Annotated in this window: 47 protein-coding genes and 1 tRNA gene (1 of these 48 only partly in view); 28 read left to right on the top strand and 20 right to left on the bottom strand. The window is 72.3% G+C overall.

Translation table 11 applies throughout. From position 1 onward, the window contains the following. Positions 1-597 carry the 5' end (the start) of a TIGR03767 family metallophosphoesterase gene (locus ACIPSJ_RS02675; RefSeq protein WP_401342914.1) on the bottom strand. Its footprint begins 1,182 nt before the window's first position, so the window shows 597 of its 1,779 coding nt (coding positions 1-597); its start codon is at positions 595-597; its stop codon lies beyond the left edge, outside the window. A gap of 290 nt (positions 598-887) precedes the next feature. Then, positions 888-1,352: an NUDIX hydrolase gene (locus tag ACIPSJ_RS02670; protein ID WP_359227062.1), complete on the bottom strand. Its 465-nt coding sequence runs from the start codon at positions 1,350-1,352 to the stop codon at positions 888-890. Positions 1,353-1,550: 198 nt separating this feature from the next. Here ACIPSJ_RS02670 and ACIPSJ_RS02665 point away from each other — a divergent pair, with 198 nt between their 5' ends. Beyond that, positions 1,551-4,853, top strand: coding sequence for a S8 family serine peptidase (locus ACIPSJ_RS02665; protein WP_401342912.1), 3,303 nt, complete (start codon positions 1,551-1,553; stop codon positions 4,851-4,853). A 69-nt stretch (positions 4,854-4,922) separates the two neighbouring features. On the opposite strand, the gene ACIPSJ_RS02660 is transcribed toward ACIPSJ_RS02665, so the two are convergent. Together ACIPSJ_RS02660 and ACIPSJ_RS02655 are read right to left on the bottom strand one after the other, a co-directional pair. Beyond that, positions 4,923-5,750, bottom strand: coding sequence for a hypothetical protein (locus tag ACIPSJ_RS02660; protein ID WP_401342911.1), 828 nt, complete (start codon positions 5,748-5,750; stop codon positions 4,923-4,925). A gap of 2 nt (positions 5,751-5,752) precedes the next feature. Next, positions 5,753-6,286 (bottom strand): sigma-70 family RNA polymerase sigma factor, encoded by a 534-nt coding sequence (locus ACIPSJ_RS02655; RefSeq protein ID WP_359227068.1) that lies wholly within the window; start codon positions 6,284-6,286, stop codon positions 5,753-5,755. Between the two features lie 298 nt (positions 6,287-6,584). On the opposite strand from ACIPSJ_RS02655, the gene ACIPSJ_RS02650 reads away from it, so the two are divergent. From ACIPSJ_RS02650 to ACIPSJ_RS02640, 3 genes are all read left to right on the top strand, one after another. Continuing rightward, entirely contained in the window at positions 6,585-7,604 is a 1,020-nt protein-coding gene (locus ACIPSJ_RS02650) for an aspartate-semialdehyde dehydrogenase (RefSeq protein WP_401342909.1), read from the top strand. Between the two features lie 177 nt (positions 7,605-7,781). Beyond that, the gene (gene pepN, locus ACIPSJ_RS02645; RefSeq protein WP_401342907.1) at positions 7,782-10,355 is read left to right on the top strand and encodes an aminopeptidase N; all 2,574 of its coding nucleotides are present in this window, start codon (positions 7,782-7,784) and stop codon (positions 10,353-10,355) included. Between the two features lie 224 nt (positions 10,356-10,579). After that, the gene (locus tag ACIPSJ_RS02640; protein WP_401342905.1) at positions 10,580-11,044 is read left to right on the top strand and encodes a DUF5707 domain-containing protein; all 465 of its coding nucleotides are present in this window, start codon (positions 10,580-10,582) and stop codon (positions 11,042-11,044) included. Positions 11,045-11,049: 5 nt separating this feature from the next. Here the strand turns inward: ACIPSJ_RS02640 and ACIPSJ_RS02635 are convergent, their stop codons facing one another. Continuing rightward, on the bottom strand, positions 11,050-12,492 hold the full coding sequence (locus ACIPSJ_RS02635; RefSeq protein ID WP_401342903.1) for an FAD-dependent monooxygenase: 1,443 nt from the start codon (positions 12,490-12,492) through the stop codon (positions 11,050-11,052). A 143-nt stretch (positions 12,493-12,635) separates the two neighbouring features. On the opposite strand from ACIPSJ_RS02635, the gene ACIPSJ_RS02630 reads away from it, so the two are divergent. After that, positions 12,636-13,235: a TetR family transcriptional regulator gene (locus ACIPSJ_RS02630; protein ID WP_359223736.1), complete on the top strand. Its 600-nt coding sequence runs from the start codon at positions 12,636-12,638 to the stop codon at positions 13,233-13,235. Between the two features lie 115 nt (positions 13,236-13,350). Here the strand turns inward: ACIPSJ_RS02630 and ACIPSJ_RS02625 are convergent, their stop codons facing one another. From ACIPSJ_RS02625 to ACIPSJ_RS02615, 3 genes are read right to left on the bottom strand one after another with little or no spacing between them, the layout of a single operon-like run. Beyond that, positions 13,351-13,602, bottom strand: a complete 252-nt coding sequence (locus ACIPSJ_RS02625) for a hypothetical protein (RefSeq protein WP_355711715.1) — start codon at positions 13,600-13,602, stop codon at positions 13,351-13,353. A gap of 59 nt (positions 13,603-13,661) precedes the next feature. After that, on the bottom strand, positions 13,662-15,722 hold the full coding sequence (gene malQ / locus ACIPSJ_RS02620) for a 4-alpha-glucanotransferase (RefSeq protein ID WP_401342901.1): 2,061 nt from the start codon (positions 15,720-15,722) through the stop codon (positions 13,662-13,664). Then, positions 15,723-15,932 carry a hypothetical protein gene (locus ACIPSJ_RS02615; RefSeq protein ID WP_401342899.1) on the bottom strand — a complete coding sequence of 70 codons (210 nt, stop codon included), beginning with the start codon at positions 15,930-15,932 and terminating at the stop codon, positions 15,723-15,725. 140 nt (positions 15,933-16,072) lie between these two features. Here ACIPSJ_RS02615 and ACIPSJ_RS02610 point away from each other — a divergent pair, with 140 nt between their 5' ends. Genes ACIPSJ_RS02610 through ACIPSJ_RS02600 form a run of 3 tightly spaced genes read left to right on the top strand, consistent with a single transcriptional unit; the run spans position 16,073 to position 18,668 of the window. Continuing rightward, positions 16,073-16,606, top strand: a complete 534-nt coding sequence (locus ACIPSJ_RS02610; RefSeq protein WP_359223732.1) for a PadR family transcriptional regulator — start codon at positions 16,073-16,075, stop codon at positions 16,604-16,606. Then, positions 16,603-17,301 (top strand): ABC transporter ATP-binding protein, encoded by a 699-nt coding sequence (locus tag ACIPSJ_RS02605; RefSeq protein WP_401342897.1) that lies wholly within the window; start codon positions 16,603-16,605, stop codon positions 17,299-17,301. The genes ACIPSJ_RS02610 and ACIPSJ_RS02605 overlap by 4 nt, the downstream gene beginning before the upstream one ends. Next, entirely contained in the window at positions 17,298-18,668 is a 1,371-nt protein-coding gene (locus ACIPSJ_RS02600; RefSeq protein ID WP_401342895.1) for an FtsX-like permease family protein, read from the top strand. The genes ACIPSJ_RS02605 and ACIPSJ_RS02600 overlap by 4 nt, the downstream gene beginning before the upstream one ends. A 74-nt stretch (positions 18,669-18,742) precedes the next feature. Here the strand turns inward: ACIPSJ_RS02600 and ACIPSJ_RS02595 are convergent, their stop codons facing one another. Next, a complete protein-coding gene (locus tag ACIPSJ_RS02595; protein ID WP_355711725.1) occupies positions 18,743-19,279 on the bottom strand; it encodes an HNH endonuclease in 537 nt (178 codons plus the stop codon). A gap of 327 nt (positions 19,280-19,606) precedes the next feature. Between ACIPSJ_RS02595 and ACIPSJ_RS02590 the strand changes: the two genes are divergently transcribed. Then, the gene (locus ACIPSJ_RS02590; protein WP_401342893.1) at positions 19,607-20,704 is read left to right on the top strand and encodes a mechanosensitive ion channel family protein; all 1,098 of its coding nucleotides are present in this window, start codon (positions 19,607-19,609) and stop codon (positions 20,702-20,704) included. Here ACIPSJ_RS02590 and ACIPSJ_RS02585 read toward each other — a convergent pair. Both ACIPSJ_RS02585 and ACIPSJ_RS02580 read right to left on the bottom strand, forming a co-directional pair. After that, positions 20,697-21,320, bottom strand: a complete 624-nt coding sequence (locus ACIPSJ_RS02585) for a hypothetical protein (RefSeq protein ID WP_401342891.1) — start codon at positions 21,318-21,320, stop codon at positions 20,697-20,699. The genes ACIPSJ_RS02590 and ACIPSJ_RS02585 overlap by 8 nt on opposite strands. Next, positions 21,317-21,856, bottom strand: coding sequence for a hypothetical protein (locus ACIPSJ_RS02580; protein ID WP_401342890.1), 540 nt, complete (start codon positions 21,854-21,856; stop codon positions 21,317-21,319). Before ACIPSJ_RS02580 ends, ACIPSJ_RS02585 begins: the two co-directional genes overlap by 4 nt. A 250-nt stretch (positions 21,857-22,106) precedes the next feature. Here ACIPSJ_RS02580 and ACIPSJ_RS02575 point away from each other — a divergent pair, with 250 nt between their 5' ends. From ACIPSJ_RS02575 to ACIPSJ_RS02510, 14 genes are all read left to right on the top strand, one after another. Next, the gene (locus tag ACIPSJ_RS02575) at positions 22,107-22,952 is read left to right on the top strand and encodes a hypothetical protein (protein WP_401342888.1); all 846 of its coding nucleotides are present in this window, start codon (positions 22,107-22,109) and stop codon (positions 22,950-22,952) included. Positions 22,953-23,229: 277 nt separating this feature from the next. Further along, entirely contained in the window at positions 23,230-24,441 is a 1,212-nt protein-coding gene (locus ACIPSJ_RS02570) for an ROK family transcriptional regulator (protein ID WP_359223720.1), read from the top strand. Positions 24,442-24,505: 64 nt separating this feature from the next. Then, on the top strand, positions 24,506-25,849 hold the full coding sequence (locus ACIPSJ_RS02565) for an ABC transporter substrate-binding protein (RefSeq protein ID WP_401342886.1): 1,344 nt from the start codon (positions 24,506-24,508) through the stop codon (positions 25,847-25,849). Between the two features lie 2 nt (positions 25,850-25,851). After that, the gene (locus ACIPSJ_RS02560) at positions 25,852-26,793 is read left to right on the top strand and encodes a carbohydrate ABC transporter permease (protein WP_401342885.1); all 942 of its coding nucleotides are present in this window, start codon (positions 25,852-25,854) and stop codon (positions 26,791-26,793) included. Positions 26,794-26,795: 2 nt separating this feature from the next. Then, the gene (locus ACIPSJ_RS02555; RefSeq protein WP_316772780.1) at positions 26,796-27,689 is read left to right on the top strand and encodes a carbohydrate ABC transporter permease; all 894 of its coding nucleotides are present in this window, start codon (positions 26,796-26,798) and stop codon (positions 27,687-27,689) included. Positions 27,690-27,696: 7 nt separating this feature from the next. Continuing rightward, positions 27,697-28,965 carry a 6-phospho-beta-glucosidase gene (locus ACIPSJ_RS02550; RefSeq protein ID WP_359223714.1) on the top strand — a complete coding sequence of 423 codons (1,269 nt, stop codon included), beginning with the start codon at positions 27,697-27,699 and terminating at the stop codon, positions 28,963-28,965. Next, positions 28,956-29,927, top strand: a complete 972-nt coding sequence (locus tag ACIPSJ_RS02545; protein ID WP_401342882.1) for an N-acetylglucosamine kinase — start codon at positions 28,956-28,958, stop codon at positions 29,925-29,927. The genes ACIPSJ_RS02550 and ACIPSJ_RS02545 overlap by 10 nt, the downstream gene beginning before the upstream one ends. Positions 29,928-30,291: 364 nt before the next feature. Beyond that, a complete protein-coding gene (locus tag ACIPSJ_RS02540) occupies positions 30,292-31,677 on the top strand; it encodes a hypothetical protein (RefSeq protein ID WP_401342880.1) in 1,386 nt (461 codons plus the stop codon). A 14-nt stretch (positions 31,678-31,691) separates the two neighbouring features. After that, the gene (locus ACIPSJ_RS02535) at positions 31,692-32,729 is read left to right on the top strand and encodes a glutamate ABC transporter substrate-binding protein (protein WP_401342878.1); all 1,038 of its coding nucleotides are present in this window, start codon (positions 31,692-31,694) and stop codon (positions 32,727-32,729) included. 46 nt (positions 32,730-32,775) lie between these two features. Then, positions 32,776-34,107 carry a hypothetical protein gene (locus ACIPSJ_RS02530; RefSeq protein ID WP_359223708.1) on the top strand — a complete coding sequence of 444 codons (1,332 nt, stop codon included), beginning with the start codon at positions 32,776-32,778 and terminating at the stop codon, positions 34,105-34,107. Positions 34,108-34,187: 80 nt separating this feature from the next. Next, positions 34,188-36,653, top strand: coding sequence for a tetratricopeptide repeat protein (locus tag ACIPSJ_RS02525; protein WP_401344537.1), 2,466 nt, complete (start codon positions 34,188-34,190; stop codon positions 36,651-36,653). Positions 36,654-36,656: 3 nt separating this feature from the next. After that, positions 36,657-38,018, top strand: coding sequence for a protein phosphatase 2C domain-containing protein (locus ACIPSJ_RS02520; RefSeq protein WP_401342876.1), 1,362 nt, complete (start codon positions 36,657-36,659; stop codon positions 38,016-38,018). A 108-nt stretch (positions 38,019-38,126) separates the two neighbouring features. After that, a complete protein-coding gene (locus ACIPSJ_RS02515; protein WP_359223704.1) occupies positions 38,127-39,467 on the top strand; it encodes a VWA domain-containing protein in 1,341 nt (446 codons plus the stop codon). 53 nt (positions 39,468-39,520) lie between these two features. Then, positions 39,521-41,083 (top strand): FHA domain-containing protein, encoded by a 1,563-nt coding sequence (locus tag ACIPSJ_RS02510; RefSeq protein ID WP_401342874.1) that lies wholly within the window; start codon positions 39,521-39,523, stop codon positions 41,081-41,083. An 89-nt stretch (positions 41,084-41,172) separates the two neighbouring features. Here ACIPSJ_RS02510 and ACIPSJ_RS02505 read toward each other — a convergent pair whose 3' ends face one another. Next, positions 41,173-42,159, bottom strand: a complete 987-nt coding sequence (locus tag ACIPSJ_RS02505; protein WP_401342873.1) for a methyltransferase domain-containing protein — start codon at positions 42,157-42,159, stop codon at positions 41,173-41,175. Positions 42,160-42,255: 96 nt separating this feature from the next. Between ACIPSJ_RS02505 and ACIPSJ_RS02500 the strand changes: the two genes are divergently transcribed. Then, a complete protein-coding gene (locus ACIPSJ_RS02500) occupies positions 42,256-42,660 on the top strand; it encodes a globin (protein ID WP_355711757.1) in 405 nt (134 codons plus the stop codon). A 13-nt stretch (positions 42,661-42,673) separates the two neighbouring features. Here ACIPSJ_RS02500 and ACIPSJ_RS02495 read toward each other — a convergent pair whose 3' ends face one another. From ACIPSJ_RS02495 to ettA, 3 genes are read right to left on the bottom strand one after another with little or no spacing between them, the layout of a single operon-like run. After that, on the bottom strand, positions 42,674-43,372 hold the full coding sequence (locus tag ACIPSJ_RS02495; protein ID WP_401342871.1) for a hypothetical protein: 699 nt from the start codon (positions 43,370-43,372) through the stop codon (positions 42,674-42,676). Continuing rightward, positions 43,369-43,782: a thioesterase family protein gene (locus tag ACIPSJ_RS02490; protein WP_359223696.1), complete on the bottom strand. Its 414-nt coding sequence runs from the start codon at positions 43,780-43,782 to the stop codon at positions 43,369-43,371. The genes ACIPSJ_RS02495 and ACIPSJ_RS02490 overlap by 4 nt, the downstream gene beginning before the upstream one ends. Before the next feature lie 6 nt (positions 43,783-43,788). Then, positions 43,789-45,453 (bottom strand): energy-dependent translational throttle protein EttA, encoded by a 1,665-nt coding sequence (gene ettA / locus ACIPSJ_RS02485; protein WP_359223694.1) that lies wholly within the window; start codon positions 45,451-45,453, stop codon positions 43,789-43,791. A gap of 491 nt (positions 45,454-45,944) precedes the next feature. Here ettA and ACIPSJ_RS02480 point away from each other — a divergent pair, with 491 nt between their 5' ends. From ACIPSJ_RS02480 to dacB, 3 genes are all read left to right on the top strand, one after another. Further along, the gene (locus ACIPSJ_RS02480; protein WP_401342869.1) at positions 45,945-47,996 is read left to right on the top strand and encodes an ATP-binding protein; all 2,052 of its coding nucleotides are present in this window, start codon (positions 45,945-45,947) and stop codon (positions 47,994-47,996) included. A gap of 143 nt (positions 47,997-48,139) precedes the next feature. Then, positions 48,140-49,021, top strand: coding sequence for a DUF2236 domain-containing protein (locus ACIPSJ_RS02475; RefSeq protein ID WP_401342867.1), 882 nt, complete (start codon positions 48,140-48,142; stop codon positions 49,019-49,021). 63 nt (positions 49,022-49,084) lie between these two features. Next, positions 49,085-50,365 (top strand): D-alanyl-D-alanine carboxypeptidase/D-alanyl-D-alanine-endopeptidase, encoded by a 1,281-nt coding sequence (gene dacB, locus ACIPSJ_RS02470; RefSeq protein ID WP_401342865.1) that lies wholly within the window; start codon positions 49,085-49,087, stop codon positions 50,363-50,365. 11 nt (positions 50,366-50,376) lie between these two features. Here the strand turns inward: dacB and ACIPSJ_RS02465 are convergent, their stop codons facing one another. From ACIPSJ_RS02465 to ACIPSJ_RS02445, 5 genes are all read right to left on the bottom strand, one after another. Beyond that, positions 50,377-50,754 (bottom strand): hypothetical protein, encoded by a 378-nt coding sequence (locus ACIPSJ_RS02465; RefSeq protein ID WP_401342863.1) that lies wholly within the window; start codon positions 50,752-50,754, stop codon positions 50,377-50,379. A gap of 44 nt (positions 50,755-50,798) precedes the next feature. Continuing rightward, positions 50,799-52,199 carry a Cys-Gln thioester bond-forming surface protein gene (locus ACIPSJ_RS02460; RefSeq protein ID WP_401342862.1) on the bottom strand — a complete coding sequence of 467 codons (1,401 nt, stop codon included), beginning with the start codon at positions 52,197-52,199 and terminating at the stop codon, positions 50,799-50,801. 448 nt (positions 52,200-52,647) lie between these two features. Next, positions 52,648-53,127: a single-stranded DNA-binding protein gene (locus ACIPSJ_RS02455; protein WP_359223682.1), complete on the bottom strand. Its 480-nt coding sequence runs from the start codon at positions 53,125-53,127 to the stop codon at positions 52,648-52,650. A gap of 269 nt (positions 53,128-53,396) precedes the next feature. After that, the gene (locus tag ACIPSJ_RS02450) at positions 53,397-55,568 is read right to left on the bottom strand and encodes a YfjP family GTPase (protein WP_401344535.1); all 2,172 of its coding nucleotides are present in this window, start codon (positions 55,566-55,568) and stop codon (positions 53,397-53,399) included. Positions 55,569-55,616: 48 nt separating this feature from the next. Continuing rightward, on the bottom strand, positions 55,617-57,224 hold the full coding sequence (locus ACIPSJ_RS02445) for a dynamin family protein (protein WP_359223678.1): 1,608 nt from the start codon (positions 57,222-57,224) through the stop codon (positions 55,617-55,619). Positions 57,225-57,545: 321 nt separating this feature from the next. Between ACIPSJ_RS02445 and ACIPSJ_RS02440 the strand changes: the two genes are divergently transcribed. Beyond that, positions 57,546-57,618, top strand: a tRNA-Arg gene (locus ACIPSJ_RS02440). Positions 57,619-57,671: the final 53 nt, after the last annotated feature.

Below are 57,671 nucleotides of genomic sequence, written 5' to 3'. Positions count from 1 at the left end.
GTTGTTGTCGGTGTTGTCGCCGGTCGTCATCACGAAGTGCAGCGGGGAGCCGGTGACCGGGGCGCCGCGCAGCGCGTTGACCCGCTCGACGAGCGAGATCGCGCCGGGCACGGTGAGCGCCTCGTGCGGGCGCCAGGCGTGCGGGTCGTGGGCGCGCAGGAACTCCAGGCGCAGCGGGTGCTGGACGTCCATCAGGTGCAGGTCGGTGAACTGCACGAACGCGGCGAGCGCGGTACGGCGGCCTGCCCGGCCGGACTTGGCGGCGGCCAGGTCGGAGCGCAGCACGCGCTTCCAGCCGGCGCCGTCGCCGAGCCGGCGGTACCCGGAGCTGTTCCGGGGCGCGGCGACGGAGGCGAGGGTGGTTCCCTTGGTGTACGGCACGAGGGCGCCCGCGGTGGCCTTGCGGCCCTCGGCGACCGGCTCCTGCTCCTCGGTGACCGCGGGTGCGGCCTGGCTGTCGGTGGGGCGCAGGGCGTAGCCGACGCCCGCGGAGAGCGAGACGGCTCCGGCGGCGGCGAGCACGGTACGGCGGTTGATCTCCAGTGCCTCCCGGCCCTTCTGGGCGGCGGAAGTGGCGACAGAGCGTATGCGCGACATGGCGCGATCTCCCCGAGTACGAACGCGTCCGGCAGTGGTCACGGGCGATCGCTTCCGCGAACTTCCCGCTCACTTTGGATCGTTGGCACCGGGGGTGACCTGCGCGTGAACGCGGCGGCAACGCGCAGCGCCGATCACCGTACGTGGATCAGGTGTGACGGGGACCGGTCATGGAGCGGATTGCGGGCGGCCGGGACCCGGTTACTCCGTGTTCATCTGCCGGGGTAGGGGAGGGTCTCCGGCACTGACGACTGCCGCGCTTACGACTGCCGCGCTTGCGACGGCTGCGCTTACGACGGCTCCTCCGCGAACCGCCCCGCGGCCGGCCGCTCCCGCCACAGCCGCAGGGCCGTGTCGATCAGCCCGACGCGCCTCAGGGCCGGTACGGCGTCCAGGTCCTGCCAGGCGGCCAGGTCGGTGGAGCCGTTCACCTCGTTGCGCAGCTCTCCCCCGACGACCTCGCCGCTGTAGACGATCCGCACGCTGTGGTGGTCGGTGACGCGGGTCAGCAGGTTCTCGCGGGCGAAGCGGTGCCGGCGGGAGTCGATGCCGAGCAGGCCGGTCACCTCGATGCGGTAGCCGGTCTCCTCCATGAGCTCGCGGCGGACCGTGTCGTAGGGGTCCTCGCCGTGCTCCATGCCGCCGCCGGGCAGGACCCACTCGGGGGTGCCGTCGGCCGCGGGCGACCGGGCCAGCAGGATCTGTCCGTCACGGACGCACACGGCGTAGGCCGCCACCCTCAGCTTCTCGCGCACATGCGCACGGTAGGGCGCGAACCCCGCGACGGCCACCGGGTTTTCCGCGGCCGGACCGGGGGTTTTCCCCATATGTTCATATCGATTCGGTCAACGTTCCCAAAAGATCGTTCCCTTGGGGAAAGCTGTGCGCCTAGCCGCCGGGCATGCACATGTCCGGTCGTTCCACGCTCGTTCCTTTACCTACAAGGGATGCAGATGACCCTCAGCCCCCAGCACGACCCGATACCGGGCCACAGACGCCTGGGCCGGATGGCCGTCGCCGTCGGTGTCGTCGCCGCGCTCTCCGCCGCCGGACCGATACCCCTGGCCGCCGCCGCGATCCCGTCCGCCGCCGCCACCGCCGACCCCGGCACCAAGTCGGCCCACGACAAACTCGGTTCGGACGACGCCGAACTGCTCGCCGAGGCCAAGTCCGCGGGTGCCAAGAACGTCACGATGATGATCGCGACCGCGCCGGGGCAGACCGAGCAGGTCGCCGAGGAGCTGGACGCGGTCAAGGGCGGCTCGGTGGGCCGTACGTACGACAAGCTCGGCTACGTCCGGGCGACCGTCCCCACCGGCCGGGCGGACTCGGCGATCGCCGCCGCCGCGAAGCTGTCCTCGGTGCACGCGATCGACCTGCGCCAGGAGATCCCGCTCGACGACCCGACGGTGACGGACGGCAAAGCCAAGGCCGCCAAGGGCACTGCCGGGTACTCGGGGCCGAGCAGGAACACTCCCGCCGCGAACCCGTACAACCCCTCCTTCGAGACGGGCGCCGTCGACTTCGTCAAGGAGCACCCGAAGGCGGACGGCCGGGGCATCACCATCGGCATCCTGGACTCCGGCGTGGACCTCGGCCATCCGGCGCTGCAGAAGACCACCACGGGCGAGCGGAAGATCGTCGACTGGGTGACGTCGACCGATCCGATCGTCGACAGCGACCAGACCTGGCGGCCGATGGTCACGGCCGTGTCCGGTCCCAGCTTCACCTACGGAGGCAAGAACTGGACGGCGCCCGCCGGGTCGTACCAGATCAGCACCTTCAAGGAGTCGTACACCACGGGCGGTGACGCGGCCGGTGACGCCAACCGCGACGGCGACACCACCGACAGCTGGGGCGTGCTCTACGACCCGGCGGCCGGCACGGTCACGGTCGACCTGAACAACAACAACGACTTCTCCGACGACACGCCGATGAAGCCGTACAAGGACGGCTACCAGGTCGGCTACTTCGGCACCGACAACCCGGCGACCGACGTCGTCGAGCGGCAGCCGTTCGTCGTGCAGATCCGCAAGGACGTCCCGATGGACCCGTACGGCGGGGACTGGGTCGGCAAGAAGGCCGACTTCGTCAACATCGGCGTCATCGAGTCCGAGCACGGCACGCACGTCGCCGGCATCACCGCCGCCAACGGCCTGTTCGGCGGCAGGATGAACGGCGCGGCGCCCGGCGCGAAGATCGTCTCCTCGCGCGCCTGCACCTGGTCCGGCGGCTGCACCAACGTCGCCCTCACCGAGGGCATGATCGACCTGGTCGCCAACCGGGGCGTGAACATCGTGAACATGTCGATCGGCGGCCTCCCGGCGCTGAACGACGGCAACAACGCCCGTGCGGAGCTGTACACGCGGCTCATCGACACCTACGGCGTGCAGCTGGTCATCTCGGCCGGCAACTCCGGCCCCGGCGCCAACACCATCGGCGACCCCGGTCTCGCCGACAAGGTCATCTCGGTCGGCGCGGCCATCTCCAAGGAGACCTGGGCCGCCAACTACGGCTCCCAGGTGACGAAGAAGTACCAGCTGCTGCCCTTCTCCTCGCGCGGCCCGCGTGAGGACGGCGGCTTCACGCCGACGCTGGTCGCCCCCGGCGCCGCGATCAACAGCACCCAGACCTGGCTGCCGGGCTCCCCGGTCGCCGAGGCGGGCTACTCGCTGCCGGCCGGCTACTCGATGCTCCAGGGCACCTCGATGGCCTCCCCGCAGGCGGCGGGCGCCTCCGCGCTGCTCCTGTCGGCCGCCAGGCAGAAGGGCATCGCCCTCTCCCCCGCCGACCTGCGCACGGCCCTGACCTCGACCGCCCACCACATCAAGGGCGTTCAGGCCTACGAGGAGGGCGCGGGCCGGATCGACATCGTCGACGCCTGGGACGCCATCCGCGACCACGCCACCGCGCACGACTACACGGTCAAGGCGCCCGTCGACACCGCGATCGACTACGCGCTGAAGACCCCGGGCTACGGCACCGGCCTGTACGACCGTGAGGGCGGACTGAAGGCCGGGCAGAAGAAGACGTACGACGTCACCGTCACCCGGACCTCCGGCTCGGCCAAGGCGCTCCGGCACGAGCTGTCCTTCGAGAACAACGCCGAGGGAACCTTCAGGATCCTCGGATCCGACGAGGTGAAGCTGCCGCTGAACCAGCCGGTCACGGTCAAGGTGCAGGCGCGGCCGCGGAGCGCGGGCATCAAGTCGGCGATCCTGGACGTCGACGACCCGCGCACCGAGGGCGTCGACAAGCAGATCCTGACCACGGTCGTGGTCTCCACCCCGGTCGCCTACACGTACACGAAGTCGAGTTCGGTGCAGCGCAACAGCTCCACCTCGTACTTCGTGACCGTGCCCAAGGGCGCCACCTCCCTGGAGGTCGCGATGAGCGGGCTGGCCGACAAGAGCCAGACCCGGTTCATCGCCATCCACCCGTACGGCGTCCCGGTCGACAACACCGGCACCCCGTACTGCTACAACAACTACCTGAACGGCAACGGCTGTGCGCCCGACGTGCGTTCGTACGCCGACCCGCAGGCCGGCGTCTGGGAGATCGAGGTCGAGGCGCGCCGCACCTCGCCGCTGCTCGACAACCCGTACAAGCTGGGCGTCACCGTGCTCGGCGCGGCCTTCGACCCGGAGACCGTGACCGTGCCCGAGGCCAAGGTCGGCAGCCCGGTCACCGCGTCCTGGAAGGTGACCAACAAGTTCGCCGCCCTCGACGGCAAGCTGGTCGGCGGCCCGCTCGGTTCCTCGAAGACGGCCCGCCCGTCGATCAAGGAGGGCGAGACCCAGACCACCACGGTGACCGTGCCCGAGGGCGCCACCTCGCTGGACGTGGCGATCGGGAACGTCTCCGACACGGCGGCCGACCTCGACCTGACCGTGTACGACGCGGCCGGCAACCAGGTCGCGCAGTCCGCCGACGGCGACTCGGAGGAGGCGGTCTCCCTCGCCTCGCCGGCCGCCGGGACCTACACGATCGAGGTCGTCGGCTACTCGGTGCCGTCCGGCTCCACCGACTACGACTACCGGGACGTGTTCTTCTCCGCCGCGCTCGGCAGCGTCACGGTCGACGGTTCGACGCCGGTCCAGCTCGGCACGGGTGCCTCCACCACGGTGACCGGGCAGGTCACCGCGGCCGCGGCGGCCCCCGAGGGACGTGAGTTCTTCGGACGGGTCCAGTTGGTCAACGCGCGCGGCACGGTGGCGGGCACCGGCAGCGTGAAGATCGAGAAGGTCACGCCGTAAGGCACAGCGATACCGAGGAGGGGCGGGCGTCCTGCGGGGCGCCCGCCCCTTCGCCGTCTCCGCCGGCCGTCACTCCCCGCAGGTGAGGGTCCGTGACTCGGGCAGGTCGCGGACGATCCAGGCCCGCTGCGACGCGATCTCCCGCTCCCCGACCGCGTACCGGTCGGGCACCTGCTGCCCGGTCCGGACGGCGACCAGGACGAGGGCCCCCTCCCGGATCCGGCTGTCCGCGCCGGCCTCGAAGAGCACGTCGACCTCCCCGGCGGTCCTCGCCGGCTTGTAGGCGCGGGTCACCTTCAGGGTGACGCGTTCCCGGCCGCTGTCCGGGACCTCGTGCACCCCGGTCACCGTGCCCTCGACGACGAGCCGGGCGCAGGCCAGGAAGCGGGCGCCGCCGAGGGACTCCTTGGCACCGCCCGCCGTGCTGCCGGCGGCGCTGTCGGCGTTGCTGCCCGCGCTCTTGCTGTCCGCGCCGTTCGACGCGAGCCAGCCGAGGCCGAACACCGCCGAGGCGAACGCAGCGGCGAGAGCGCCGGCGAAGCCGAGCCCGCGGACACCGGGGTGCTGCCACGGCCTGCGGCGCCCGGCCGGGCGCACCCGGGGCTGGGGCCGCGGCTGGGGCCGCGGGCGGGGTTCGGCCAGGGTGTCCGCGATGATCCCGAGCTGTTCGCGCAGGAGGGCCACGTCGGCGGTGGCCGCCCGGTGCTCGGCCATGAAGGCGGCATCGGCCCGCTGCCCGTCGGTGAGCGGCTCCTCCGCGAGAACGGCGAAGAGGGCGTCGAAGTCGTCGTCCCGGCCGTCGTACGCGTCGTACGCGTCGTACGCGTCGTACGCGTCGTGTGCGTCGTGTGCGTCGTGTGCGTCGTGTGCGTCGTGTGCGTTGTGTTCGGCGGTCATGCTCACACCACCTCGTCCTCGTGCAGGCGGGCGCGCAGGGCCCGTACCGCCGTGTGCAGCCGGCTCTTGACGGTGCCCTCGGGGATGCCGAGTTCCTCGGCTATCCCGCGCACCGGCAGGTCGGCGTAGAAGCGCAGGACGAGGATCTGGCGCTGGGCGTCCGGCAGTTCGTCCAGGCCGCGGGCGACGGCGACGGAGAGCACACGGCTGTCCTCGCCGGAGCCGGAGGCGTGCTCGGGCGGGCGCTGGGAGGCCAGCCGTTCGCCGAGGCGTTCCTGGCGGCGCTTGGCGCGGTGCCAGTCCATGGCGAGGTGGGAGGCGACGACCGCCGCCCACGCCGAGACGTCCCGCGGCGCCTCCTGGCCGCTCGCGGCCCGCTCCAGCAACCGCAGACGTACCTGCTGTACCCCGTCCAGCAGGTCCGCCTGCGGTACACCGCCCAGCGCGAGCACCGCCCTGACCCGGCGCTCCTGGTCCGCGTCCAGAGGATCCCCGTGCTCGTCCCCCTGGGCGCGGCGGGCCTTTCTGCGCAGCACAACCCACCCCCCTCACCGCGTTTCTCCTACGACGCCGCAGCCCCCGGAAACGTTCGGCCGGATCCCGGACATCTTTTCCGAGGCGTACGTCACACCGGCGCGCGGCGCAGCACAGCTTGCGGTACGACGGCCAAGTGGAGGTAATTTCTGCAGCTCAGCGTGGGTGTGGGCGGGAGTTCCACGGGCCGGGTGGTCCGGTCGGCGGGTATGGCGCGCAAAGAATTGGACAGGCGGACCCGGGTCGGCCGCATGATGGAAAGGCCGCAGACACACATCGACGCAGGTAAAGGGAGTCACCGTGAGGGTCGGAATCGTCGGAGCCACCGGTCAGGTCGGCACGGTCATGCGCAGGATCCTCGCGGAACGGACCTTCCCGGTCACGGAGCTGCGCCTGTTCGCCTCGGCCCGTTCGGCCGGGTCCGTGCTCGACGGTGTGACGGTGGAGGACGCGGCGACCGCCGACTACTCGGGCCTGGACATCGTGCTGTTCTCGGCGGGCGGGGCCACCTCGAAGGCGCTGGCCGAGAAGGTCGCCTCCCAGGGTGCCGTCGTGATCGACAACTCCTCCGCCTGGCGCAAGGACCCCGAGGTCCCGCTGGTCGTCTCCGAGGTGAACCCGCACGCGATCGCGGACCGCCCCAAGGGCATCATCGCCAACCCGAACTGCACCACGATGGCCGCGATGCCGGTCCTGAAGGTGCTGGACGCGGAGGCGGGCCTGGAGGCGCTGGTCGCCACCACCTACCAGGCGGTGTCCGGCTCCGGTCTCGCGGGCGTGGCGGAGCTGCACGGGCAGGTGCAGAAGGTCGCCGCCGACGCGGAGAAGCTCACCCACGACGGCGCGGCGGTCGACTTCCCCGAGCCGCAGGTCTACAAGCGGCCCATCGCCTTCAACGTGCTGCCCTTCGCCGGCAACCTCGTCGACGACGGTCTGAACGAGACCGACGAGGAGCAGAAGCTGCGCCACGAGTCCCGCAAGATCCTGGAGCTGCCCGGGCTGAAGGTCTCCGGCACCTGTGTGCGGGTCCCGGTGTTCTCCGGGCACTCCCTCCAGATCAACGCGCGGTTCGCCCGGCCGATCAGCCCCGAGCGGGCGACCGAGCTGCTGTCCGACGCGCCCGGCGTCGAGCTGTCCGACATCCCGACGCCGCTGCAGGCGGCCGGGCAGGACCCGTCGTACGTCGGGCGGATCCGGCGGGACGAGACGGTGGAGAACGGGCTCGCGCTGTTCGTCTCCAACGACAACCTCCGCAAGGGGGCTGCGCTGAACGCCGTGCAGATCGCGGAGCTGGTGGCAGAGGAGCTGTCGGGGAAGTAAGGCCGCCCAACGGGGTGCCTCGGTCTGCCGTCGTGCGGCCGCGGCACCGTCGTGGCTGGTCGCGCAGTTCCCCGCGCCCCTACGGGGCTCGGAAATCTCGCGGGTTTTCCCTCGTCGCCCTCCTCCCGCCTCCCGTGGAAGGATGGCGCAACCCACACATAACGAGGAGATGACCGCGTGCCTGGCACAAACCTGACTCGCGAAGAGGCGCAGCAGCGGGCGACGCTGCTCACCGTTGACTCGTACGAGATCGATCTCGACCTCTCCGGCGCGCAGGAGGGCGGTACCTACCGGTCCGTGACCACGGTGCGCTTCGACGTCGCCGGATCCGGCGCCGCTTCCTTCATCGACCTGGTGGCCCCGGCGGTCCACGAGGTCACCCTCAACGGTGACGCGCTGGACCCGGCCGAGGTCTTCGCGGACTCCCGGATCGCGCTGCCCGGCCTGCTGGAGGGCCGCAACGTCCTCCGGGTGGTCGCGGACTGCGCGTACACCAACACGGGTGAGGGTCTGCACCGGTTCGTCGACCCGGTCGACGAGCAGGCGTACCTCTACACCCAGTTCGAGGTGCCGGACGCCCGCCGCGTCTTCGCCTCCTTCGAGCAGCCCGACCTGAAGGCGACCTTCCAGTTCACCGTGAAGGCGCCGACCGGCTGGACGGTGATCTCGAACTCGCCGACGCCCGAGCCCAAGGACGACGTCTGGGCCTTCGAGCCGACGCCGCGGATCTCGTCGTACATCACCGCGCTGATCGTCGGCCCGTACCACTCCGTGCACAGCGTGTACGAGAAGGACGGCCAGAGCGTGCCGCTGGGCATCTACTGCCGTCCCTCGCTCGCGGAGTTCCTGGACTCGGACGCGATCTTCGAGGTGACCCGGCAGGGCTTCGAGTGGTTCCAGGAGAAGTTCGACTACGCGTACCCGTTCAAGAAGTACGACCAGCTGTTCGTGCCCGAGTTCAACGCGGGCGCGATGGAGAACGCGGGCGCGGTGACCATCCGCGACCAGTACGTCTTCCGGTCCAAGGTGACGGACGCGGCGTACGAGACGCGGGCCGAGACCATCCTGCACGAGCTGGCGCACATGTGGTTCGGCGACCTGGTCACCATGGAGTGGTGGAACGACCTGTGGCTGAACGAGTCGTTCGCCACCTACACCTCCATCGCCTGCCAGGCGTACGCGCCCGAGTCGCGCTGGCCGCACTCGTGGACGACGTTCGCCAACTCGATGAAGACCTGGGCGTACCGGCAGGACCAGCTGCCCTCCACGCACCCGATCATGGCCGAGATCCGGGATCTCGACGATGTGCTCGTCAACTTCGACGGCATCACGTACGCCAAGGGCGCGAGCGTGCTGAAGCAGCTCGTCGCGTACGTCGGGATGGACGAGTTCTTCAAGGGCGTGCAGGCGTACTTCAAGCGGCACGCCTTCGGCAACACGCGCCTGTCCGACCTGCTGGGCGCCCTGGAGGAGACCTCCGGCCGTGACCTGAGCACCTGGTCGCAGAAGTGGCTGCAGACGGCGGGCATCAACATCCTGCGTCCGGAGGTGGAGACGGACGCCGACGGTGTCGTCACCTCCTTCGCCATCCGTCAGGAGGCCCCGGCGCTGCCGGCCGGGGCGAAGGGAGAGCCGATCCTGCGTCCGCACCGGATCGCGATCGGCCTGTACGAACTGGACGACGACACCGGCAAGCTGGTTCGCGAGGACCGGATCGAGCTGGACGTGGACGGCGAGCTGACGGCCGTACCGCAGCTGACCGGCCGCCGTCGCCCGGCGGTGTTCCTGCTCAACGACGACGACCTGTCGTACGCCAAGGTCCGCCTCGACGAGCAGTCGCTGCGCTTCGTCACCGAGCACCTCGGCGACTTCGAGTCCTCGCTGCCCCGCGCGCTGTGCTGGGCGTCGGCCTGGGACATGACCCGGGACGCCGAGCTGCCCACGCGTGAGTACCTGTCGCTGGTGCTGTCCGGCATCGGCAAGGAGTCCGACATCGGTGTCGTGCAGTCGCTGCACCGCCAGGTGAAGCTCGCCGTCGAGCTGTACGCCGACCCGAGCACCCGTGAGGCCCTGCTCACCCGCTGGACCGACGCCACGCTGGCCCACCTGCGGGCGGCCGCGCCGGCCAGTGACCACCAGCTGGCCTGGGCCCGCGCCTTCGCGGCCACCGCCCGCACCCCGGAGCAGCTGGACCTCCTCGACGGTCTGCTGGACGGCACCCACACCGTCGAGGGCCTGGCCGTCGACACCGAGCTGCGCTGGGCGTTCGTGGAGCGGCTGGCGGCGGTCGGCCGCTTCGACGAGACGGAGATCGCGGGCGAGTACGAGCGGGACCGGACGGCCGCCGGTGAGCGGCACGCGGCCACCGCCCGGGCGGCCCGGCCGACCGAGGAGGCCAAGGCGGAGGCGTGGGCGTCGGTCATCGACTCCGACAAGCTGCCGAACGCCGTGCAGGAGGCCGTGATCGGCGGCTTCGTCCAGACCGACCAGCGTGAGCTGCTGGCGCCCTACACCGACAAGTACTTCGAGATCCTGAAGTCGGTGTGGGACTCCCGCTCGCACGAGATCGCCCAGCAGATCGCGATCGGCCTCTACCCGGCCCTCCAGGTGTCCCAGGAGACCCTCACCAAGACGGACACCTGGCTGGCCTCGGCCCAGCCGAACGCGGCCCTGGCCCGGCTGGTCTCGGAGTCCCGCGCGGGCGTCGAGCGCGCCCTGCGGGCCCAGGCGGCGGACGCGGCCGCGCAGTAGCAGGCGGTACCGCGCGGTACGCCGCGCCACGACGGAGCGGGCGCCCGGTGTCAGGACACCGGGCGCCCGCTCCGTGCGTTCGCCTGCTCCCCATCACCCAGGCGGAGTTGAGTATCCGTGCTCACGCCGGGGGTGCCCGCGCGTTGCGAACATCGGTGCAACGGCGCGGCACAGAGCGCCGGTTCGTCCAGCCAAGGCACTCAGACCCTTACGGAGAATCCGCCATGTCCCGTCGTATCGTCCTGCCCGTCGTCGCCGGTGCCGTCGTCCTCGCGGGTGCCGGGGCCTTCGCCCTCGCCTACGCCGGGGACCAGGACCCGTCGCCGGCCCTGGCCCACAGCACCGCCCGCTACACCGCCCCCGAGACCGGCCACAAGGGCTCGCTCTCCTTCACCACCGAGGTCTCCGCGCCCTCCGGGGTCAAGAGCCTGAAGGTGCTGGCCTGGCCGGAGAAGTCCGGCTTCGCCAAGGAGTCGCTGACCGCCAAGGACCTGGCGGCGGCCGAGGTGGACTCGGCGACCTGCACGCCGGCCGGCGGCGGCACCGTCCGGTGCGTGTACACGGCTCCGGTGTCCGCCGCCGACGCCGCGTCCTCCGCGCACGGCGCCTGGCACATCGCCGTGCTGGCCACGGCGAAGGACGGCCACACCACCTTCGACACCAAGGCCGCGGACTTCACCCTCGCCTGAGCCGGTCACCCGAGGTGGGTGGCCAGCGCCCGCTCGACGTCCGGCGCCTGGGCGCTCTCGGCGGCCCAGGCCACGTATCCGTCGGGGCGCACCAGCAGGGTGGTACGGCGGTCGCTCGCCCAGTGGGCGACGGTCAGGCGGTCCGCGCGTTCCGTACCCGGGTCGCAGGGGTCCGGGGTGACCAGCACGAACCGGCCGCCGCGCAGGGCCTCGTAGAGCCGGCCGCCGCCGGCCAGGGCGAGGTCGGGGACGCGGGTGCCGGTGAGGCGGTGGGCGCCGCGCGGCGCGGGGTAGTGGTAGCCGATGCCGGTGACCTGGCCGACCGCCTTACGGCGGGCCGGGGCGAGGTGGTTGAGCGCGGTGGCGAGCGCGGCCCGCACGGGCAGCTGCCAGCCCTTGGCCATCGCGAGCCGGACGATCGCACCGCTGCTGCGCAGCACGGTCCGGCCGACGGGGTGCCGTTCGCTCTGGTAGGTGTCGAGCAGGTCCGGGGCGGCGTGGCCGTGCAGCACGGCGGCGAGCTTCCAGCTCAGGTTGGCCGCGTCCTGGAGACCGGTGTTCATGCCCTGGCCGCCGGCCGGGGTGTGCACGTGTGCCGCGTCGCCGGCCAGGAAGACCCGGCCGACCCGGTAGCTGGGCGCCTGGCGCTCGTCGCTGTGGAAGCGGGACATCCAGCGGGCGTCGTGCATCCCGTAGTCCCGGCCCAGGGCGAGGCGGGTGATCTCCTTGACCTCGTCGAGGTCCACCGGCTCGTGGTCGGGGACATCACGGCCGCGGTGCCAGCAGATCACCCGGTAGTAGCCGTCGCCGAACGGCGCCAGGAACGCGAACGCGTCGCCGACCGCGGCGGCCGTCAGCAGCGTCTCGGGCTTCTCGGCGAGCAGCACGTCGGCGAGGACCACGGACCGGATCGCCGACCTGCCCGGGAACGGCAGCCCGACCGCCTCCCGCACCACGCTGCGCATGCCGTCGGTGCCGACGACGTACGCGGCGCGCAGGTCCTCCCCGCCCCTGACGTGGACGGTCACGCCGTCCGTGTCCTGGGTCAGGCCGGTCACCTCGCAGTCGTGCCGGAAGTCGACACCCGCCTCGGCGGCCCGGCGCTCCAGCACCTTCTCCACCTCGTACTGCGGGAGGACGAGGACGTGGTTGAAGCGGGAGGGAAGGGCGCCGAGGTCCAGCGTGAGCCCGTCGAAGAGGTTCATCCGGCTGATGGGCCGGCCGACGGCCTCCAGGTCGTCGGCGAGCCCCCGGGCGTCGAGCTGCTCCAGGGCGCGGGCGTGCAGGACGAAGGCGCGGGAGAGGTTGCTGGTCCTGTGGGGACGCTTTTCGAGGAGGGTGACCGGGATTCCGGCGGCGGCGAGGTCGCCGGCCAGGAGCAGGCCGGTGGGGCCGGAGCCGACGACGATCACGCGGGGCGTTCCCGAGGTGCCGGTCGTGCCGTTCATGAGGGCCTCCTGGAGGTCAACGCCTGCTTGCCGACAGGCGCTTGCCAACATCTGTTTGCCAACGCTCGTTGACCAGCCTAGAACCGCGCCGCCCTAGGCGTCAACACTTGTTGGCCCACATATGTTGGCCTACGCTCGTTGGCATGACCGGCACCAACAGTAGAAGCACAGATTCCGCGCACGGCCCGGCGGCGCGCCGCTCCGACGCCAGCCGCTCCGCGATCCTGGCCGCCGCCCGCGAGCGCTTCGCCACCGACGGCTACGAGCGCGCCACCATCCGCGCCATCGCCAAGGACGCGCACATCGACCCCTCCATGGTCATGCGCTACTTCGGCAGCAAGGACGGCCTCTTCGCGGCCGCCGTCGCCCTCGACCTGCGGATCCCCGACCTCTCGCGGGCGCCGCGCGCCGAGGTCGGACGGGCGCTGGTGGAGCACTTCCTGAACATCTGGGAGGAGAACGAGGAGCTCACCGCGGTCCTGCGGGTCGGGGTCACCAACAAGGCGGGCGCCGAGCGCCTGCAGGGCATCTTCCGGGAGCAGGTGGTGCCGGTGGCCCAGCGGGTGTGCCCGGATCCCGAGCAGGTGCCGGCGCGGGCGGCGCTGTGTGCCACGCAGTTGCTGGGGCTCGCCCTCACCCGGTACGTGCTGCGGCTGCCGCCGGCCGTGGCGCTGGCCCGTGAGGAGATCGTGGCGTGGCTCGGGCCGACCGTGCAGCGGTACCTGACCGCGCCGAGTCCCTGAGCGACGCACCGCCCGAGCACGCGCCGAGGGCGCCGGTCGGCTCCCGTACGCACGACACGTACGGAAGGCGACCGGCGCCCTCGGTGGAACGGTGAGGCTGTGGGAAGGCCGGGACCTACGCCTTGGCCTTCGGCTTGGTGACCCGGACCGTCGACTTGTCCAGCACCATCACCAGACCGGCGATGACCGCGAACAGCACGAGCGGGGCCAGGACGTAGAGGCCCAGCGTCTGGACGACGCTCAGGCCCTTGCCGGGGTCGTCGCCGTCGTCACGCGTGAGCGCGAGGGCGGGGGACGACATGAGCAGCATCATCAGCGTCGTACCGGCAGCCAGGGCGCCGGCGCGCAGGGCGTTCTTCTTGTCCACGATCCCCAAGTTAGCGGGCCGACCTGGCAGGCGCGCGTCCGGGGTACCTGTTAACGGGATCATGGGGCCCGGTCCGCGTCGAGGGTCTCCAGCAGGGCCCGCGCCCGCCGCGACGCGGTCAGCTCCTCCAGGGTCACCGGGCGCCCCGCCGGGTCCGCGACGGGCAGGCGCCAGTTCGGGTACTGGTCCCAGGTGCCGGGGAGGTTCTGCGGGCGGCGGTCGCCGACGGTGTCCGGGAGCCAGACGCCGATCATGCGGGCGGGGGTGCGCAGCAGGAACCGGTGGACGGCCCGGATCTCGGCCTCCTCGTCGCCGACGTCGGTCCCGGCGAGCAGGCCCAGGCTGATCAGCAGGGCCAGCCACTCCGCCGTGTCGGCCTTCGCCTCCGCCAGCTCCTGGGCCACCGGGCGGGTCAGCAGGCCGAGGCGGTCGCGGAGTTCGACGTGTTCGCCGGTGAGACGGGCGGCGGTGGACGGCAGGTCGTGGGTGGTGGCGGTGGCCAGGCAGTCGGCGCGCCAGCGGTGCGGGGGCAGCGGGTGGCCGTCGCCCTCCCAGTCCCGTTCGAACCAGAGCACGGAGGTGCCGAGGACGCCGTGCCGCTGGAGCGTCTCGCGGACCCCCGGCTCGACGGTGCCCAGGTCCTCCCCGATCACCACCGCGCCCGCCCGGGTCGCCTCCAGGGCGAGCAGGGCGAGCATCGCCTCGGCGTCGTAGCGGACGTAGGTGCCCTCCGTCGGCGGGCGGCCCTCCGGGACCCACCAGAGCCGGAACAGGCCCATCACATGGTCGATGCGCAGGGCGCCGGCGTAGCGGAAGAGGGCGCGCAGGAGGCCGCGGAAGGGGGCGTGGCCACTGGCGGCGAGGCGGTCGGGGCGCCAGGGCGGCAGGCCCCAGTCCTGGCCGCGGGCGTTGAAGGCGTCGGGCGGGGCGCCGACGGACATCCCGGCGGCGAAGAACGCGCCCTGCGCCCAGGCGTCGGCGCCCTCGGGATGCACGCCGACGGCGAGGTCGTGCACGATCCCGACCGGCATCCCGGCCTCGCGGGCGGTGCGCTGGGCGTCGGTGAGCTGGGTGACGGTGAGCCAGGCGAGCCGGGTGTGGAAGGCGACGCGGTCGGCCAGCCCGGCACGGGCCCGGGCGGTCTCCGCCGAGCGCGGGTCGCGCAGCGCCTCGGGCCACCGGCGCCACTCGGAGCCGTACTTCTCGGCGAGCGCGTACCAGGTGGCGTGGTCCTCCAGGTCCTGCCCCTCCGCCGCGCGGAAGGCGTCGTAGGCGGCCTGCCGGGCCGGATCGAGCGGTACGGCGGCCACCGCCTCCAGCGCCTCCCGCTTCAGCTCCCACACCGCGTCCCGGTCGATGAGGGCGCCCTGGTCGAGGACGGCGGCGCGCAGCCGTCCTGCGCGGTCGGCGAGCGCGGGGTCCTCGGTGTACTCGGGGACGGACTCCAGCCGCAGATGCACCGGGTCCGGGAAGCGGCGCGAGGACGGGCGGTACGGGGACGGGTCGGTGGGGGCCCCGGGGACGGCCGCGTGCAACGGGTTGACCTGCACGAACCCGGCCCCGGCGGTGCGTCCGGCCCAGTCGGCCAGGGCGGCGAGGTCGCCGAGGTCGCCCATGCCCCAGGAGCGCCGGGACAGCAGCGAGTAGAGCTGGACGAGAAGGCCGTAGGAGCGGCCGGCCGGGGTCGGCAGCCGGTCGGGGGCGACGACGAGGTGGCAGTGGCCGCTGCGGCCGTCGGGAGCGGTGGCGGTCACCTGATGGACGCCGAGCGGCAGGTCCCGTACGCGGTCGAGGGTCTCGCCGTCGAGGGTCTCGCCGTCCTCCGTGCGCAGCTCCAGGCGGGTCCCGGCGGGCAGGCCGAGGTCGATCCCGCCGGCGCCCGACCAGTGGACGACGGTCGGCGGCAGCAGCCGTTCGGCGAGGTCCCGCTCGCGGTCGGCGAGAGCGGTGCGGACGGCTTCCGGGCCGCTCGCGTCGACGCCCAGGGCGCCGAGGGCGGCGATCACGGCGGAGGCCGAGGCGGCGACCGTACGGTCCGGGGACGGGCTGTAGGAGGTGGCGACGCCGTGCAGTTCCGCCAGCCGGGACAGCTCCCCGTCGGGGGGAGCGGCTTCGCTCATCTACAACCCCGGCTCGCTGGTCAGCGGGGCCGCGTCGGCGAGCGGCGGTTCGCTGGTGAGGGGCTCGGCGTCGGGCAGCGGCGGCTCACTGGTCAGCGGGGCCTGCGCGCAGGCGCTCTCGGCGCTGAACACGCACAGACGGGGCTCCTCCTCGGTCCGCACCAAGGGTTTGAACTGGGCCGGGATCGGATCATGAACCGTTGCGGCCACGGTGGCCTCCTCGTCGTTTCGTCGGGTACGGCGGCGGGTGCCGGGTCATGGCAGGCCTACCCAGTGAACCGGACGGCACTCTCGACGGAAACCGGAGCGACTATTCACTCAGTACATGTAGCTGGTGCATACTGATCTCCATGAGCACCCGGCACATCCTCCTGGGGCTGCTGGAGTCCGGCCCGAGTCACGGCTACGACCTCAAGCGGCGCCACGACGAGCGCTTCCCGCAGGCCCGCCCGCTGGCCTACGGGCAGGTCTACACGACCCTGCAGCGCCTGGTCCGCGACGGCCTGGCGGAGATCGACGGCACCGACGCCGACGGCGGACCCGAGCGGACCCGCTACCGCTCGACGGAGGCGGGCGGGCACGAACTGGCCCGCTGGGCGGGGGCGATCACCCCGCCGGCGCCGTTCGTGGCGAACGAGATCTTCGCCAAGGTCGTGGTGTCGATCCTGGCCGGCGGCGACCCGGCCGCCTACCTGCTCGACCAGCGCGCCGCGCACATGGAGCGGATGCGGGAGCTCACCGCCGTCAAGACGGCGCCGAAGGCCGATCTGACGACCGTGCTCTCGGCGGACTTCGCCCTCAACCACCTCGACGCCGACCTCCGTTGGATGACCACGACGGCGGCCCGGCTCACCACTCTGACCGCGGAGGTCGACTCAGCATGAGCACCAAGGGGGGCACCCCGATACCGCTGCTGGCGGGCCGGGACCTGGCCAAGGCGCACGGCAGGACCGAGGCCCTGCGCGGCGCCTCGGTCGAGCTGCGCGCGGGCGAGATCCTCGCCGTGACCGGAGCCAGCGGCAGCGGGAAGTCCACGCTGCTGCACTGCCTCGCCGGGATCGTCCGCCCGGACGCGGGCTCGGTGACGTACGCCGGGGAGCGGCTGGACGGGCTGCCGGAGAAGCGGCTGAGCGAGCTGCGGCGGACCGACTTCGGGGTGGTCTTCCAGTTCGGGCAGCTGATCCCGGAACTCACGGCGCTGGACAACGTGGCGCTGCCGCTGATGCTCGCCGGGGCGGCCCGTGCGGATGCCCGGGCGCGGGCCGGCGAGTGGCTGGAGCGGTTCGGGGTGCGCGGGCAGGAGGAGTTGCGGCCGGGCTCGATGAGCGGCGGTCAGGCCCAGCGGGCCGCGCTGGCCCGGGCGCTGGTGACCAGCCCGAAGGTGGTCTTCGCGGACGAGCCGACCGGGGCGCTGGACTCGCTGGCGAGCGAGCAGGTGATGACCGCCCTGGTGCACACGGTCCGGGAGACGGGCGCGGCCGTCCTGCTGATCACGCACGACGCCCAGGTGGCGGCGTACGCGGACCGCGAGGTGCGGCTGGGCGACGGGGCCGTGCTGCCGGCGGGGGTGACCGCGTGAGGGCCGACCTGGCGCTCGCCTGGCTGCTGACCCGGGGGTCGGACCGGCGGGAGTGGTGGCGGGTGGTGCTGACGGCGGCCGGGGCCGCCCTCGCGACCGGGCTCGGGACGGTCGTCGCCGTGCTGGTGCCGATGGACGGCCACCATCACATCGGTCTCGGCGGCGGGCTGCTGGACGAGGAGGGCACCCGGGGCGGTGTGGTCGCCGCGCTGACGATGCTGCTCATCCCGGTGTACGGGTTCCTCGGGCAGAGCGCGCGGATCGGTGCCGTGCACCGCGACCGGCGGCTGGCCACGCTGCGGCTGGCGGGGGCCGGGCCCGCGCAGGTGCGGCGGATCGCGGCGCTGGAGTCGGGGCTCGCCTGCCTGGCCGGCTCCGCCGCGGCCACCGCGGTCTCGGTGCCGGTCCTGCTCCGCCTGTGGTCCCATCCCGTCCCCCTGGCCTGGGCCGGCCTCGCCGCGATGGTCCTGCTGGTGCCGGCGGCCGGCGCGGCGGTGGCCGTGCTGTCGCTGCGCCGCGTGGTGGCGTCGCCGCTGGGTGTCGTACGGCGGGTGCCGCCGGCGGGTCCGGGGCGGCTGTTCCGGGTGGCGACCGTCCTGCTGGGCGTGTCCGCGCTGTTCGTGGTGGTGGCCGTGTTCGTGCGCGACCCCTTCTCGCTCCCCCTGTTCGGGCTCGCCGTCGGCCCGCTCGTGATCTTCGCCCTGAGCCTGCTGATCGGCGCCGTGGCGGTGGGGCTGGCGGGCTGGTCCGCCCGGCGGCTGGGCTCGGCGCTCGCCGCCCGCACCGGCAGCCCCGCGGTGCTGATCGCGGCGGAACGGCTGCGCGACGACCCGTGGGCGGCGGCCCGGACGCACGCGGCCGTGCTGCTGGTGACGGTCGTCGGCACGGCCTTCGTGGGGGTCCGGCAGGTGCTGCTCGCCGACCTGCGCGCCTCCGAGCGCGAGGGCCGCCTCGGGATGGGCCTGTCCTACTACACCGACGGGCTCGATCTGACGGCCGCCGCGATCCTCCTCGCCCTGGCGATCGTGCTGTCCGCGCTCGCCGTGGGCACCGCGGAGTCCCTGGCCACCCGGCGCCGGGGCCTGGCGGTCCAGACCGCCGCCGGGGTGCCGCACGGGGTGCTGGCCCGGGCGCTGCTGCTGGAGACCGCGCTGCCGCTGCTCCCCGCGGTCGCGGTGGCGGGTGCGGGCGGCATGGGGATCGGGGTCTGGTACTCGGCGTCCGTCGGGGAGCACACCGCCGTGGGGGTGCCGTACGTGGCGCTGCTGGTCCCGGTGGGCGTGTACGCGTGCTGTCTGCTCGCGGCGGCCACCTCGCTGCCCCTGCTGCGCCGCTCGGTGCGCCCGGCGGAGCTGCGCTACGCGTGAGAGCCGCAGCACGCGCGTTCCGAAGGGCCCCGTGGCCGAGCCGGTGGCCACGGGGTATGCGAAGGCCCGGATCGTCAGGCGGAGATGCCGTCGATCCGGGCCAGAGCGTCGTCCGCGCCGTACGGCTGCAAGTACGGCAGCCAGCGCGGGTCCCTATGGCCGGTGCCGATGATGCGCCAGGCCAGGCCGGTGGGTGGGGCTGGTTTGTGCCGCAGCCGCCAGCCGATCTCGAAGAGATGGCGGTCGGCCTTGACGTGGTTGCAGCGGCGGCAGGACGCCACCACGTTGTCCCAGACGTGCTGACCCCCGCGACTGCGCGGGATGACGTGGTCGACGCTGGTTGCGACGCCACCGCAGTACATGCACCGGCCCCCGTCGCGGGCGAAGAGCGCCCTGCGGGTGAGAGGAACGGGCCCCCGGTAGGGAACCCGTACGAATCGCTTGAGCCGGACCACGCTGGGTGCGGGGACTGTGACGGTTGCGCTGTGCATAAAGGCGCCGGATTCCTCCAAGGCGACAGCCTTGTTCTCCAGGACGAGGATGAGCGCGCGGCGGAGCGGTACGACGCCGAGCGGCTCGTACGACGCGTTGAGGACCAGGACATGCGGCACGGGTGCCTCCTTGGGCGTCGGCGGCGCGTGGCTCGCGCCGGGACGATCTGTGGCCAGTCTCCCCTCTTGCCTGGTGGACGCGCCACCATGTCCGCGTAACGGGCTGGGAGTGTTTTCGACCACACCGCATTCATCCCCCGGTCGCCGGCCTGTTCAAGCGGGCGTGAGCACGGTCTCTCCTTCGCGTATCGGTCGGGCGGACACACAATGCCCCGTTAGTGTGGTGATCCTGCCCGTCCGGTGACCTTTTCGTGACCTTGAAACCAGCCGTACGACCCGTGACCGCCGTACCGGAGGGCAGTACCGCACCGCCTGGAGGTACCCGCCGTGTCCTTGCCCGCCGTCCTACTGGCCGCCGGTTCGTCGCCGTCGCCGAGCCCCTCGGGTTCGTCGACCCCGGCGGTCCCCACGCTCCAGGACGCCCAGGAGAGCGCCACCAACGCCGCGAGCTGGGTCGAGCAGAACTGGTCGACCTGGCTGGCGATAGGCCTGAAGGTGCTGCTGATCCTGGTGATCGCGGTGGTGCTCAGAAACGTCGTGCTGCGGTCGATAACCAAGCTGATCGACCGGATGAACCGCACGGCCGAGTCGGCGGAGGGCACCACCCTCGGCGGGCTGCTGGTCAACGCGGAGCGGCGGCGGCAGCGCTCGCAGGCGATCGGGTCCGTGCTGCGGTCGATGGCGAGCTTCGTGATCCTGGGCACGGCCGCGCTGACCGTGCTGTCCGCCTTCCAGATCAACCTCGCGCCGCTGCTGGCCTCGGCCGGTGTCGCCGGTGTGGCGATCGGTTTCGGCGCCCGGAACCTGGTCACGGACTTCCTGTCCGGCGTCTTCATGATCCTGGAGGACCAGTACGGCGTCGGGGACTCGATCGACGCGGGGGTGGCCTCCGGCGAGGTCATCGAGGTCGGGCTGCGGGTGACCAAGCTGCGCGGCGACAACGGCGAGATCTGGTACGTCCGCAACGGCGAGGTGAAGCGGATCGGCAACCTCTCGCAGGGCTGGGCCACGGCCGGTGTCGACGTCACCGTGCGGCCCAGCGAGGACCTCGACAAGGTCCGGGCCACCCTGGACGAGGTCGCCGAGAAGATGGCCAAGGAGGAGCCCTGGAACGAGCTGCTCTGGGGCCCGATCCAGATCCTCGGCCTGGACTCCGTCCTCATCGACTCGATGGTCGTCCGCCTCTCCGCCAAGACCATGCCCGGCAAGGCGCTGACCGTGGAGCGCGAGCTGCGCTGGCGGATCAAGCGGGCCTTCGACGCGGCGGACATCCGGATCGTCGGCGGGGTGCCGGTCGCCCTCACGGAGGACGAGGCCCCGGATCCGGCGGCGGCCGTGGCCGCGCCGTCCGTCTTCTCCAACGCGGACTCCCCGCAGGTGGCGGCGACGACCCCGATCGCCTCGCAGCGGCCGGCGGCTAAGTAGCAGCGGCGCCGCAGGTGAGCCGGTAGGCCTCCTTGATCCAGGCCTCGTCGGTCCTCGGTTCGACGCCGCACTCCAGGGAGGAGTCGGTGTTGCCGTTGAGCCAGGTGGTGACGCTGCCGTAGACGGTGCGGCCGGGACAGGCGACGGTGAAGCTGCCCTCCACGACCCTCACCGCTTTGGCATCGACGAAGCGCCCGCCGTGTCCGAGGAAGCCGATCCTGATCGGAGAAGGCTCGCGGTCGGCCGAGTTCTCCCCGGGAGCCGCCAACTCCTCCGCGCTCCACCACTTGAGCTGCTTGGCGAGGGAGGCCAGGACGCGGTGCGCGGAGACACTCCCGTCGCTGGTGTCGACCCGGGGGACGATGTCGCGGACGAGATGGACGGGGAAGGTGATCGAGCTGCGGTCTCCTTCCTTCACCGTCACGACCGGGGAGAGCTCGGTGAGCCTTTCCTCCCGTGTCACACCGCTCCACCGGAAGGTCCCCCCGGGGCAGGCCGGGGTGGTGGCGGACGGCCTGGCCCCGGCCCACTTCTCCGTCGCTCCGGCCGTCACCGCGCGGTCCGCCGTCGCGAGGGCGAGCAGGACGAGCAGCACCGCGATGTCACGCCGCCTCACTTCGCGTCCCCGGGCCGCAGCGTGCGCACTATCTGGCAGAGCGCGGTGAACGCGGCGCCCCGCAGGATCCCGCTCCCAAGGTGCTCGGAGGCGCGGACCTCCACGCGGGCCTCGCCCGAGGAGTCGTCGAAGGTGACCGAGCCCGGGGCGGACAGCCGGGTGCGGTACAGGCGCCAGCGGAACTCGACCGGGTTGCCGTCGCCGACGTCGGAAGCCCGCCCGGCCGCGCCCAGTTCGGCACGGATCCGGTCGAACGGGACACCGGTGAGGGTGTGGCTCTGAGTGGCGTCCAGGAGCTGCTCTCCGGCCTCCACACCCAGGTCGCGCGCCCTGCGTACCAGCAGACCGGTCCGGCAGCCGGCCCAGAGCAGCGCGAGCGCGAGGAACGCCACCGCATACCCGGCCAGATGCCGCAGGGTCGTCAGGGAGAAACCCTGGTCGACGAGATCGAGGACGCACAGCGTGAGGACCGGCACCACGGAATCACCGCCGGCACCGCGCAGCAGCCGTACGAAGAGCCGTCTTCGAGGGGTCATGGTCGGTCGCCGTTCTCCTGGTCGGTGTCCGGATCAAAGGACAGGAAGCTGTGAGAGAGGGCCCGTTGACCAGGCCGGACGAAGATCGTGACGGAGCCGTGACCGCCGGCTCGGCTCCGGATGGATTCAGACGGTCTTCACAGGTCCCCCGTATTCTCCCCGTCTTCGCGATGATCTATGGTCGCCGCATTGCGGGTCCTTGTTCTGGAGCGCGACGTCGCCCGGGGACCCGTCTCGAATGTGGGGACTTATGAGAAAGCTCGCCATAGGCGCCGCCCTGTCCGGCTCCCTGGCCCTGGCCGGCATCGCGGCGCCCGCCGCCTCGGCGGCCACTCCGAACCTGGTCTTCTCCGACGTGACCGTCAACAAGGGCAAGGCGATCGTCGTCGGCACCACCAAGACGGTGAACGTGCCGGTGACGTACACCCTGACCCGGCCCGCCGACCTGGTCATCGACAACAAGAAGACGTTCGCCGCGGTGATGCTCTACCGCGGCACGCTGAAGACGTTCGCCAACGAGCTGGACCCGGAGGTCATGCCCACCTGCACGACGACCTCCACGACGGACACCACGGTCACCGAGAGCTGCTCCGAGACCATCCCGGTCGACCCGGACGAGTACCTGTACGACTCCGCGGACGCCACCACGTGGAAGGCCGCGGGCCTGTACGCCCACTTCGACGCCACCGTCTCGGACGACTTCCTCAGCTCCGAGTCCGACGTGGCCATCTGGGGCAACCTGACCACCGCCAAGGTGCAGCGCGCGGCCAAGCTGACGGTCAACGCGACCCCCGAACCGGCGATCATGGGCAAGACGATCACCGTCAAGGGCAAGCTGACCCGGGCCAACTGGGAGACCGGCAAGTACGCGGGGTACAAGGGGCAGAAGGTCGTCCTCCAGTTCCGCACCGAGGGCACCAGCACGTACAAGAACGTCAAGGGCATCACCTCCGGCACCGGCGGCGCCCTGTCCACCACCGTGAAGGCGTCGAAGACCGGCTACTACCGCTTCGTCTTCGCGGGTACGACGACCACCGGCGCGGCGAAGGCCACGGGCGACCGCGTCGAGGTGGACCCGCCGGCCACCAAGCTCTGACAGACCTCCAGATGCACGAAAGGGCCCGTCCGGATCTTCCGGGCGGGCCCTTCGCATGCCCCTTCGCTCGGCCCTTCACATGTCCATGTCCAGGTAACGAGTGCGTTGCCGCGCCTGCGGGCTATTGACGCACTTCTCCCGGCGGCCTACTTTTTCCAGCCAACAGGAAACTTTCCTAACAGTGATCAAGGAGAGCGGTCCGGCCGGTTCCCCCGGCTGGACCGATCGCCCAGGTCACTGGGAAACTGAGCGGCTGGAAAGGCAGGTGTCGAACCCCATGGCAGGAACCGCCGGTACGCCGGGCACCCCGCGTGTGCTGCGCGCCATGAACGACCGCGCCGCACTGGACCTGCTGCTGCAGCACGGCCCGCTCTCGCGCACCCGGATCGGCAAGCTCACCGGCCTCTCCAAGCCGACCGCCTCCCAGCTGCTGGCCCGCCTGGAGGCGGCCGGGCTGGTCCTGGCGACCGGGACGAGCGAGGGACGGCCCGGGCCCAACGCCCAGCTGTACTCGGTGAATCCGGCCGCCGCCCACGCGGCCGGGCTCGACGTCAACCCCGCCCGGATCCGGGCCGCCGTCGCCGACGTCACCGGCCGCACGGTCGGCGAGTACGAACTGCCGACCCCGGGCAGGCGCTCCGCGCAGTCCGTCGTACGGCAGGTCACCGACGCCCTGGACGGCGCGGTGAAGGCGGCCGGGCTGGCCCGCGACGACCTCCACCGGGTCGTCGTCGGCACCCCCGGCGCCTTCGACCCCAACACCGGCCGGCTGCGCTACGCCTCGCACCTGCCCGGCTGGCACTCCCCCGCGCTGCTCGACGACCTCGCCGCCGCGCTGCCGATGCCCGTCGAGTACGAGAACGACGTCAACCTCGTCGCCATCGCCGAACAGCGGCTCGGCGCGGCCCGCGGCCACGGCGACTTCGTGCTGCTGTGGAACGAGGAGGGCCTCGGCGCCGCCCTGGTCCTCGGCGGGCGGCTGCACCGCGGCTGGACCGGCGGCGCCGGCGAGGTCGGCTTCCTGCCGGTGCCGGGCACCCCGCTGGTGCGCCAGGTGACCAAGGCCAACAGCGGTGGTTACCAGGAACTCGCCGGTGCGCAGGCCCTGCCCCGGATCGCCCGCGAACTCGGCATCGAGGACCTGCCCACCGGCTCGCACTCCGAGGTCGCCGCCGCACTCGTCGTCCGCGCCACCGATCACGGCACCGGCCCGCACCACGAACTCCTCCGTACCTACGCGACCCGGCTCGCCACCGGTCTCGCCTCCCTCGTCTCCGTCCTCGACCCCGAACTCGTCGTCCTCAGCGGCACCGTCCTGACCGCCGGCGGCGAGGTCCTGCGCGCCCTGGTCCAGGCCGAGCTGGAGGAGCTGGCGGCCGCCCGGCCCCGGCTCGTCGTCGGCGACGTCCAGGAACACCCCGTGCTGCGCGGCGCGCTGGAGAGCGCGCTCGCGACCACCCGCGACGAGGTCTTCGACACCTCGCGCTGACCCCCTCAGACCCCCGCACAGCAAGTCCTTCCCACGCTCACCGCCCGCCCCGGGAGATCTCGCCATGCCCATACCCTCCGCTGCCCGAAAGACGGCCTTTGTCCTGACCGCGGCCGCCAGTTCACTCGCCCTGCTCACCGCCTGTACCGGTCAGTCCTCCTCCGGCGCCTCCGACGACGCCTCCGCGAACACCACCATCAACTTCTGGCACGCCTGGAGCGCCCCGAACGAGGTGAAGGCGGTCAACGCGCTGATCGCCGGCTTCGAGAAGGCGCACCCCAACATCCACGTCAACGTCGTCTCCAACATGACCGACGACAAGATCAACCAGGCGCTGCGCAGCGGCGGCGACAAGGCCCCGGACGTCATCTCGTCGTTCACCACCAACAACGTGGGCAAGTTCTGCTCCTCGGGCGCGCTGGTCGACCTCAACCCGTTCTTCAAGAAGGCCGGCATCGACCCGGAGACGACGTTCCCGAAGGCGATGAACGAGTACACCCAGTACGACGGCAACCGCTGCACGGCGCCGCTGCTCGGTGACGCGTACGGCCTCTACTACAACAAGACGGCGTTCGAGAAGGCCGGCATCACCAGCCCGCCGAAGACGTGGACCGAATTCACGGCGGACGCCAAGAAGCTGACGATCGCCCAGGGCGACAGCTACAAGCAGCTCGGTTTCATGCCGGACTACCACGGCTGGGAGACCACGACCGAGCACTACGCGGCGCAGTTCTCGCCGACGTACTTCACCTCCGACGGCAAGTCGAACATCGCCAAGGACCCCGCTTTCACCGAGGCGTTCACACTTCAGAAGAACCTCGTCGACGACCTCGGCGGATTCCAGAAGCTGGAGAAGTACCGGGCGACGCTCGGCGACGAGTGGGGCGACAAGCACCCCTTCCAGACCGGCCAGGTCGCCATGCAGCTCGACGGCGAGTGGCGGCTCGGCATGGCCGTGGACGCCAAGACGAAGTTCGACATCGGCGTGGCGCCGCTGCCCGTGCCCGACGACCAGGTCGCGCAGTACGGCAAGGGCTACATCACCGGCACCATCGCCGGTATCGCCGCCACCAGCAAGAAGCAGAACGCGGCCTGGGAGTTCGTCAAGTACATCACCACGGACACGGACGCGGTGGTGAACTTCTCCAACGCCATCCACAACGTGCCGTCCACACTGGCCGCCCTGAAGTCGCCGAAGCTGAAGTACGACCCGCGCTTCAAGACCTTCCTGGACATCGCCGCCAACCCGAACTCCACGACGTCGCCCGCCTCCATCAACGGCGGTGTGTACCTGGCCACGATCCAGAACTTCGGATACGACTACGAGAGCGGCAAGGTCAAGGACCTCAAGTCCGGTCTGGAGGCCACGGCCCAGCAGATCGACACGGACATCGCGCAGGCGAAGTAGCGATGAGCACCATCACGCTGGCGTCGAAGCGCCGCAGGTCGGCGCTTCGCACGATCGCCTTCATGTCGCCCTGGCTGATCGGGTTCGCGGTCTTCTTCGCGTACCCGCTGCTCTCCACGGTCTATTTCTCCTTCATGCACTACGACGGCTTCAAACCGCCGACGTGGACCGGCACGAAGAACTGGACGTACGTCTTCGAGCACTATCCCTACTTCTGGCCCGCGATGCGCAACACCCTGTGGCTCGTGGTCGTGATGGTCTCGCTGCGGGTCGTCTTCGGACTCGGCATCGGCATGCTCATCACGAAGATAAAGACGGGTACCGGGATCTTCCGCACCCTCTTCTATCTGCCGTACCTGGCCCCGCCGGTCGCGGCGACGATGGCCTTCGCCTTCCTCCTCAACCCGGGCACCGGGCCGGTCAACTCGATGCTGGAGAAGATCGGCATCCCGGCCCCGGGCTGGTTCAACGACCCCACCTGGTCCAAGCCGGCCCTGACCCTGCTGGCGCTGTGGGGCGTCGGCGACCTGATGGTCATCTTCATGGCCGCGCTGCTCGACGTGCCGAAGGAGCAGTACGAGGCGGCGGAACTGGACGGCGCCTCCGCGTGGCAGCGGTTCCGGTTCGTGACCCTGCCGAACATCTCGCCCATCGTGATGTTCGCGGTCGTGACGGGTGTCATCCAGACGATGCAGTACTACACCCAGCCGCTCATCGCCGGGAAGGTCGCCTCGGGCGTCATCCAGGGCGCGGGCACGCAGTTCGAGCCCGGGTATCCGGAGAAGTCGACGCTCACCCTCCCCCAGCTCGTCTACAACCTCGGTTTCCAGCGCTTCGACTACGGCTCCGCGTGTGTCGTCGCCCTCGTGCTCTTCGCCCTGTCCATGGTGTTCACCGCGTTCCTGATGCGGCGCCGGGGCGGTCTCATCCAGGCAGGTGACTGACGATGACCCAAGTACTGGACCGGCCGACGGAGTTGAAGGCCCCGGCGTCGGACGCCGAACGCGAGGCCCGCCGCAAGGCCCTGCTGAACTGGGTGGCGGTCCACTCCCTCGGCGTCGCCGCCGCCCTGTTCTTCACCCTCCCCTTCGTGTTCGTCTTCCTCACCTCGCTGATGAGCGACAGCCAGGCACTGAGCCGGGACCTGATCCCGCACACCTGGGAATGGGGCAACTACAAGAAGGTCTTCGACACCCCCGGCTTCCTGACCTGGTGGAAGAACACCCTGATCTACGCCGGCCTGGGCACCGTCCTGACCGTCGTCTCCTCGCTCCCGGTGGCGTACGCGCTCGCCAAGTTCCGCTTCCGCGGCCGCAATCTGTCCCTGATGCTGGTGATCTCGATGATGATGCTGCCGCCGCAGGTGGTCATCATCCCGATGTACCTCTTCTGGGCGAAGCAGCTGGACCTGTCCGGCACCCTGTGGCCGCTGATCGTGCCGATGGCGTTCGGTGACGCGTTCTCCATCTTCCTGCTGCGCCAGTTCCTGACGACGATCCCGAACGAGTACCTGGACGCGGCGAAGGTGGACGGCTGCGGCGACCTCAGGACCCTCCTCAGGGTGGTGATCCCCATGGCGAAGCCGGGCATCGCCGCCGTCGCCCTCTTCCAGTTCTTCTACGCCTGGAACGACTACTTCGGCCCCCAGATCTACGCGTCCGAGAACCCGGGCGCCTGGACCCTCTCCTACGGCCTGGAGTCCTTCAAGGGCATGCACCACACCGACTGGAACCTGACCATGGCCGCGACCGTGCTGGTCATGGCCCCCGTGATCCTCGTCTTCTTCTTCGCCCAGAAGGCGTTCGTCGAGGGCGTCACGCTCACCGGAGTGAAGGGTTAACCCATACATGAAACTCACTGTGGTCGGCGGAGGCTCGACCTACACCCCGGAACTCATCGACGGCTTCGCCCGCCTGCGGGACACCCTGCCGGTCGAGGAACTGGTCCTGGTGGACCCGGCGGCCGAACGGCTGGAGCTGGTGGGCGGGCTGGCCCGCCGCATCTTCGCCAAGCAGGGCCACGGCGGCCGTATCGTCACCACCTCCGACCTGGACGCGGGCGTCGAGGGCGCCGACGCGGTGCTGCTCCAGCTGCGCGTCGGCGGCCAGGCGGCCCGGCAGCAGGACGAGACCTGGCCGCTGGAGTGCGGCTGCATCGGCCAGGAGACCACCGGCGCCGGCGGCCTGGCCAAGGCCCTGCGCACGGTCCCGGTCGTCCTGGACATCGCCGAACGCGTGCGCCGCACCAACCCGAACGCCTGGATCATCGACTTCACCAACCCGGTGGGGATCGTGACCCGTGCCCTGCTCCAGGCCGGCCACAAGGCGGTCGGGCTGTGCAACGTGGCGATCGGCTTCCAGCGGAAGTTCGCGAACCTGCTCGGCGTCACCCCGGCCGAGGTCCACCTCGACCACGTCGGCCTCAACCACCTCACCTGGGAGACGGCGGTCCGCCTCGGCGGCCCCGAGGGCGACAACGTCCTGCCCAAGCTGCTCGCGGAGCACGGCGACACGATCGCCGCGGACCTGAAGCTGCCCCCGGCGCTCCTCGACCGTCTGGGCGGCGTCATCCCGTCCTACTACCTGCGCTACTTCTACGCCCACGACGAGGTGGTGCGCGAGCTGCGCACCAAGCCGTCCCGGGCCGCCGAAGTGGCCGCGATGGAGAAGCAGTTGCTGGAGATGTACGGCGACCCGGCCCTGGACGAGAAGCCGGAGCTGCTCGCCAAGCGGGGCGGCGCCTACTACTCGGAGGCGGCCGTCGACCTGGCCGCGGCCCTGCTCGGCACCACCGGCAACCCCTACCAGGTGGTGAACACCTACAACGGCGGCACGCTGCCCTTCCTCCCCGACGACGCGGTGATCGAGGTCCAGGCGGCGGTGGGCGCGAGCGGCCCGGTACCGATGTCCGTCCCGGACGTCGACCCGCTGTTCGCCGGACTGGTGGCCAACGTGACCGCCTACGAGGAGCTGGCCCTGGAGGCGGCCCTGCGCGGCGGCCGGGACCGCGTCTTCCGGGCCCTGCTGTCCCACCCCCTGATCGGCCAGTACGAGTACGCCGACGCCCTGACCGACCGACTGATCGCGCACAACCGGGAGCACCTCGCGTGGGCCTGACCGCAAGTGTCCTCGCCATCGACGCGGGCAACAGCAAGACCGACGTCGCGGTGGTGGCGGCGGACGGCGAGGTCCTCGCCACGGCCCGCGGCGGCGGCTTCCGGCCGCCGGTGGTGGGCGTGGAACAGGCCGTGGACGAGGTGGCGGGGGCGGTCGCCGAGGCGTACGGCGCCGCCGGGGTCACCTCCGTCGCCCACGTCTCCGCGTGCCTGGCCAACGCCGACTTCCCCTTCGAGGAGGAGCAGTTGGCCGCCGCGCTGGCCACGCGCGCGTGGGGGGCGACGGTGGCGGTCCGCAACGACACCTTCGCGATCCTGCGGGCAGGCGTGACCGAGCCCCGCGGTGTCGCCGTCGTCTGCGGCGCGGGCATCAACTGCGTCGGCATGCGCCCCGACGGCCGCACCGCCCGCTTCCCCGCCCTCGGCCGCATCTCCGGTGACTGGGGCGGCGGCTGGGGCCTGGCCGAGGAGGCCCTCTGGCACGCGGCCCGCGCGGAGGACGGACGCGGCGAGGGTACGGAGCTGGCCCGCACGCTCCCGGCGCACTTCGGCCACGACACCATGCTCGCGCTGATCGAGGCCCTGCACCGGGAGGAGGTCGAGCCCGCCCGCCGCCACGAGTTGACCCCGGTCCTCTTCGCGACGGCCGCCGACGGCGACCCGGTCGCCCGCGCGGTCGTGGACCGGCTGGCCCAGGAAGTCGTGTCCATGGCCATGGTCGCCCTCACCCGCCTCGATCTGCTGGACGAGGAGACCCCCGTGCTGCTGGGTGGCGGTGTCCTGGCCGGCGGCCACCCCCAACTCGACGACGGCGTCCGCGAACTGCTGGCGGCCCGGGCCCCGAAGGCGGTACCGAGGGTGGTGACGGCGCGACCGGTGCTGGGCGCGGCGCTGCTGGGGCTGGACGCGGCGGGGGCGGGGGTGACCGTGCAGGAGAGGGTGCGGACGTACTTCGAGGGGTGACCCGGGGTCAGGCTGGAGGGGTGGGACGCTTACCGGCGCTGGCAAGGTGCCGCCCGCGCCCACCCGTGCCGCCCCAGCGGCACGACTGCCCGCGGCTGAGAAGAAGCGACGACTGCGGCGCCCCTTTAGGGGCGCGGGGCTGTATTTGATGTGCGGCTACCGCCGCGTGGGCGCGACCAACCCCCCACCGGCCCGCGCCCCGAATCGCAACCGCACCACCCCTCCGGAACCGAACCGATCCCCCCGGCGTATTCATGGGCAGGGGTTCCGCTGCGATCCGATCAAGATCCAGTGAAGGCCGGTGCCGAATGCCGGTCCGGGCGGCGATACTGGGCGGCGACCGGATGACCATGGGGGAGGTCACGTGACACACCCGCCGATCAGCAGCGCGGCACCGCCAGGAGCAGGCCCCGGCCTGCCCGCACCGGCGCCCCCTCGCCGTACCGCGTTCGCGGAGGGCGTCGAGCGGCTGCGCGCCGCCGCGACCACGGAACCCGGCCGGCTCCGCCTGATCGGCGCCGTCCTGGCCGCCCTGATCGTCGCGTTCGGCGCCGTCACCGCCTGGCAGATGGCCGACCGCGCGGCCGCCGCCGACGACGTCCTGCACCGCAGCCAGCCGCTCAGTTCGGGCGCGGCCGACATCTACCGTTCGCTGGCGGACGCCAACACGGCCGCCTCCAGCGGTTTCCTGGCGGGCGGTCAGGAGACCAAGGCGTCCCAGGACACGTACGAGGCGGACATCCGCAACGCCGCCGCCGGACTGGTCAACGCCGCCGCCAACTCCGAGCCCGGCTCGCCCGCCGAGGCGGCCATATCGAAGCTGAACAAGCTGCTGCCGGAGTACAAGGGGCTCGTGGAGCGGGCCAGGGTCTACAACCGGCAGGGCTACCCGGTCGGCGGCGCCTACCTGCGGTACGCGAACGACAAGATGCAGGACGAGATGCTCCCGGCGGCCAAGGAGCTCTACCAGAAGGAGAACACGCGGCTCGCGTCGGACTACTCGGACGCGACGCCGTACCCGTGGGCGGCCATCGTCCTCGGCCTGCTCGCGCTCGCCGCGCTCGCCTGGGCCCAGCTGCGCCACTACCGCCGGACCAACCGCCTGCTGAACCACGGTCTGGTGGCGGCCTCCGCGGCCACCGTCATCACCCTGCTGTGGCTGGTCGTCGGCCACACCCTGGCCCGCGCGGGCCTGGACGGCTCGTACGACCACGGCGTCCGCTCGCTGAACGTGCTGCACGACGCCCGGATCGCCTCCCTGAACGCGCGGGGCAACGAGAACCTGAGCCTGGTGGCGCGCGGCGCCGAGACCATCAAGGTCGGCGACGAGTCCTACGACGCGTACTACTACGACTTCGACAAGGACATGACCGCCCTCGGCAACCGCCTCGCGCAGGCGGCGCGGCTCGCGGACGACACGGCGGGCAGCAAGCCCGTGGTGGCGGCCCAGGGCAACATGAAGGTGTGGAAGGACCGCCACGCCGACGCCCGCCAGGACGACGAGAACGGCGACTACGAGGCGGCGCTGGCCAAGGTGATAGGCCCCAAGGACGCGACCGCCGAGTGCTTCGACAGCGTCGACAGCAACCTGAAGGCCGCGTTGGCCCAGGAGGAGCACGAGTTCCGGCAGCGGGCCACCGACGGGCGGGACGCGATGACCGGGCTGCCGATCGGTGCCGCCATGCTGGGGGTCGCGGCGGCCTCTGGCGCGTTGTTCGGTATCGGGCGCAGGCTGTCGGAGTACCGGTGAGAGGGGGCGTGGCGATGTTCGTACGGAGGTTGCGGGTCTCCCTGCGCGGCTGGGGCGGCGTGGGCGCGATGGCGGTCGGCTGCGCCCTGGCGCTGGCGTTCGTCCTGCTGCTGCCCCTCACCCAGTCCCGTGACGAGGGCGGCGAGGAGGGGACCGGCGGGCAGGGCGGAGTGACCAACGGCAGCCAGGCGCGGGCCGACGACTGCAAGGATTCCCAGGCACAGAACGAGACCCTGTCGCCGTCGGGCGCCGACGGCGCCACGATCGACGCCATCAAGGCCCGCAAGGGCGACGCGCGGAAGCTGATCGTCGGCGTCGACCAGAACAGTTACCGCTGGGGCTACCGCAACCCGAACAACTCCGGTGCGGACCTGGAGGGTTTCGACATCGACCTGGTGCACCGGATAGCCAAGGACATCCTCGGCGACGCCAAGGACGTGACGTTCAAGGCGATCCCGACCAGCCAGCGGATACCGGCGGTGCAGCACGGCGACGTCGACATGGTGGTGCGCACGATGACCATCACCTGCACGCGGCTGGACGATGTCGCGTTCTCCGCGCCGTACTTCAAGACCGGCCAGCAGGTACTGGCGCCGAAGTCGTCGTCGATCAAGGGGTACGACGCGACGCTCGCGAACAAGACGGTGTGCACCGCGGACGGTTCGACAGCCTACGACGCGGTGACCGCCGACAAGGGGACCAGGCTGCCTTCCTCTGTGAGGATCAAAGTCGTGCCCAACCAGCTGGACTGCCTGGTGCGGTTGCAGCTCGGCGAGGTCGACGCGGTGATCACCGACGGCGCGCTCGCCGCCAGCCAGGCCGCCCAGGACCCGACGGTCGAGCTGAAGGGCCCGCCGTTCACCACCGAGTACTACGGCGTGGCGATGAACCGCAAGGCGGACGATCTGGTACGCCGGGTCAACCAGATCCTGGTGGACTACCGGGCCGACGGCTGGCAGGCGTCGTACAGCAAGTGGCTGTCGGCGACACTGGGAACGAACTCGACGAGGTCGGAACCGCCCACACCGCAGCAGTATCTGCGCACGAGCTGACCCGCATCCGCCGGCCAGGCCCCGACAAGCAAGCGAGAGGTGATCGATGGGCGTCACGGACCCCGCCGGGCCGGTGATGGACCGGGACGAGGTGGACCGTGCGCTGGCGCGGCTCGGCGCGGAGCACGAGGCGATCGAGACCTCGCTGCTCGCCCTCCAGGACCACGCGGGCCGCAGGCTCCTGGAAGGCGCCGAACTGACCGGGACGACCCGGGAGCGGTGGACGACCGCCGAGGCCTCGATCAGCCTGCTGTGGGCCTACTTCGACGCGTACACGGACGCGCTGCGCTCCGCCCGGGAGATCCGGTCCCGGCGCCGCTGGTCCAGCCGTGAGGACCTGGTGGAGCTGACCGAGCTGCTGCGCGGCGAGTCCGTGACGGTGGCGGGCAGCGCCACGGCGACGGCGAACGCGCCGACGCTGCTGTCGGCGGCGGGCCGGCTCAGCGAGCGCTTCTCGCTGGCGGCCCTGGTGGAGCGGATGAACGAGCTGTACGCGACCTCGCTGGACATGGTCGTCACCGCCGACGCGGTGTGGTCGGCGCTGCCCGCGCGGATCGATTTACTCGCCGCCGAGCTGCAGCGCACCCGCACGCTGGCGCACTCGGTCGGGGTACGCCCGGGCGAGCACCCGGCGGGCGACGACCTGGAGCGCATCACCCGCACGCTGACGAAGCTGCGCGAGGACGTGGTCTCCGACCCGCTGACCTTCTGGATCCCCGCCCAGGGAAGTTCGGCGCCCGGCGGCGGCCGTCCCGACACCGCGGTGTACGACCGGGAGGCGCGGGCCCTGGAGGAGGTACGGCGGGAGATCGACGCCGTGCTGACGGTACGACAGGACGCCGAGGCCCGGCTGATCAGGCTGCGGGACGTGCTCTCCCGCGCGGACCGCACCCTCGCCGAGGCGCGCACCGCGCGCGGTGAGGTGCTCGCGAAGATCGCGGCGACCGAGGTGCCGGTGGTCAGCGGCCCGCCGACCGCGTTGCAGGAGCAGCTGGCGACGGCCGCCGAGTACCGCCGGCAGGCCCAGTGGCACCGGCTGTCGCCGCTCCTTGAGTCGCTGGAGCAGAAGGCGGAGGACGAACTGCTGCGCGCCCGCGAGTCGTTGACGGCGGTCACCGCACCGCTCGCGGTCCGCGCGGAGCTGCGCGGCCGGCTGGACGCGTACAAGGCGAAGGTGGCCCGGCACGGGCTGGCGGAGGACCCGTTCCTGATCGAACGGTACGACGCGGCCCGGCGGATGCTGTGGAGCGCGCCCTGCGATCTGCGGGTCGCGGAGCAGGCGGTGCTGCGCTACCAGCAGGCGGCGGCCGAGGCGCTGCGCGCCCCGCGCGTGCCGCACCAGAGCGGGCCCGAGGACCGGAGGGGGCCCGGAGCGTGAGCGACAAGGGAGATGGGGGCGCGGTGAGCCTGGCGGGACAGACGTGCCAGCGACCCGGCTGCGAGGGGTCGTACGAGGACATGGGCGGCGGTGAGCTGTACTGCGACACCTGCGGTCTGGCCCCGGTCGTCCCGGCCGGGGATCCGTCCGCCGAGGGAGGGATGCTCGGGGCGACGGCCACCGGGATCACGGCCGGCGGCAAGGGCTCGGCGGGCAGCGGGAGTTCGCGCTCCGGCAGCCGAGGCAGCTCGCGTACGTCGTCGCAGTCGTCGAAGTCGCGGCGCTCGGTCTCCGGGCGGCTGTCGCGGTCCCTGTCGGGCAAGTCGACGGGCCGCTCGGTGTCGGTGCGCAGCTCCGGTTCGTCGGCCAGCGCCTCGGCGCGCAGCCGGCTGGGCGCCGGTCTGGTGACGGTCCCGCAGGTGCCGCGGCCGGACCCGCGCGAGATGGTCCTGGAGAACCCCGAGGTGCCCGAGCGCAAGCGGTTCTGCTCGCGCTCGGACTGCGGGGCGCCGGTCGGGCGCGGACGCGGTGACCGGCCGGGGCGGACCGAGGGCTTCTGCACCAAGTGCGGCAACCCGTACTCGTTCGTGCCCAAGCTCAAGGGCGGGGACGTGGTGCACGGCCAGTACGAGGTCGCGGGCTGTCTGGCGCACGGCGGCCTGGGCTGGATCTACCTCGCCGTGGACCGGGCCGTCGCCGACCGCTGGGTGGTCCTCAAGGGCCTCCTGGACACCGGCGACCAGGACGCGATGGAGGCGGCGATCTCCGAGCGGCGGTTCCTCGCGGAGATCGAGCACGCCAACATCGTGCGGATCTACAACTTCGTCGAGCACCTCGACCAGCGCACCGGCTCCCTCGACGGCTACATCGTCATGGAGTACGTGGGCGGCAAGTCCCTGAAGGAGATCGCCAACGACCGGCGCACCCCGGAGGGCCGCCGGGACCCGCTGCCGGTGGAGCAGGCGTGTGCCTACGGCATCGAGGCGCTGGAGGCCCTCGGCCATCTGCACAGCCGCAACCTCCTCTACTGCGACTTCAAGGTCGACAACGCCATCCAGACCGAGGACCAGCTCAAGCTGATCGACATGGGCGCGGTGCGCAGGATGGACGACGAGGAGTCGGCCATCTACGGCACGGTGGGCTACCAGGCCCCGGAGGTCGCCGAGGTCGGCCCGTCGGTCGCGTCCGACCTGTACACGGTCGGCCGTACCCTCGCGGTCCTCACCTTCGACTTCCAGGGCTACACGACCGTCTTCGTGGACTCGCTGCCCGACCCGGACAACATCGAGGTGTTCCGGCAGTACGAGTCCTTCTACCGGCTGCTGGTCCGGGCCACCGACCCGGACCCGGCGCGCCGGTTCGCCTCCGCGCAGGAGATGGCCGAGCAGCTGACCGGTGTGCTGCGCGAGGTGGTGTCGGTGCAGACCGGCACGGCCCGGCCCGCGCTGTCGACGCTGTTCGGGCCCGAGGTGAAGGTCACGGACACCGAGCTGTTCCCGAAGCTGGCCGGGGACGTGTCCCGGCTGGGGGCGCGGGCGGTGGCCTCCAGATCGCTGGCGCTGGAGCCGGCGGGAGCGGGGCCGGCCGCCGCCGACCCCGCCCTGGTGAAGACCGTCGCCACCCCGGTCGCCGGCCTCGCCCTGCCGGTCCCGCTGGTCGATCCGAACGACCCGAACGCCGGTTTCCTCGCGGGCCTGATGATGACCTCGGCACCGGGCGAGCTGCTCGGGGCGCTGGCCGCCGCGCCGGCGCAGACCGTGGAGACCCGGCTGCGCCAGGTCCGGGCCCGGCTGGAGAGCGGCGACCACGAGGCCGCCCTGACCGCGCTGGGCGCGCTGGAGGACGAGCAGCCGGACGACTGGCGGGTGGTCTGGTACCGGGGCGTTGCCGCCCTGGTCACCGGCGACTTCGAGGGCGCCGCACTGTCCTTCGACGCGATCTACGACGCCTTCCCGGGCGAGAGCGCGCCCAAGCTGGCGCTCGGCCTGTGCGCGGAGGTGCTGGGCCAGCTGGACAACGCGGCCGAGTACTACCGGCTGGTGTGGGCGACCGACCCGAGCTTCGTCAGCTCCGCCTTCGGGCTGGCCCGGGTGCGGCTGGCGGCCGGGGACCGGCGCGCTGCCGTACGGACCCTGGAGTCGGTGCCGGAGGCCTCGATCCACTTCACGGCGGCCCGGGTGGCGGCCGTACGGGCGCGCCTGCGGCACCGGACCGCGGCGGCCGACGACACGCCGTTCCTGGACGATCTGACGGCCTCCGCGGGGCAGATCGAGGCGCTGGACGCGTACGGTCTGGATCCGGCCCGGCGCGAGCAGTTGTCGGCGGAAGTCCTCGGCTGCGCGCTGGACTGGATACTCTCCGGGGGCCGGGGCGGCGAGGCCGTCGGCGGCAGCCGGGTACTGCTCGGCAGTGGTCTGGACGAGCGGGGCCTCCGCTTCGGCCTGGAGCGCTCGTACCGCACGCTGGCCAGACTGGCGACCGGCGGCGAGGAGAGGATCGACCTGGTGGAACGGGCCAACCGTTACCGCCCCCGGACGTGGGTGTAGTTGATGTCGCAGATGCCCCAGCAGGCCGCACCGGCGAAGTGCCCGAGCTGCGCCGAGCCCCTCGAATCGGGTGATCTCTTCTGCGGTGCGTGCGGGTACGACCTGTCGGCCGTGCCCGCCGCGCCGCAGGACCACCCGACCCTCACCATGGGCGCCTCCGGTGTGGGATCCTCGGGTGTGGACTGGCCCCCGCCCGAACCGCAGAGTCCCGGTACGCCGGCGGCCCCGCATCTGCCGACGGACCTGCCCGGCACGGACTCGGGCGGCAAGCCGCTGCCCGGCGCTCCGGCGCACGGTTCACCGGTGTCGCCGGCCTCCGGGGTGCGTTTCGACCGGCCGCCGGAGCCGGACGACTACCCGCTGCAGGCGCCCGACCCGAGGATCGCCGCCTCCGCCGCGGAGACCGCCGACACCTCCGAAGCCTCCGGGTCCGCCGACACCGTCGAGACCGTGAAGGTGTGCGTGGCCTGCCGGGCGGGCCGGGTCGACGACGACGGCTACTGCGAGAACTGCGGGCACGCCCAGCCGCGCGAGCGCGACCACATGGAGCAGGAGTCCGGTCCGGTGGCCGCCGTCAGCGACCGCGGGCTGCGCCACCACCGCAACGAGGACGCGTTCGCCGTCGAGCACACCGCGCTGCCCGACGGCACCCCGGCCACCCTGGCGGTCGTCTGCGACGGCGTCTCCTCGGCGACCCGCCCCGACGAGGCCTCCATGGCCGCCTCCCGGGCCGCGGGCGAGGCGCTGCTGGCCGCGCTGGGCCAGGGCACGCACCCGCAGCAGGCGATGCACGAGGCGATCGTCGCCGCCTCCCAGGCGGTGAACGCCCTCGCCGAGGAGCCGCCCTCGGCCCGTGAGCACACCCCGCACCAGAACGCCCCGGCGTGCACGATCGTCGGCTCGATCGTCACCCCGGGCCTGCTGGTCGTCGGCTGGGTCGGCGACAGCCGCGCCTACTGGGTGCCGGTGGACCGGAGCTCGCCGGCGGCCCGGCTCACCGAGGACGACTCCTGGGCCGCGCAGATGGTGGCCGCGGGACTGATGAGCGAGGCGGAGGCGTACGCCGACGAGCGCGCCCACGCGATCACCGGCTGGCTCGGCGCCGACGCCTACGAACTGGAGCCGCACACCGCTTCCTTCAAGCCGGACCGGCCTGGTGTGGTGGTGGTGTGCACGGACGGTCTGTGGAACTACGCGGAGACGGCCGAGGAGATGTCCGAGGTCGTCCCCGCCGACGCCGCGCTACGACCGCTGCACGCGGCCCGGGTCCTGGTCGGTCACGCCCTGGACGGCGGGGGCCACGACAACGTAACAGTGGCGCTGCTGCCGTTCCCGGCGACCGCGCAGGGGGCAGGATCCGCCTGAGGCCGCGCAAAACGGCCGCAAACGGGGAAGTACCCGCGGACCGGAGGGGACCGGTCCGCACATCGTCAGCACCCATCAGGCGTGGGGTGGAGGGGGACCGGAGCAGTCATGGCCAATTTCTCGAAATCGAGCGTGCCGCAGTTCTCGGTGGACGTGTACCAGAACGAGTACCTGCCGGACGGCGGCCGTGAGGTCAACGCGATCGTCACGGTGACGGCGACCGGCGGGGGCACCGTCGGGACCGCGGTCGGGGCGTCGTACGCACCCGGGCAGGGGCCCTCCGCCGGGGTGGCGGTCATGGTCGACTGCTCGGGGTCGATGGACTACCCGCCCACCAAGATGCGCAACGCCCGGGACGCCACGGCGGCCGCGATCGACACCCTGCGCGACGGCACCCACTTCGCGGTGATCGGCGGCACCCATGTCGCCAAGGAGGTCTACCCGGGCGGCGGCGCGCTCGCGGTGGCCGACCGCACCACCCGGGAGCAGGCCAAGCAGGCGCTGCGCAGGCTGAGCGCGGGCGGCGGTACGGCGATCGGCACCTGGCTGCGCCTCGCCGACCGGCTGCTCTCCTCTGCGGACGTCGCCATCCGGCACGGCATCCTGCTCACCGACGGCCGCAACGAGCACGAGTCGCCCGAGGACCTGAAGGCCGCCCTGGACTCCTGCGCCGGACGCTTCACCTGTGACGCCCGGGGCGTGGGCACCGACTGGGAAGTGAAAGAAGTCACAGGGATAGCCTCCGCGCTGCTCGGCACCGCCGACATCGTCGCCGATCCCACCGGTCTCGCCGCCGACTTCACGCAGATGATGGAGACGGCGATGGGCAAGGAGGTCGCGGACGTGGCGCTGCGGCTGTGGACTCCGGTCGGCACGACCATCAAGTACGTCAAGCAAGTCGCGCCCACCGTGGAGCAGTTGACCGACCGCCGCACCGAGGCGGGGCCGCGCGCCGGGGACTACCCGACCGGCTCCTGGGGCGACGAGTCCCGCGACTACCACGTCTGCGTGGAGGTCCCCTCGGCCGGTCTCGGCCAGGAAATGCTCGCCGCCCGCGTCTCGTTGGTCGTCCCGCAGCCCGACGGAAGCGTCCAGAACCTGGGCGCACAGGGCCTGATCAGGGCGGTCTGGACGGACGACATGGCCGCCTCCACCTCCATCAACCCCCAGGTCGCCCACTACACCGGCCAGGCCGAACTGGCACAAGCCATCCAACAGGGGCTGGATCTCCGCAAAGCGGGCGATATGGACGGAGCAACCGCCAAACTGGGTCGGGCCGTTCAGTTGGCAAGCGCTTCCGGGAACGCGGATACTGCGAAACTGCTTGCGAAGGTGGTGGACGTGGTCGACGCCGCGACGGGTACTGTGCGACTGAAAGCGAAGGTTGCGGAGGCCGACGAGATGACTCTCGAGACAAGGTCCACAAAGACTGTTCGTGTAAAGAAGTGAACCAGCAGTACATGGCCTAGCAGTGCACGCAGGACAGAGAGGGAAGCACCGACATGCCGACCTGCCCGAACGGACACCAGTCGGTTTCCGACGACTGGTGCGAGGTGTGCGGTCACCGCATGGCCGGTGCCGTGCCTCCGCCGCCCCCGCCCCCGCCGACCTCCGGCGGCGGCTACGGCTTCCCGCCGCCCCCGCCCGGCGCCCAGGCCGGCGGACGTCATCTCTCCTCGGTGCCGAACTCGCCCGAGCCGGAGCTGTGCCCGCAGTGCCGTACGCCCCGTGAGGGCGGTGCTCCGTTCTGCGAGGAGTGCCGCTGGAACTTCCTCACCAACACGGCCACCTCGTACACCCCCGCCGCCCCGCGCCCGTCGGCGGGCGGCGGCCCGGCCGCGCCGACCTTCCGGCCGCCCGCCCCGCCGTCGTACGGCGGCAACACCGACTCGTACGAGTACCAGGGCTCGCGCCCCTCGCAGATGAACCGCCCCGCCGAGCCCATCCCCTCCTTCGGCAGCGAGCCCTCGGGCCCCACGCCGTTCGGCGGCGACCGCGGCGGCCCGTCGGGTCCCCCGGCCCCTCCGGCGTACGGCGGTGACCGCGGCCAGTCCGGCCCTCCGGCGTACGGTGGCGACCGCGGCCAGCAGGGCCCTCCGCCGTTCGGTGGCGACCGCGGCCAGCAGGGCCCTCCGCCGTTCGGTGGCGACCGCGGCCAGCAGGGCCCCCCGGCCTTCGGCGGCGACCGCGGCCAGCAGGGCCCCCCGGCCTTCGGTGGCGAGCGCGGGCCCTCGGCGCCGCCCTCGCCGTACGGCGGTGCCCCGGGCCAGAACCCGGGCGGCCCGTCCGCCTTCGGCGGCGCCCCCGGCACCGGCCAGGCCGCCGGTCCCTTCACCCGCGATCCCTCCGGCGGACCGGCCGGCGGTCCCTTCGGCGGGGACCCGTCCCGGCCGCCGGTCCCGCCGCAGACCGCCGGTGGCGCTCCCGGCGCCTTCCAGCAGTCCGCGCCGACCGGCTTCCCGCAGGAGACCACCCGGCCCCCGGCCGGTGGTCCGCCCTTCGGCGGCGCCGACGACGACTGGGTGATCTCCCCGCCGTCGGCCACGGGCCCGGCCGGCCCCGGCGCCCCCGCCGGCCGTCCGGGCGGCTACGGCTACCCGCAGCCCGGCGCCACGCAGGCCCCGCCCGGCCCCGGCTTCCCGCAGGCCCCGCAGGGTCCGGCGACCTGGACGGCCACGATCGGCCCGGACCGCGAGTACTTCATGGCGATGATGCAGCGCTCGGGCCCGGAGGCGGCCGGCCTCAACCTGCCCGCGTACTCCCCCGAGCAGCAGCGCACCCTCAGCGGCAACCAGGTCACCATCGGCCGCCGCCGGCACTCCACCGGCGACACCCCCGACATCGACCTCGCGGTACCGCCGGAGGACCCGGGCGTCTCCCACCAGCACGCGGTCCTGGTCCAGCAGCCCGACGGCAGCTGGGCGGTCGTCGACCAGAACTCCACCAACGGCACCACGGTGAACGGCGGCGAGGACCCCATCCAGCCCTTCGTCCCGGTACCGCTGCAGGACGGGGACCGGGTGCACGTGGGCGCCTGGACGACGATCACGATTCGACGGGGCTGAGCCATGGCGCCCCGTAGGGGCGCGGGGCTGTATCGACATGCGGCTCCGCCGCGTGGGCGCGACCAGCCCCCACGGGCCGGCGGCCGACGTCAGACCGGGAGCGGCCACACACACGGCCCCTCCCGGTCGTCCAGCCACACCCACTCCCCCTCCTCCTCGACGCCCACCCCGTACCGCTCCCGCCCGGGCCTGCCCTCCCGCGCCCACACCTCATAGGCCTCCCGGGGACTGAGCACCCCCCGGGTCAGCTCCGCCAGGAACTGGAACGACTCGTCCCCCAGCGCCCCGGCCGGCACCCCACCCGCGTCCCCCACGCCCGCCACCCGCTCCACCCCCCGCAACGGCACGAAGAACGCCGCCGACGGCAGAAACCTCCCCTCGGCACATCCGCCCCGCACGGTCAGCGCCAGCAACCCCGTGGACACCGGCGCCAGGATCCGCGCCCCCTCCGCGCACTGCCCGACCCACGCCCGCGGCACACCCGGCAGCGCGCAGGTCGCGATGATCCGGTCGAACGGCGCCCGCTCCGGCACCCCCCGTGCCCCGTCCCCCGTGACGACGGCGGGCCGGTACCCCGCCGCCGCCAGATGCCGCCGCGCGGACTCGGCGATCTCCGGATCCACGTCGACGGTCGTGACCAGACCGTCGTCGCCAAGGCGGTGCGCCAGCAGCGCCGCGTTGTACCCGGTCCCCGCCCCGACCTCCAGCACCCGGTCCCCCTCGGACAACCGCAGTTCGACCAGCATCCGCGCCATCAGCGACGGCTGGCTGCTGGACGACAGCAGCTCACCGTCCCTCAGCCGGGTGGCCAGCGGTACGTCCTCGTACGCCCCGCGCAGCCACCGTTCCCGGGCCCCGGGGTCCGGGCTCTCGCCCCACCGGCGCTCGTACCCGCGCTCCCCGGCGACGTAGTAGTACGGCACGAACAGATGCCGGGGCACCGCCGTGAACGCCTCCCGCCACACCGGTTCCCCGGCCCAGACGCCCTCCGCGTCGATCTCCCGCACCAGCTCGGCCCGCGCCGCGGCGGCCTGCTCCTCGGTCTGCGCGTCGGTCTGCGCGTCGTAGGCGCCCATGCGTCCACCCTAGATCCGCGCCCCCGCTCCGCCCCTGCCCCCGCTCCCGGTCCTAAGCCTTGAGTCCTCGGTCACCCCGTCTGAGACCATGTACGGGTGAGAGAGATTCGGCGCGGCACGCTTCAGGAGAAGACCTTCTACGAGCAGGTCGGCGGGGAGGAGACGTTCCGCCGGCTGGTCCACCGTTTCTACGAGGGGGTCGCCGAGGACGAGCTCCTGCGGCCGATGTACCCCGAGGAGGACCTGGGCCCGGCCGAGGAGCGGCTCACCCTGTTCCTGATCCAGTACTGGGGCGGCCCCACGACGTACAGCGACAACCGCGGCCACCCGCGGCTGCGGATGCGGCACGCCCCGTTCACCGTGGACCGGGCGGCGCACGACGCCTGGCTGCGGCACATGCGGGTGGCGGTGGACGAGCTGGGCCTCTCCGAGGAGCACCGGGAACAGCTCTGGAACTACCTCACCTACGCGGCCGCCTCGATGGTCAACACCCCCGACTGACCGCGCCCGGCGCTCAGCGGACGCTGACGCCGAGCGCCCCGAGGCCCGCCCGCCGTACGGCGACCGACCCGAACGGCGTGCGCAGCCGCAGCCACGCTCCCGAGGACAGCAGCACGGCCTCGCCAGCCGCGTCGCCGGTCGCGCCGCCCGCGGCGGTCGGCCGCAGGAAGCCCAGCGACTGGGCGGCGTGCACGGCCCGTACCGGGAGCGGAGTGCCGCCGACGGTCCGGGACCAGATGTCCCGCCCGATCCGGTCGAGTTCGGCCCGGGTACGGCCGTCCGGCGCCAACTCCTGCGTACGGGACCGGAACTCACGCACCGCGGCGGCCACCGTCGCGCGCAGCGCCTGCGGCACGGGGAGCCCGGGCTCCGGCTGCCAGCCGCCCCTGGGCGGCAGCACCCCGGCCCACGGCGGGCCGGTCACCGTCCCCGGCACGGCGGCGGTGGCGGCCGGCTCGTCGAGCGACTCCAGCAGTTCCCCCGCCGACACGGTCACGTCGAGGGTGACGTCGAGTCCGTCCTCGTACGGCTTCGCGAGCCGTACCGCGCGGATCGCCAGCACCTCGAAGGACGGCGGCCGGCCGAAGACGGCGAGCGCGGTACCGGCCGCCTGCAGCCGTACCGCGGCCGAGCGGTCGTAGTGGAGCAGCCGGGAGAGGAAGGCGGCGAGGTCCGCCGTCTCCCCCTCGTCGGCCAGATGGAGCACCGTCATGCGGCGACGGCCTCCTCCTTGTCGTCGTCGCGGTACTCCGCGAGGAAGTCCCGCTCGTCGGCCGTGATCCGGCGCGGCCGCCCGGTCTCGAAGTCGAACGGCACGACGACCGTCGAGGCCTTTACGTAGACCAGGTCCTCGTCCTTCACCTCGTAGGTGACGGTGAAGGACGCGGCCCTGATCTCGGTGACCCACAGCTCGATGTCGACCGGGTGGTGCCGGTGGACGAGCTGCCGCTTGTAGTCGATCTCGTGGCGCGCCACGACCGACCCCTGCTTGAACTCCTTGTCCGGCCGGAACAGCCAGTCGATCCGGGCCTCCTCCAGGTAACGGACGAAGACCGCGTTGTTGACATGGCCGTACGCGTCCATGTCGGACCAGCGCAGCGGGCAGCGGTAGATGTGGCGCAAGATCGATCAGCCCCGGGTCAGCTTCTTGTAGGTGGCACGGTGCGGACGCGCGGCGTCCGGTCCGAGCCGCTCGATCTTGTTCTTCTCGTACGACTCGAAGTTGCCCTCGAACCAGAACCACTTGGACTCGCCCTCGTAGGCGAGGATGTGGGTGGCGACCCGGTCGAGGAACCAGCGGTCGTGGGAGACGACCACGGCCGCGCCGGGGAACTCGAGGAGCGCGTTCTCCAGGGAGGACAGGGTCTCGACGTCGAGGTCGTTCGTCGGCTCGTCGAGGAGCAGCAGGTTGCCGCCCTGCTTGAGGGTGAGCGCCAGGTTGAGGCGGTTGCGCTCACCGCCGGAGAGCACACCGGCCGGCTTCTGCTGGTCCGGGCCCTTGAACCCGAAGGCGGAGACGTAGGCGCGGCTCGGCATCTCGACCTGGCCCACGTTGATGTAGTCCAGCTCGTCGGAGACGACCGCCCACAGGGTCTTCTTCGGGTCGATGTTGGCGCGGCTCTGGTCGACGTACGAGATCTTGACGGTCTCGCCGACCTTGATGGCGCCGGAGTCCGGGGTCTCCAGACCCTGGATCATCTTGAAGAGGGTGGTCTTGCCGGCGCCGTTCGGGCCGATGACGCCGACGATGCCGTTGCGCGGCAGCGTGAAGCTCAGGTCGTCGATGAGGACCTTGTCGCCGAAGCCCTTGGAGAGGTTGGTGACCTCGACGACGATGCTGCCGAGCCGGGGGCCCGGCGGGATCTGGATCTCCTCGAAGTCCAGCTTCCGCATCTTGTCGGCCTCGGCGGCCATCTCCTCGTAGCGGGCGAGGCGGGCCTTGGACTTGGCCTGACGCCCCTTGGCGTTGGACCGCACCCACTCCAGCTCTTCCTTGAGCCGCTTCTGCCGCTTGGCGTCCTTCTGGCCCTCGACCTTGAGACGGGTGGCCTTGGTCTCCAGGTACTTGGAGTAGTTGCCCTCGTAGCCGTGCAGCCGGCCGCGGTCGACCTCGCAGATCCAGCCGGCGACGTTGTCGAGGAAGTACCGGTCGTGGGTCACGGCCACGATGGTGCCCTCGTACTTGGCGAGGTGCTGCTCCAGCCAGTTCACCGACTCGGCGTCGAGGTGGTTGGTGGGCTCGTCGAGGAGCAGCAGGTCGGGGGCCTCCAGCAGCAGCTTGCAGAGCGCCACGCGCCGCTTCTCACCACCGGAGAGGGTGGTGACCTGCCAGTCGCCGGGCGGGCAGCCGAGCGCGTCCATGGCCTGCTCCAGCTGAGCGTCCAGGTCCCACGCGTTGGCGTGGTCGAGCTCCTCCTGCAGCTTGCCCATCTCGTCGAGCAGCGCGTCGGAGTAGTCGGTCGCCATCAGCTCGGCGATCTCGTTGAACCGGTCGAGCTTGCCCTTGACCTCGGCGACACCCTCCTGGACGTTCTCCAGGACGGTCTTGTCCTCGTTGAGCTTCGGCTCCTGCATCAGGATGCCGACGCTGTATCCGGGCGACAGGAAGGCGTCACCGTTCGACGGCTGGTCCAGCCCCGCCATGATCTTCAGAATGGTCGACTTACCCGCGCCGTTCGGCCCGACCACACCGATCTTCGCGCCGGGCAGGAAGTTCAGCGAGACGTCGTCAAGGATGACCTTGTCGCCGATTGCCTTGCGCGTCTTGCGCATGGTGTAGATGTACTCAGCCAAGAGAAACCGTCCGGCAGCTTGAAATCTGGCAGTGGGCAGATACACCCCATCTTGCCGTAAGGCCAGCCCTGCGCGGAAACTCGTTAGGTCGGGGGGCTGTGACCTGGGGTTTCCTCCGGGGCGGTGATCGCCGGGACCGTCGGGGTGCTCGGCTGTGCGCTGATCGCTGTGGCCGTTGTGTGTGTGGCCGCGGTTGTTGCGTGTCTCTACGTTGTGATGGCGATGGACCACGGAGGATCCTGACGTGGTTGCGCCGCCCCCCAATGTGATCGCGCCCGGCGCGAGTGGGTGCGGCCCTGTGGGTCGCGGCGCCGGCGTCCCGCTGCTCGGTGGTGGCTTGCGAGGGGGTGCGTCAACGTCGGGGTGGGTGGGTGAGGGGGCGGGGGCTTGGGGTGTCGTGACAGGCCAGGGGTGCGGTGGGGGTGGGGGGAAGGGTGGAGGCGCGGGGCGGGTGGCGGGGGGTGCGGGAGGATGGCGCGGTGTTGAGGACGATGCCGGATGACGAGAGTTCCTTCGTCGGCAGGGCCGCGGAGCTGCGCCGGATCGGTGCGGCGCTGTTCAGGGGGCGGCTGGTCACGCTGACCGGTCCCGGCGGGGTCGGCAAGACCCGGCTCGCCCGGCGCGTGGTGGCGCTGGGCACGCCGGCCGGTGTGGACGGTGTCGCCTGGGCGGATCTGTCACCGCTGCACAACCCCGCGCTGCTGGCCGCCACCGTCGCGGGCGCCCTGGGTCTCTCCGACCACACCGCGCGGCCGCCCGCGGAGGCGGTCCGCTCGTGGGTGGGGGCCCGCCGGATCCTGCTGGTGCTGGACTGCTGCGAGCATCTGCCGGCCGCGTGCCGTGAGCTGGTGGGCGACCTTCTGACGGCCTGTCCGAACCTGCGTGTCCTGGCCACCAGCCGGGAGCCGCTGCGGGTCCGGGGCGAGTCGGTGCTGCCGGTCGAGCCGCCGGCGTCCGTGCACGAGGCGCTCGCCCTGTTCGCCGACCGCGCGGCGGCGGCCGGCAGTCCGCTCAAGGACGAGGAGGACCGGGAGCTGGCGACGGCCCTGTGCGAACGGCTGGAACGGCTGCCCCTGGCGCTGGAACTCGCCGCCGCGCAGCTGCGGGCCATGCCGCTGGCGGAGCTGTGCGCCCGGCCGCGCGCGGCCGTGGACCTGCCCGTGGCACCGCCGTACGCGACACCGCCCCGGCACGCGGCGCTGCGGACCACGATCGGCTGGAGCCACGAACTGTGCGGCCCCGTGGAGCGGCTGCTGTGGGCGAGGCTGTCCCATCTGCCGGGCCGTTTCGACGCCCACACCGCCTGCCAGGTGGCCGCCGGCGGGCCCCTCTCGCCCGGCGCGGTCCGGCAGCATCTGGCCGCGCTGTGCGCCAAGTCGGTCGTCACGGAACGGCACGGCACGTACCGGATGCTCGACGCGATCCGCGAGTACGGCCGCCGGTGGCTGGCCGCGCTGGGCGAGACCGCGACGGTCGCGGACCGGCACGCGGGCCATGTGCTCGCCGAGACCCGCCGGGCCCACGCCGAGTGGTTCGGCCCCGCCCAGCGCGGCTGGTACCGGCGGATCGCCTTCCTCCACTCCGACCTCCGGCTCGCGGCCGACCACCTGCTGGCCACCGACCCGGCCGCCGCCCTGGAGCTGATCGGTCATGTCACCTTCTTCTGGGTCTGTTCCGGGTACCTGTACGAGACACGGCAGTACCTGGAGCTGGCGATCCGGCTGGTGCCCGACGCGGGCCCGGACGAGAGCCGGGTGCAGGCGCTGTGGAGTCTGGGGCTGACCCGGACGCTCCAGGGGGACCACGGCCCGGCCCGGGAGACGGCGGTCGCCTGCCGGCGGGCGGCCGCGGCCGCCCTCGACGCCGAGGGGCTGGCCAGGGCCGCCTATCTGGAGGGCCTGCTGCACCTGCTGGAGGGCCGCCCGCTGGCCGCGCTGACCGTCGTCGAGGGGCCGCTGCGGGAGGCGGACGGCCGGAACGCCGAGAGCCCGGCGTCCGGTCCGCCGGAGGCGGAGGCGGCGACGGCGTTGTGCCGGCTCGTCCGGATCTTCGCCCTGACCGGGACCGGCCGGCTCGACCAGGCCCGCTCGGAGGCGCTGGGCCTGCACGAGGTCTGCGCCGCCTCGGACGAGCACTGGACCCGGTCCTACCTGGACCACCAGCTCGCGCTCATCGCCGTACTGGAGGGACGGACCCTGGACGCCGTCGGGCACGCCCGCGCCGTACTCGACGCCAAGCGCCACATCGGGGACGACTTCGGCATCGCCATGGCCCTGGACCTGCTCGCCATCGCGCTGTCCGACGCCGGGGAGGAGCGGTCCGCCGCCCACGCCTTCGGCGCCGCGCTCCGTTTCTGGGAGACGGTCGGTCATCCGCAGCGCGGCACACCGGAGATGGCCGCGCTGCGCGACGCGTGCGAGGAACGGCTCGTCCACGCCCTGGGCAGGCAGGAGTACGACCGTCTCCTGGACGCCGCCGCCGAACGCGAGCCGCGCGCCCTCCTGTCCTGGGCCACCCGCGGCGGTCCGCTGCCACCCCGGTGACGGCCCCGGCCGGCCGGCGGACGTGACGTACGTCATAGCGAGTCCCCGCATCGACGGACAGTGGCCCGGCGTCCTCCTCTTCGCCACGGAGGGGTCAAGTGCCTTGATTCAGCAGGCACTTGGTAAGGACGGGGGGATCGGCCGTGCGCCGTCGCTACAGATGGGTGGAGCGTGAGCTGGCCGGTATGGACCCCGAGACGGACTGGGAGCGGATGATCTCGCTCTACATCGGCCATCGCGTCCCGGAGTTCGCCCTGGCGATGACGATCTATCCGGGCACGATGCGCATGATGCAGCCGCCCGCGACCGCCGCCACCCTGGCCCACACCGGGAAGCTGGAGGCGCGGCCGGACCGGCGTCTCCGGGACGGGAACGCCTTCCTGACGGCCTGGATGGTGGACGGCCTGTCCAGTCCGCGGGGCCGCGGGGCCGCCGAGCGGCTGAACCGCCTCCACCGGGCCGTCGACCGCCGCACCCCGCACCTGCCCGGCAACTTCGACGACGTCGACGACTTCGTCTATCCCCTGGTCCTGCTGGCCACCTTCGGCGACCGGCTGCAGACCTCGCTGGGGCTGCCCGGTACGAGCGAGCCCATGAAGATCGCGTGGCACCGCTGGGCGCGGACGCTCTTCCGGCTCCTGGAACGCGAGTCCGGGCCGCTGGCCGGCGAGGCGTTCCCCGAGGACTGGGACGCGATGACCGAGTTCGCCGCGAAGTTCGACTCCCGGCCCCACGAGCAGACGGAGGCCGGCCGTCGCGTGGCGACCGCGATGATGGACTTCTTCGCCGAGCGCTGGTTCCCCGCCCCCTTCCGGGCGTTCGGCAGGGACGTGACCCGCTGGCTCGCCGGTGAGCGGGTCTGCCGGCTCCACCGGATCGGCTGGATGAGCCCCGGGCGCGAGCGCGCCGTCCGTCTCTTCCTGAAGTCGGCCTTCCGCGCCCAGCGTCTGCTGCCCGACTACCGCACACCGCTTCCCCAGCGCCTGCGACGCAGGGCCGCTTCTTCACAGGAAGCTGACAAGTAGCTGATCTTGCGCTGTTACCTTCCTTTCTGCCCACGCCCCCACGAGCATTGGTTACGAGACTCCGTGTTCCTTTCCTCCTCCGCCCTCCGCCGGGCCGCCGTGCTGGCGGTCGCCGTTCCCGTCGCCGGTACGTTCCTGTCCGCCCTGTCCGCTCCGGCCGCCTTCGCCGCCGGCGAGACCATCGCCGTGCTGGACCCGGCCGAGCAGCGGATCGCGGACAACCTGGACACCCGCAGCCAGGACGTCCGCCTCGGCAGCACGCTCGGCGGGGTCGTCCTCGACGCCGGTTCCCGCAAGCCCGTCTGGGGCCACGGCGCGACGACCGCGCTGATGCCCGCCTCCAACACCAAACTCGGCACCGCGACCGCCGCGTTGACCGTCCTCGGCCCCGCCCACCGCTTCACCACGAAGGTCGTCCGCGGCGACGGCACGCTCACCCTCGTCGGCGGCGGCGACCGCACCCTGACCACCGCGGATCTCACCGAGCTGGCCAGGACCGCCGTCACCGGGCTGAAGAAGGCGGGCCTCACCTCGGTGCGGGTCCGTGTCGACGACAGCCTCTTCCCCGAGCCCACCCTCGCGACCGGCTGGAACGACGGCTACTACCCCGACTCCGTCGCGCCGGTACGGGCGTTGGTGGTCGACGGCCACCAGGTGACGGACACCTCCCTGGACGCGGGGCAGGTCTTCGCCGCGGCCCTCGCGCAGCAGGGCGTCACCGTCACCGGGGAGGTCGCCCACGGGGTGGCCGCTCCGGGCGACGTCCCCGTCGCCTCGCACCGGTCCGCCGCGCTGTCCGCCGTCGTGAAGCACATGCTCAAGGTCAGCGACAACGACTACGCCGAGACGCTGCTGCGGATGACCGCGCTCGCGGCCGGGCGCCCGGCCACCTTCGAGGACGGCACGGCGGTCGTGCGCGAGGTGCTCGGGCAGTACGGCATCTCACTGGCCAACTACGTGATCCACGACGGCAGCGGGCTGTCCCGTGCCAACCGGATCCCGGCGCAGACCATCGCCGACATCCTCGACCTGGCCGCCGACCCGGGCCACGCCGAGACCCTGAAGTACATCGTGGACGGCCTGCCCGTCGCGGGCGAGGCTGGCTCCACGCTGGGCCCCGAGTGGGGCCGGTTCGACACCGCGGACTCGCAGTGCGCCGTCGGCAAGGTCAAGGCCAAGACCGGCACCCTCACCGGCGCGATCGCCCTGAGCGGCCTGACCAAGGCCCAGGACGGGCAGTGGAAGGTCTTCTCCTTCATCGAGAACGACTCCACCGCCGCCCCGGCCGACATCAAGGACGCCCTGGACGGCCTCGCGGCCACGGTCAACGGCTGCTGGGCCTGACGGACCCGAACCTACGGAGCGGTGCGGCGGTGCGTGTCCTGGCCCGATCCGTGCAGGGTGCGGGCCAGGAGGAGGGCGGTCACCGCCGCCGCCCCCACCACGTCGGCCGAGCGAAAGGCGTGGGAGGAGCGCCAGGAGAGGACGGACCAGCGGGACTGGGCCGAGAGGACCGAGCCCGTGCTCAGCCAGGAGCCGGCCGAGAACAGGGAGAGGGCCGAGCCGATCGAGCCGGCCGAGAGAGTGCTGCCGACCGAGCCGATGGACAGGGCCGAGCCCACCGAGCCGATGGAGAGCACGGAGCCCGCCGAGCCGATCGACAGCACCGAGTCGTGCGACCACAGGGACAGGATGGAGCCCGAGCACGACGACGCGTCAGCTGAGTTGGTCATGACGCCATAGTGCCCGGCGGGCCGGGCTCCCGTCCGGGAGTCACTCAGTCGGTCCGCTGGTTCTCGCGCTGACGGAGGATCACCAGGACCGCGCCGCCGATCACCACCAGGCCGATGGCCACGCCCGTGATCACGCCGGTCGCCGAGTCGCCGCCGGTGGCCGCGAGGTTGACGGTGCCGCCGGTGGTGCCGCCGACCGAGGCGGGGCTGGGCTCGCTGAGCGTCTGGGTGGTGAGGCCCGCGTCACTGCCCTGCGTCTTGCAGTCGAGGACGCCGGTGAAGCGGCGCTCGAAACCGTTGGGGCCGGTGATCGTGAAGTCGTAGGCCTGGTCCTCCTGGAGCGGGATGGTCACCGTCCGCGAGGTGCGCGCGGGGATGGTGTACTCGGTGCTCATCAGCTCGAAGGTGAACGGCTTGTCGCCGGTGTTGGCCGCGGTGAGGTCCAGCGCGCTCTTGGCGCAGTCCGTCTGGGCCGACAGGGCCGGAACGGCGCCCTGCTCCGCCCAGGTCGCGTTCGCGGTCGCGGCGACCGTGGACTCGCTGGAGCCGGCCAGGATCTGCGTCTGGCTGCGGCTCTCGGAGGTGAAGGCGCGGCCGACGGGGACCGTGGTCGACGCCTGCACGGTGAGTTCGGCGGATCCTCCCCCACTGCTGGACGCGTGGGAGGTACCCCCCGCCGCGTCGTCGGGAACCTTGAAGTAGAGCTCGCTGCCGTCCTCGGCCGTGCTGACCGGCTTGCCGGTCTTGTCGGTGATCCGTACGCCGCTGAGGGCCGCGTCGGACGGCGGGATCACGGTGACCGTGCGCGCGTTGGTGCGGACCGTCACCGGGCCGAGCAGGCCGCCCGGGCGGCCGGAGACGGCCGGCGGGGTGAGGGTCAGCGAGGCCTGCGGCTCGTTCTGGCCGCGGGCGCTCTTCTCCAGGTAGTCGGCGAGCTTCTCCGCCTGCGGGTCGACGGCGTCGACGTCCGCGCCGTCCGAGTAGCGCCAGATCGCCACCTGGGTGCCGGCCGCCGCGTCCTGTTCGGTGAGGCTGCCGACCCCGGCCTTGCGGGCGAGCGCGGCGAGATCGTTGACCTGCGGGTAGGAGTTCTGCAGGATCCAGCGGATCTTGCCCGCGCTCTTGTTGGCGCCGAGCGAGGTGCCGCTCCAGGCCGTCTCGTGGTACCTGGCGTCCCGCTGGGTGGGGTTGTGCAGGTCGACGCAGTACGTCTGGAGCGTGCCGCCGCCGTCCACGGACATCTCGAACAGTCCCGCGGCCACCTGCTCGTCGCCGCTGTCGCCGTGGACCACGGCCTCGCCGTAGGTCTTCAGGCCGTTTATGGTCGCCGTCGCCCCGCTCTGGTTCTGGGGGGTCCCGTCGTCGGCCGTGGCCCGGCCGGCGCCGGTCAGCACGACGGCGGCCACCAGCCCGGACACCAGGGTCGCGGCGGCGAGGCGGGCCACGCCTCTCGCGGACCCGGGCGTACCGGAGTGCCTGGCGGACGCGCGGGGCGCCGAGGAACCAGAGAACGCAGCGAGCACAGAATTCCCCTTCGAGCAGGACCCGTTGGACGCGGGGGGGGTGGTCCCACCAGCAGAATCAGCGGCCCCAGGGGCCATGCCCGGCATCCTATGGATCAGCCGGACCGGCCTTTCCCGGTGAGATGGTCCGATGAGCGATCCGATCCGCAATCGTTATCGCGGAAGCTCGGATGAGCGGGGCCTATCGACAAATCCACCCGGTCGCCGTGGCGGGCACTTCGGAGCGCATTCGCCGATAAGCCGCGTCGAGCCGTCGAGCCGTCGAGCCGTCGAGCCGTCGAGCCGTCGAGCCGTCAGAGAGTGTTCGATCGGCTGCGGTTCGGTCGTGCGGTGGTGAACGTTGCCCGGAGTGCGGCGACTTCACTTCGCGTCACGTCAGCGCCCCTGCGGCCGCCGCCGGTTCCAGCTGCTGGGGTGCGGCGGTGCCGGGGGGCTCCGTCGGTGTCTCCCAGTCCGGTTCCGGCCGGGGCGGTGCCGGTGCCGCCGTCTCCGGTTTCCCGGACCGTCGGAAGGCCGTCGTACCGCGGGCGAGGTCGTGGCCGATCGCCACCGCGTCGATGTCGGCGGAGGCCCACTGCTGGCCCTCCCGGTTCTCGGTGCGCACCTTCAGCCGCCCCTGCACGACGACCGGGTCGCCGACCGCCAGCGAGGTCGCCGCGTTGGAGGCGAGCTGGCGGTTGGCCCACACCGTGAAGAAGTTGGTGTGCCCGTCCGTCCACGCGCTCTTCTCGCGGTCCCAGTAGCGCGCGGTCACCGCCAGCCGGAACCGTGCCGACGGCCCCGCCGCCAGCTCCCGGTAGACCGGCTGCGTCGCCACATTGCCCACCGCGCAGACCATCGTCTCGTTCATCACGAACCCCTCCCTCACCCGGCCGCCGTGGCCGGGCGGATCCGCGTACGGGCCCGTCGTCCCGTACGGCTGTGTCGGCTGTGTCCATCGCGGCGACCGACCGCGTGAAGCGCGTCCGCACCCGTATGCGTCGAGCGTGTCCGCGTTCGCCGTGATCGCCGTGGGACCAGAGTGCCGCCGCCGGGCCGGGGCCGTCGTGGGCTGTGGACGGGCATCCGGGCTGTGGAGAACTCCCTCACCCGGACGAGTGACGCCCGTCCGCCGATGGATCACCCCACCCCGGCCCCGGTCCGCGTCACCCTCGCGTACTGCTCGCGCACCTCCTGGTACCGCAGCAGTTCGGCCGCCACCGGATCCAGCACCCGGGCCCGCCCGCAGCCGGCGGCGGCCTCGCGCAGCCGGCGCTCCGCGTCCAGGCCGTACCGCCGGGCCGGGCCGCGGGCCGCCATCCGGCAGCCCCATTCGACCAGCGGCCCGCCGACGATCCCGCCGACCATCAGCAGCACCGGGACGCCCAGGTTGGGTGCCATGAACCCGGCGATCTGCCCCACCAGCCACAGCCCGCCGACGATCTGCAGGAGCGTCATGGCCGCCTGGGCGAACACCGCCACCGGCCACCAGCCGGGACGCGGGGGCCGCCCCGGCGGCAGCCCGGCCCGGGTGGCCAGCTCGTCGAGCGCCTCGGACAGGCCCTGCGAGCCGCGTACGGCCGCCTCGCGCACGGCCTGCGCCCAGGGCCCCGGCAGTCCGGCCGAGGCCCGGTCGCAGACCGTGCGGACCGCCTGCTCGACGCGCTGCCGTGCGGTGGCCTCCTCCTCGGGCTGGGCCGGCTGCAGGCGGCTGGTGGGCAGTTCGCCGCGTCCCTGGCGCCAGCGCCACAGCCGTAGCCAGGGCGTGCCGCAGGCCCGGTTGGCGTTGCGCAGCCAGGCCCGTTCGGCGGCCTCGCCGGCGGCGGTGGCGCCCACCGCGTCGGCGAGCCGGGCGGCGAACTCGTCGCGCGCCTCCTCGGTGAGCCCGGCGCGCCGCCCGGTGGCGTAGACGGGCCGCAGCCGGTCCGCGGCGGCGTCCACGTCGGCGGCGACCCGGCGGGCCGCCGCGCCCCGCTCGGACACGAACTGGCCGAGCAGTTCGCGCAGTTCGCCGACGCCGTCGCCGGTGAGCGCGGACAGCCCGAGCACGGTGGCGCCCGGGTCGCCGTACTCGCCGAGGGCGATGCCGTCGTCGTCGAGGAGCCGGCGCAGATCGTGCAGGACCTGTTCGGTGGCCTCGCCGGGGAGCCGGTCGGTCTGGTTGAGGACGACGAACATGACCTCCGCGTGACCGGCCATGGGCCGCAGATAGCGCTCGTGGAGGACCGCGTCGGCGTACTTCTCGGGGTCGACGACCCAGATCACGGCGTCGACCAGCTTCAGGATCCGGTCGACCTGTTCGCGGTGCTGGACGGCGGCCGAGTCGTGGTCGGGCAGGTCGATCAGGATCAGGCCGCGCAGTTCGGCGTCCGCCTCCGGGTTGTGCACCGGGCGCCGCCGCAGCCGGCCCGGGATGCCCAGCCGGTCGATGAGGGCCCCGCCGCCGTCGCTCCAGGTGCACGCGATGGGTGCGGCGGTGGTGGGGCGGCGTACGCCGGTCTCCGAGATGGCCACTCCGGCGAGCGCGTTGAACAGCTGTGACTTGCCGCTGCCGGTGGCGCCGGCGAGGGCGACGACGGTGTGCTGGCCGGAGAGCCTGCGCCGGGTGGCCGCCTCGTCCAGGACCCGGCCCGCCTCGGCGAGGGTGCGGCTGTCGAGGCGGGTGCGGGAGAGGCCGACGAGTTCGCGCAGGGCGTCGAGGCGGGAGCGCAGCGGGCCGTCGTACGCCAGCGGTGCGGGGGGCGGGGCGCCCGGGCCGCGGGTCTCCAGGACGGGGACGGGCGCTTTGGCGGTCTCGGTGACCCGGCGGGCGATGAGTCCGTCGTCCCAGGCGTCCTCGGCGGTGGACGGGTCCGGGTCGTCGTCGGCCGGCTCCCGCTGCTCCCGCACACGCGCGTGCGGGACGTTCTCGGCGCCGGCGCCGGCGCCGGCCTCGGCGGAGGCCGTGTGATCCGCCGGCTCCTCTTCCCGCCTGTCCAGGTCCGACGCCGGATCCTGGGCGGCGTGGGTGGTGTGAGCGGCGTGAGCGGCGTGAGCGGCAGCGGGCGGCGCGGAAGCCGGTCCCGGGACCGGACCAGAGACCCCGAGGGAGTCCGGGCCCCGATCCCGGTCCGGGACACGATCCCGATCCCGGTCCGGGACACGATCCCGATCCCGATCCCGGTCCCAATCCCGATCCCGGCCCCGTTCCCGGCCCCGTTCCCGGCCCCGTTCCCGGTCCGGGTCCGGCGCAGCGGCGGGCGCGGTGGCGTCCGGCGTGGCCGGGCCGCTGTCGAGGTCACCGGCACCGGTGTAGTCACTGGTGTGATCCATGCGTTCCATGTGATCCGTGTGGTCGTGGTCAGTGACGGCGGTCACCGGTCACCTCTCCTTCTGGAGGACGGACAGGGCGGCGATGAGTTCGGCCTGGGGTTCGGGGTGGACGTCCAGGGCGTCGAGCGGGGCGAGCCGGCGTTCGCGCTCGGTGTGCAGGACGCGGTCCACGTGCTCGGTGAGCAGCCGTCCCGCGCGGTCGCGCAGCCGCAGCGCGCCATGGGCGCCGATGCGCTCGGCGAGCCGCTCCCCCGCCGCCTTGGTACGGCGGCCGCCCAGCAGCGCGGTGGCCACCAGGGCGGCGACGCCCTCGGCGTCCGGGGCGACGCTGCGGTCCAGCTCGCGCACCTCGTCCTCGGCGTACTCCTCCAGCTCGCGCCGCCAGCGCCGGACGGCGAGGCCGATGCGGTGCTCGGCGCTCTCCAGCGAGGGGTCGCGGCCGGTCAGCCCGGGGGCGGCGGAGGCGGGCTCGCGGCGCCAGGCGTCGTCGACACGTTCGTCGGCGGCGGTGACGGAGCACAGCAGCAGGGCGGCGAGGCTCTCCACCAGCGCGTCGAGGAGTTCCCCCGCCGCGCAGTCGAGGGGGAAGGCGCGCCAGCGTTTGAGGGCGTCCCCGGCGAGGACGGAACCGCTCTGCAGGCGTCCTCGCACGCGTGCCTGCTCGCTGTCGTACGCCGACTCGACGGCTGAGGTCAGACGCAGCGCGGCGGCGTACTGGGCGGCGGCGGCGCCGGCCAGCTCGGGCATGCGGGCCTTGAGGGAGTCCAGGAGGCCCTGGGTGGTCCGGGCCAGGGTGTTCCGGCGGGCGCCGGGGTCCTGTGCCTGATGGACCAGCCAGGCCCGCAGCGGGGCCACCGCGGTGGCCGGGAGCAGTCCGCCGCCCCAGGCCGACTCGGGCAGCTCGGGCACGGTGAACCGGGGCACGTCGCCGAGCCCGGCCTTGGTGAGGAGTGCGCCGTACTGCCGGGAGACCTCGGAGACGACCTGGTGGGGTACCCGGTCGAGGACGGTCACCAGGGCGGCGTCGTACTCCTTGGCGGTGCGCAGCAGATGCCAGGGGACGGCGTCCGCGTACCGCGCGGCCGTCGTCACCATCACCCAGATGTCGGCGGCGCAGATGAGTGCCCCGGCGAGGACCCGGTTGTCCACGACCAGGGAGTCGATGTCGGGGGCGTCGAGCAGGGCCAGACCGCGCGGGAGGCTGTCGGCGGTCTCGACGCGCAGCACGCGCGCGGAGGTCTCGCCGGGCAGCAGGAGGTCGTCGCCGGGCTCCTGATGCGGTACCCACTCGCGCGTGAGGTCGGGCAGCACGCGCATCCCGCTGAACCAGTGATGGTCCTCGGGATGGCAGACCAGCACGGGTGTGCGGGTCGTCGGGCGCAGTACGCCCGCCTCACTGACCCGGCGCCCCACCAGGGAGTTGACGAGGGTCGACTTTCCGGCGCCGGTGGATCCGCCCACGACGGCCAGAAGGGGCGCTTCGGGCTCTCTGAGGCGGGGCACCAGATAGTCGTCGAGCTGTGCGAGCAGTTCGTCGCGGTTGGCACGCGCGCGTGGGGCCCCCGCCAGGGGCAGCGGGAAGCGTGCGGCGGCGACACGGTCGCGCAGGGCGGACAGTGTGTCGAGCAGCTGGGGCCGTACGTCCAAGGTCACCACATGCGAAGAATGCCCAATTTTAGGGGAATTCTGAAGCATATAGACATGTCTGCGCGCCGACAGAACACAACGGGCGGAAGGGACGACTGGGACGGAGGCACAGTCCAGGCATAACGAGTGCACAACACCCGGTGCGCCAGGCGCCAAAAGCGATGCACGATTCGTACCTGCCTGCGATTATCAGGACCGCTTCACCGAACCTCCACATTGAGCCACGGAGGCGAAGCAACCGGGACAAGGATCGGGGAGTTCTATCCTTGTCCCCGGCAACGTCACGGACCGGCCCGCACCAGGGCAGTGCGTACGAGGCCAGCACAGCCGGCCCCCGTAGCTCAGTGGATAGAGCAGGCGCCTTCTAAGCGCTTGGCCGCAGGTTCGAGTCCTGCCGGGGGCGCCTCGCGCGGTTCTCCCCAGGGCGTGTTCGCCGGTCCGAGCCCCCTTCCGCAG

It is taken from the genome of Streptomyces sp. NPDC090088, from assembly GCF_044747345.1.
GTDB lineage: Bacteria > Actinomycetota > Actinomycetes > Streptomycetales > Streptomycetaceae > Streptomyces.
Note: the sequence above shows the minus strand (reverse complement) of the source record. Positions and strands in the feature narration are given on the sequence as shown.

What these genes read in the sequence shown, in the direction of transcription:
- ACIPSJ_RS02665 (WP_401342912.1), top strand. Translation starts at nt 1,551, where the DNA reads ATGACCCTCAGCCCCCAGCACGACCCGATACCGGGCCACAGACGCCTG.
- ACIPSJ_RS02660 (WP_401342911.1), bottom strand. Translation starts at nt 5,750, where the DNA reads ATGACCGCCGAACACAACGCACACGACGCACACGACGCACACGACGCA.
- ACIPSJ_RS02640 (WP_401342905.1), top strand. Translation starts at nt 10,580, where the DNA reads ATGTCCCGTCGTATCGTCCTGCCCGTCGTCGCCGGTGCCGTCGTCCTC.
- ACIPSJ_RS02635 (WP_401342903.1), bottom strand. Translation starts at nt 12,492, where the DNA reads ATGAACGGCACGACCGGCACCTCGGGAACGCCCCGCGTGATCGTCGTC.
- ACIPSJ_RS02630 (WP_359223736.1), top strand. Translation starts at nt 12,636, where the DNA reads ATGACCGGCACCAACAGTAGAAGCACAGATTCCGCGCACGGCCCGGCG.
- malQ (WP_401342901.1), bottom strand. Translation starts at nt 15,722, where the DNA reads ATGAGCGAAGCCGCTCCCCCCGACGGGGAGCTGTCCCGGCTGGCGGAA.
- ACIPSJ_RS02610 (WP_359223732.1), top strand. Translation starts at nt 16,073, where the DNA reads ATGAGCACCCGGCACATCCTCCTGGGGCTGCTGGAGTCCGGCCCGAGT.
- ACIPSJ_RS02605 (WP_401342897.1), top strand. Translation starts at nt 16,603, where the DNA reads ATGAGCACCAAGGGGGGCACCCCGATACCGCTGCTGGCGGGCCGGGAC.
- ACIPSJ_RS02580 (WP_401342890.1), bottom strand. Translation starts at nt 21,856, where the DNA reads ATGACCCCTCGAAGACGGCTCTTCGTACGGCTGCTGCGCGGTGCCGGC.
- ACIPSJ_RS02575 (WP_401342888.1), top strand. Translation starts at nt 22,107, where the DNA reads ATGAGAAAGCTCGCCATAGGCGCCGCCCTGTCCGGCTCCCTGGCCCTG.
- ACIPSJ_RS02570 (WP_359223720.1), top strand. Translation starts at nt 23,230, where the DNA reads ATGGCAGGAACCGCCGGTACGCCGGGCACCCCGCGTGTGCTGCGCGCC.
- ACIPSJ_RS02565 (WP_401342886.1), top strand. Translation starts at nt 24,506, where the DNA reads ATGCCCATACCCTCCGCTGCCCGAAAGACGGCCTTTGTCCTGACCGCG.
- ACIPSJ_RS02560 (WP_401342885.1), top strand. Translation starts at nt 25,852, where the DNA reads ATGAGCACCATCACGCTGGCGTCGAAGCGCCGCAGGTCGGCGCTTCGC.
- ACIPSJ_RS02555 (WP_316772780.1), top strand. Translation starts at nt 26,796, where the DNA reads ATGACCCAAGTACTGGACCGGCCGACGGAGTTGAAGGCCCCGGCGTCG.
- ACIPSJ_RS02550 (WP_359223714.1), top strand. Translation starts at nt 27,697, where the DNA reads ATGAAACTCACTGTGGTCGGCGGAGGCTCGACCTACACCCCGGAACTC.
- ACIPSJ_RS02535 (WP_401342878.1), top strand. Translation starts at nt 31,692, where the DNA reads ATGTTCGTACGGAGGTTGCGGGTCTCCCTGCGCGGCTGGGGCGGCGTG.
- ACIPSJ_RS02530 (WP_359223708.1), top strand. Translation starts at nt 32,776, where the DNA reads ATGGGCGTCACGGACCCCGCCGGGCCGGTGATGGACCGGGACGAGGTG.
- ACIPSJ_RS02525 (WP_401344537.1), top strand. Translation starts at nt 34,188, where the DNA reads ATGGGCGGCGGTGAGCTGTACTGCGACACCTGCGGTCTGGCCCCGGTC.
- ACIPSJ_RS02520 (WP_401342876.1), top strand. Translation starts at nt 36,657, where the DNA reads ATGTCGCAGATGCCCCAGCAGGCCGCACCGGCGAAGTGCCCGAGCTGC.
- ACIPSJ_RS02515 (WP_359223704.1), top strand. Translation starts at nt 38,127, where the DNA reads ATGGCCAATTTCTCGAAATCGAGCGTGCCGCAGTTCTCGGTGGACGTG.
- ACIPSJ_RS02510 (WP_401342874.1), top strand. Translation starts at nt 39,521, where the DNA reads ATGCCGACCTGCCCGAACGGACACCAGTCGGTTTCCGACGACTGGTGC.
- ACIPSJ_RS02505 (WP_401342873.1), bottom strand. Translation starts at nt 42,159, where the DNA reads ATGGGCGCCTACGACGCGCAGACCGACGCGCAGACCGAGGAGCAGGCC.
- ACIPSJ_RS02495 (WP_401342871.1), bottom strand. Translation starts at nt 43,372, where the DNA reads ATGACGGTGCTCCATCTGGCCGACGAGGGGGAGACGGCGGACCTCGCC.
- ACIPSJ_RS02480 (WP_401342869.1), top strand. Translation starts at nt 45,945, where the DNA reads ATGCCGGATGACGAGAGTTCCTTCGTCGGCAGGGCCGCGGAGCTGCGC.
- ACIPSJ_RS02465 (WP_401342863.1), bottom strand. Translation starts at nt 50,754, where the DNA reads ATGACCAACTCAGCTGACGCGTCGTCGTGCTCGGGCTCCATCCTGTCC.
- ACIPSJ_RS02455 (WP_359223682.1), bottom strand. Translation starts at nt 53,127, where the DNA reads ATGAACGAGACGATGGTCTGCGCGGTGGGCAATGTGGCGACGCAGCCG.
- ACIPSJ_RS02450 (WP_401344535.1), bottom strand. Translation starts at nt 55,568, where the DNA reads ATGGATCACACCAGTGACTACACCGGTGCCGGTGACCTCGACAGCGGC.